Below are 53,819 nucleotides of genomic sequence, written 5' to 3'. Positions count from 1 at the left end.
TGCACTCCGGCCGGGTGCTTTTTGCGGTGATGTCGGTCGGGGGCTTCATGGGCATGGGAGAAAAGCTGTTTGCGGTGCCCTGGTCGGCGCTGAAGATCGACGCGGCGCGCAAATGCTTCATTCTGGATGTGGAAAAAGACCGTCTCACCGGCCACACCTTCGAAAAGGACCACTGGCCCGACATGACCGATCCGGCGTGGGTGAAGCAGGTGCGCGACTTCTACCGGCAATACACGCCGCTCGGCGCGTCATCGTGAGCACCACCGGAACACGCGGGGCCGCGCGACACCCGCGCACCACGGCGCGGCCGACGCCCTCGGCCGCTGCACCGGGCGAGCGGGGCCAGACAACCGGTGCCGACACGCCCTCCACCGTGATGCAGCTGCACCTGCAACTGCGCTATGAGGTGTCGGCGCCCGGGGCAGATTTCGTGTTCAACATTCATGCGGCGCACACCGCCTGTCAACGGGTCAGCGCGGAGATGCTGCAGATCAACCAGCCCGTGGCCTGGCACCTGGAAACCGAGCCGCACAGCGGCAACCGTTATCTGCGCTTGCACGCCACCGAGGGTCCGTTGGTGGTGCAGTACGGCGCCGTGGTGGCGCTGACCCACCTGCACCTTGACGCCAAGGACCTGCCCGAACGACCGGTGGGCGAGCTGCCCTCCGTCGTGTTGCCCTACATGCGCCCGAGCCGCTACTGCGAGTCGGACCGGCTCGCGCGATTCGCACAACGTGAGTTCGGACGCCTGCCAGCCGGCGCTGGCCGTGTGCAGACCATTGCCCGATGGGTGCAGAACCACATCAGCTTCCGCTCGCGCAGCTCGGTCGGTTCAACGTCGGCGGTGGACACGCTGATCAGCCGCGAAGGCGTGTGCCGCGATTTTGCGCACCTGATGATTGCCCTGTGTCGGGCGCTGAACATGCCCGCGCGCTTCACCACCGGCACGGACTACGGCGCCGATCCCGCGCTCGGACCGCCCGACTTTCACGCCTACGTGGAGATTTTCCTCGGACGGCACTGGTGCATCTTCGACCCCTCGGGCACGTCCATCCCCGACGGCCTGGTGCGCCTGGGCACCGGACGCGACGCGGCCGATGTCGCTTTCGCCACGATGTTCGGGCCGGTGATTCCGAAACGCCCCGAAGTCAGCGGTATCGCCATCGTCGGGGGCGCCACCGCAGCAGCCATGCCGCTGGAGACGATTCTGTCCACCGACGGCCCGATTTCGTCCTGAGAAACCACGGGGCGGCCCGGCTGGACCCACGGAGCGCCACCGTGGGGCAGCGAACAGACCGCCACACACCGGACCGGCGACCATGGGCGTTTCACCCCATCGGCATCCAACTCAACACCACCATGAAACACCCAGCCCTGCGATCGAAGCGACGCCCCCCGGTCCCGCACGCCGGCACCGAGCCCCCGGCACCCGCCATGCCCGCACCCGGGCAGCCTCTGGGCTGCGGACCCAACGGCCGACAGCGCATCGAACAGGACGCGCTGGGTGATGTACCGGTGGCAGAGACCGCGCTGTGGGGCGCCCAGACCCAGCGGGCCCTGCACCACTTCTCCATGCATGCCGACCCGATGCCTTACCCGGTGATCGAAGCGCTCGCCCTGATCAAGTCCACCGCCGCCCGCGCCAACGCGGCCCTGGGCATGCTCGACGCGGTGCAGGCGGAGGCGATCGCCCGCGCCGGGGAAGAGGTGCTGCGGGGCCGCCACCGCGAGGCATTCGGTGTCTCGGCCTGGCAAAGCGGCTCGGGCACACAGACCCACATGAACATGAATGAGGTGCTGGCCAACCGCGCCTCGGAACTGCTCGGCGGGGGCCGCGGGTCGGCCCGCACGGTGCATCCGAACGACCACGTCAACCTCGGCCAGTCGTCCAACGACATCATGCCCAGCGCCGTGCACCTGGCCGTGCTCCAGGTCTCCCGAGAACAACTCACGCCCGCCATCGAGAGCCTGGTGACCACGCTGGCGACCCACGTCCAGGCGTTCAGGGCGGTGGTCAAGACCGGACGCACCCACCTGCAGGACGCGGTCCCGCTGACCCTGGGGCATGAGGTCGCGGCCTGGAAAAGCCAGCTGGAGACCGCGCACCACCACTACCGGCAGGCGCTCTCCTCGCTGAACCATCTCGCGCTCGGCGGTACCGCCGTCGGCTCCGGACTGAACGCGCATCCCCGGTTCGGCGGCCTGGTGATCCGGGCCCTGGCCGAGGCCACCGGGCACCCGTTGCGCCCCGCGGTCGATCCCTACGCAGCCCAGGCGGCTCATGACGACCTGCTGGCCGTTCACAGCGCCTTGCGGGGGCTGGCGGTGGTGCTGATGAAGATCGCCAACGACATCCGCCTGCTCGGCAGCGGCCCGCGCTGCGGGCTGGGGGAACTGCTCGTACCGGCCAACGAACCGGGCAGCTCGGCCATGCCGGGCAAGGTCAACCCCAGCCAGTGCGAGGCCTTGGTGATGATGGCCGGTCAGGTGCTGGGCAACGACGTGGCGATGGCGTTCGCCGGGACCAGCGGCCACCTGCAGCTCAACACCGCCCTGCCACTCATGGCGCACAACCTCATGCACAGCCTGCAGCTGTTGGCGCATGGCATCCGCGACTTCGACCGTCATTGCGTGCAGGGACTCGAGCCCAACCACGCGCGCATCGCCGAGCATCTGGCGAATTCGCTGATGCTCACCACCGCGCTGGTGCCACACCTGGGCCACGGGCCGGCAGCGCGGCTGGCCCAGCAGGCCCTGGCACAAGGGCTGAGCCTGCGTGACGTGGCGATCCACCAGGGAGGTCTGACCGCCGAGCAGTTTGATGCCTGGGTGTGCCCGGCCCAGATGGCCGGCCTGGGCAGTCGCGCCGACGCAGCGACCTAACCGCCGCCGCGCTGCATGTACAGATCGAAGCGGCGCATGAAGGCGTAACGCTGCGCGGCGTCCAGGCCATCGAAGGCGAAGCGAACGCGCAGGACCGGCATGCGCATCAGCGCGATCGCACGCGGTGGCTGCGGCTGCCAATCGATGCGCAGGCGGCCCGCGCCGATGGTGGCCTCAGCCAGCCCATCACCCAAGGTCCACGGGTGATCGCCCATGGCAGCCGGCAGCCAGCCCAGCCACTCGGACACGGTGCAGCCCATGTCGCGCTCGAAGCGCTCGGCGTAGGCCGACTGCACGCCTCAGCCCCCGGCGATCGGTGGCCAGATGGCCAGCACATCGCCTTCGTTGAGCGTGGCGGTCAGGCGATGCTCGGGCGCGATGTACTTGCCATTGACCAGCACCAGATGCACCAGCTTCGGCGGCAGACCGAAGGGCTCAATGATGCGGGCGATGGGCGTGGCCGGGTCGATATCGAGCTCGACCTGGTTGGCGCGGCGGGCGTCCGGCGGCAGGTAGTCGGTGAGCGTGGCGAACAGCTTGAACGTGATTTTCATGGGTGTCATTGTGTGCCGCGCCAGCAGACCCGCCTGATGGCGGCGTGCGGTGTCAACGTCGGCGCGCGTCCTCCGCGCCAGCCCACTGGCCCTGCGCCTGGGCGGCGCCGAGGTAAGCATCCATCAGGCGCGTCGGATCTTCCTTGAGCTTGTCTTTCCACGGACCCAGACGCACCTGGCCCTCGACCAGCCCGCGCATCACGCCAACGTGTTCGGTCCAACCCACCGAGTTGCAGCCCACCATCACGTCGTCCTTGAACTGCAGGCTCAGGTGGCGGCCGGCGGCCTTGTCGGTCAGCTCCACGTGTTCGCCACCGGGCACGCCTTCCCAGTTGCCGAAGCTCGTGGAGATCATGCCCAGCGTGTCGAGCACGTTGATCTGCGTCACGCCCTTGAGGTCGGCCTTCTGGCCCACCATGTTGAGCGCCGCCACGCGCGCCTGCTCGGCGGCGTTGGGCTGAATCGCGCTGACGATGGTTTTGCCGCTGACCTTGTCGAAGGCCTCGGCGCAATCGCCGGCGGCGTAGATGCCCGGCACGTTGGTCTGCAGGTGTTCGTCGGTGAGCACGCCCAGCAAGCAGGTCACACCCGAGTCCTTGAGGAAACCGATCGCCGGGCGCACCCCCGTGGCGCTGATCACCAGATCCACCTCCACCGTCTCGCCGGACGACAGCTTCACCCGCAGGCCTTTGCCGGCCGGCGCGTCGCCGCCACCCAGCCCCAGGGCACCGGCGATCTTGGCGACCACGCCCACCGGCGCGGCGGGAGCGGCGGCCGACTCGATGGCTTCCACCTTCGTGCCGGTGAACACGCGCACGCCCTGCTTCTCGCACCAGTCCTTGATCATGCCGCCGGCCGTGGGCCCCATCATGCGCGGCACCATGCGGTCGCCCATCTCCACCACACTGAGGGCCACACCGCGCTGCTTGAGGGCCTCCATGATGATGCAGCCGATGAAGCCCGCGCCCATCTGCAGCACGCGCGCGCCCGGCTGCGCGAGCTTCATGATGGCGCGCGCGTCTTCCAGCGTCCAGCAGGGGTGCACGCCGGGCAGGTCCATGCCGGGGATCGGCGGACGCACCGGGTGAGAGCCGGTGGCGATGAGCAGCCGGTCGAACGACAGCGTCTGGCCGTCGTCGAGGGCGACCGTGCGCGCCGCCGCGTCCACGCGGGTCGCACGTGCGCGGCGCTGGTCAACGCGCAAGTTCTGGAAGTGCGCCGCGCTCTTGCGCAGGTAGGTGCCCGGCTCCTGGATGTTGCCGATCAGCAGGTAGGGGATCGCCATGCGCGAGTACGGCGGCTCCGGCTCATCGCCCACGAGGGTGATGCGGTCGTTGGGGGCGTGTTTGCGGATGGTCTCCGCGGCAATGACGCCAGCGGGGCCGGCGCCGAGGATCACGTGATGCATGTGCGTCTCCTGGGATGACGAAGGGGGGTGCGGGACCGGGCAGGGCTGAAACGACTGGCGGGCCCGAGGCCCGCCACGCCGCGGCCTGGCCGCGTCAATCCCGGCCGCGCCGCGGCCGGGTCATCCCGTTTCACAGACCCAGACGGGCCTTGGTTTCCGCGGTCGGACGGCCTTCGCTGTCCCAGCCGCGCACGGCGTAGTACTTCGGGAGCATCTCGGGCAGCTTGCTGACCATGCCTTTGGAAGCGCCGGTCTTGGCAGCTTCGGTCAGCAGACGCTTGGGCAGCGAGTCGTCCTTGGCGGTGAAGCCGGCGGCGTTGTTGAACTCGCGCTCCATGTTCCAGATGCGCTCGCCAATCTTTTCCAGCTCCTCGGTCGTGTAGGCCTCGTCGCACGCGGCTTGCAGCTGCGGGGCGAGGTCGGCCACGCCCCAGGCGAAGGTGGTGAACACGCACAGGCCCGACGAGTCGAACGCGGCGGTGGCATCCTGGAAGGCCTTCACGAGTTCGGGCTTGCCTTCGCTCTCCACCGGGTCGGTCTTGACCGGAATGCCCAGCACCTCGGAGGCGATGGTGTAGCCGCGCAGGTGGCAGGCACCGCGGTTGGAGGTGGCGTAGGCCAGGCCGATGCCCTGGATGGCGCGACCGTCGTAGGCGGGGAATTCCTGGCCTTTGACGCTCATGGACAGGTCGGGGTGGCCGTACTTCTTGGTCAGGCGGGCCGAGCCGAGGGCGATCTCCTTGCCGAAGCCTTCGCCCTTGCCGGTCATCTCGGCGAAAGCGGCCAGCGCAGCGGCCGATCCGAACGGCGCCTCGATGCCGATCTGCTCCTTGGTGAGCACGCCCATCTCGTACAGCTCCATCACCGCGCCGACGGTGGCACCGAAGCTGATCGGGTCCATGCCGTACTCGTTGCACAGCAGGTTGGCGTACTGCAGCGCTTCCAGGTCGTTCACGCCGTTGGCCGCACCCAGCGCCCAGGCCGCTTCGTACTCCAGGCCGCCGGAGGCGCCCCAGTACTGCGGCTTGTTCTGCACCGTGAAGTGGCTCTCATCCATCTTGCTGATGCGGCCGCACGCGATGGTGCAGCCGAAACAGGCCTGGTTGGTCACCAAGTGCTTCTTGCCGTCGGTGGCGCGCGGCGTGGCCATGGCCTCGGCCGAGATGTCCTTGGCGCCTTCGAACTGCACGTCGCGGTGGTTGCGGGTGGGCAGCGCGCCGACTTCGTTGATGACGTTCATCAGCACCTGGGTGCCGTAGGTGGGCAGGCCCTGGCCGGTCACGGCGTTCTCGGCGAGGATCTTCTTCTTCTCGAAGGTCGCCTTCATGAAGCCCTTCGGGTCGCGGATGTTGCCCACGCCCTTGGTGCCGCGCACCGCGATCGCCTTGAGGTTCTTGCTGCCCATCACGGCGCCGACACCCGAGCGGCCGGCCGCGCGGTGGAGGTCGTTCACGATGGCGGCGTACAGCACCTGGTTCTCACCGGCCTGGCCGATCGAGGACACACGCACCAGCGGATCCTGCAGGGAGGTCTTGAGGATTTCCTCGGTCTTCCAGACGGTCTGGCCCCACAGGTGGGTGGCGTCGCGCAGCTCGGCCACATCGTCGTTGATGTAGAGGTACACCGGCTTGGGCGACTTGCCCTCGAAGATGATCATGTCCCAGCCGGCCATCTTCAGCTCGGCGCCCCAGTAGCCGCCCGAGTTGGAGCAGGCGATGGCGCCGGTCAGCGGGCCTTTGGTGATCACGGTGTAGCGGCCGCCGGTGGAGGCCATGGTGCCGGTCAGCGGGCCGGTCGACCAGATGATCTTGTTGTCGGGCGACAGCGGATCGACCTTGGGGTCGACTTCGCTGATGAGGTATTTGCTGCCCAGCCCGCGCGAGCCGATGTAGGCGCGCGCCCACTCGCGGTTCAGCGGCTCGGATTTGACAGTGCCGGCGGTCAGGTTGACGCGGAGGATTTTTCCAGCCCAAGACATGTGTGTGCTCCTAAAGTCTCGTCGGGTGGGGATCAGGCGGCGCTGGGCTGGTTGCCCAGCTTGTCGGCCCACTGCTTCATCTTGTCGATGCCGGTCCAATTGGCGTCGATGAAGGTGATGGCGCTGGTCGGGCAGGCCTCGGCGCAGGCCGGTTCGCCGCCGCACAGGTCGCACTTCTGGACCTTGCCGGTCTCCTGGACGTAGTTGATCGTGCCGAAGGGGCAGGCGATCGTGCAGACCTTGCAGCCCACACAGGTGGTCTCGTTCACCACCTTGGCGCCGGTGGCCTTGTCCACCGTGATGGCCTCCACCGGGCAGGCGTGCAGGCACCAGGCCTCGTCGCACTGCGTGCAGGTGTACGGGACTTTCTTGCCGGTGTGATGGAAGTCAAACACCTTGATGCGCGACTTCGAGGTGGCGTAGGTGCCATAGTTCTCGAAAGAGCAGGCCATCTCGCACTGCAGGCAGCCGGTGCATTTGTCCGGGTTGATGTGAAGGATCTTTTGCATCTGTGTCTCCAAGTGGGGCAGAGGCCGCGCAGCAAGGTCTTATGCGCATCTCTGCATACGATTGTTCGGGGCCGTCGCCCAATTGCATCAGGGGTTAACCCTGACGCGCTCGCGGCCATCGGAAAAAGTCTCAGATTGCGACAGGCAGTTGAAAACGATTCTCAGGCGCCAGGCCGGCGTCTTGCGAAACAATGGGGTCTGGCCCACGACACCGCCTCTGGCTCCATGGAAAACCTCGATGTCACTGTCCTGAAAACCCTCCAAGGGTGGCGCGCGCAGGGCCGGCGTGCGCTGCTGGCCACCGTGGTGCGCACCTGGGGGTCGTCGCCGCGGCCGGTGGGGTCCACGATGGCCCTGTGCGACAACGGCGCCGTGGTGGGCTCGGTGTCGGGTGGCTGCATTGAAGATGACCTGATCTACCGCTACAGCCGCTCGGGGCAGGCGGCCATCGCCTCCGACACCCACCCCGAAGCGATCTCCCACGACATTCCGCATGGCCCGCCACAGCGCGTGGTGTACGGCGTCCATGCCGACGAAGCCCACCGCTTTGGCCTGCCCTGCGGTGGCACGCTGGAATTGCTGCTGGAGTTTGACCCGGACGCCGACAGCCTGAAGGCCCTGCTCGACGAGCTGGCGCGCGGCCATCTCGTGGAGCGTCGCACCGAGATCGCGACCGGCCAGGTCACCCTACACCCGGCCCTGGCCCCCACGCCCCTGATCGACGACGGCCGCCACCTGCACAACACCTTCGGCCCCGAGTACCGGATGCTGCTGATCGGGGCCGGGCAGCTCACCGAGTACCTCGCCACCATGGCGCTGTTCAGCGGCTTTGCGGTGACGGTGTGCGACCCGCGCGCCGAGTACCGCGGCGGCTGGAACGTCCCGGGCGTGACGGTCACCGCCGAGATGCCCGACGACGCCGTGCGCGCCTTCGGCCTGGACCGTCGCAGCTGCGTGATCGCGCTCACCCACGATCCCAAGCTGGACGACCTCGCCCTGCTCGAAGCGCTGGGCACCGAGGCGTTCTACATCGGCGCCATCGGCTCGCGCCGCAACAACGACGCGCGCCGTGCGCGCCTGATCGAGCACTTCGGCCAGACCGAGGCCAGCCTAGCCGCGCTGCGCGGGCCGATCGGGCTGTACATCGGCAGCCGGACGCCGCCGGAGATCGCGGTCAGCGTGATGGCCGAGGTGCTGGCGGTGAAGAATGGGGTGGCCCTGCCCCGCGACATGCACGTGGCGCCCGCCAAGGACGCGCTGGATGCCCCGGCCAGCGCGCCTGTGTGTTTCGCCGGACGGGGATGAGCCGACCGGCCGGGGCCACGGTCGTGGTCGTGCTCGCCGCCGGCGCGGGCCGGCGGCTGGGCGGTGTGCCGAAGGCGCTGGTGCGGCTGGGCGAGCGCACCGTGCTCGACCGCGTGCTGGCCGCCTCGGCGGCCCACGCGGACGCTGGCGTCTGGATCGTGCTGGGCCACCACGCCGAGGCCATCGTCGATGCGCTGCCTCGTCCCTGCGCGTCGGCCGGCCCATGGCACACGCTGCGCCTGGCCGATCCGGGCGATGACACCGCCCCGTCGCTGCACGCCGCGCTGGCAGCGCTGCCCGCAGGGGTGGGCCGCGTGGTGGTGCTGCTGGCCGATCAACCGCTGATCGGGGCGGACGATCTGCGCGCGGCCCTCGACGCCTTCGACCGCCGTCCCGCCGGCACCCACGTCCTGGTGCCGCACTGGCAGGGGCAACCCGGTCACCCGGTGGTGCTCGATGCCACCGCCCTGGCCGCCCTGCGCGCGCGGGGCCACGGCGGCGTGAAAGCCTGGCGGCGCGACCACCCGGCGGCCGTGCTGCTGTGGGACGCACCCAACGACCATCCCACGGTGGACATCGACACCGTCGAAGACGTCGCCCGCGTGGCCGAGCGGCTCGGCGCACTGGCATGGGCCTTGCCTGACGCTCCCCGGTCACACCGCGCGTGAGCGCGGTGTGTTGCACAACGGAGCAGCCCACTCGGCTTCCCGGCGCCGCCGGCCTGAACGCTGCTGTAATGCCCGCCGTGGACCCTCGACCCGATCACCCCGCCATGCCCGCGATCCCGACCACGCCCTCGCCGCACCTCGCCGCCCAGCGGCTGGCCCAGATCGACCGCGCCCGACGCGCCGTGTTGTTCCGCGAGACCGACGGGCCCACCCCGGTGGCCCCGTGGCTGGAGCGCTCCTGGCGACGCTGCCTCGGGATGGGCCTCGATCCGTCCCGACCGATCGCGTTTGAGGCGGTGTCGGCCGCCGCCACCCGCAACGCCCTCGACGCCAGCCGCCCGCTGCTGCAAGCCGCCGCCCCGGTGATCCGCTCGCTGTCCCGGGCCATGGCCAACACCCGCTACTTCGCCATCCTGACCGATGCCCGCGGCGTGGTGATCGACGTCAACGGGCCCGTGGACGGCCAGGACCCGCGCGCCGCGCAGATCGCGCGCGTGGGCGTCGATCTGTCCGAACGGGCCGTGGGCACCACCGCGATTGGCCTGGCCCTCACCGACCACCAGTCGGTGTGGCTGCACCGCGGCGAGCATTTCTTCGACGCCAACAGCGTCTACAGCTGCGCCGGCGCGCCGATCTGGGGGCCGGACGGGCGCTGCGTGGGCATGCTCGATCTCACCGGCGTGCAGGTCAGCGAGCAGCCGGCCCTCAAGCACCTCGTCACCCAGTCGGCCCGCAGCATCGAGAACGCGCTGGCCCTGGCACAGCCGCACGCGCTGCTGCTGCGCCTGAACTGGCCCGGCCGCATGCTGGGCGACGACAGCGACGGGCTGGTCTGCGTGGACCAGGACGGCCTGATCGTCGGCCTGAACCGACCCGCCGCCGACATGCTGGACATCCCCGCAGGGGTGGCACCCGGGCATTGCAGCAGCTACCTGGCCGCTGCGGTGGACGCGCTGTTTGACGCCGCGCAACAGCAGGCGCCGGCGACCGAAGTGCCTCTGTGGTCGGGGTTGCGCCTGCAAGTCCTCGCGCAAAGCGGCCGCGCGCGGGCCGGTCGTCCGGTGCGCTCAGCCGGGGCCGCCCACGCGGTGCCGCTGAAAGACATGGAAGCCGCGCTGATCCGCAAGGCGGTGGACGACGCACGCGGCAATGTGATGGACGCGGCGCGCGCCCTGGGCATCAGCCGCGCCACCATCTACCGCAAGCTCGGCGCTCACAAGCGCCGTGGACCGGCCGCCTGAGCGCTCGGCTTGGCGCGCCCTGCGCCCTGCGGCACACACGCTGAACAAGCGCCGCTTTCACGCCGCTTCCACGCCACTTGCACGCCGTCTGCACGCCCGCCGCCTGCAGGCGGCCACCACACCCCCGCAGCGGGGCACCCCGCCGGATCAGGGGGCCGTGAGTGTGAGTCCGTGTTTCTGGAAGATCGCCAGCAGCTCGCCGCTGCCCCGCAACTGGCCCAGCGCTGTCTCGAGCGCCTGGCCCAATTCCTTGTGTTCGCTCTTGATGGCCATGCCCACGGTCCAGCCCGTGTCCGGCACCCCGGGCAGCGGCAGCGGCGTGAGCCGCACCTTGCCCGGAGCAACGCGGGCGCGGAAGAGCGTGGACTCGGCCTGGGCGCGCATCACGTACGCGCCCGCGGCCTTGCCTTCGATCACCGCGCGCACCGCCTCCTCCCCCGTGTTGTAGATCGACACCTGGTCGCGCAGCGCGCCGCCGCCGAAGCCCATGAGCGCACTGGCCGCGCCGGTGCCGCGCTCGGCCGCCAGCGGCAGGCCCTTGAGATCCTCGGCGCGCTGCACGTCACCCAGCCGCTGCGTGTCGTGGGCCAGCACGATCTGCTGGCGCATGTACGGCGCCAGCACCAGCACCTGCCGGTTGCGCTGCATCAGCACCCGGTCCACCGGCACCTGCATCATCACGTCGGCCGGGCCGTAGCCCAGGTAGTGACCGCGCCAGACCATGTTGCGCAGGTCGTCGTTCATGTTTTCGCCCGCGTCGAAGGGCAGCAGTGCCAGCTTGAGTCCCATCGCCCGCGCCAGCGCCTCGGCGATGGACACATCCAGCCCGGCCACGGCGTTGGCCGGCCCGTCGGAGAACGGGGCGTTGTCCTTGTAGACGGCGACCTTGAGCGCGCCGCTGGCGCGGATCTTCGCCAGGTCGGTCAGCTCGGTCTGTGCCCAGGCCGGTGCCAGACCGGCGCCCAGCAGGGCGGCGACCGCGGTGCGGCGAGACACGGGATGAGGGCCTGGGGCGGGGTGCGTGGTGTGGGTCATGGCTTGTCTCCGGCTCGGGGGCTTGTTGTTGTGGCTGTCGGCAGGAACAGAGGGACGCCCGGCGCTCAGGGCTCGCGGCGGCTCTCGAGGTAGGTCTTGATCGCCCAGACCGCTTCCTGCGTGAGCGTGCCTTCAAAGGGCGGCATGTACACGCGGCCATCGCGCACGCGACCGCGGCGCACGGTGGCCGCATAGTAGTCGTCCATCTCCTTGAAGCACTGCGTCTTCTTCGCCGCGTCGGCCAGGCCCATGCAATCGGCGTCGAGCTTGCGAAGGTCGGGCGACACACCGCCAGAGATGGCCTCCAGGCCATGGCAGCGCGCGCAATTCTGGTTGTAGGCCGAGGTACCGATGCGCAGCGCCTCCTTGTGGCCGGCGGTGCCGGTGCCATACGGGTTGCTCTCCAGCCATTTCGCGCCGAGCTGCGGCAGGGTGCTGGTGTCCACGGCCTGCGGCGTGACGTCGCCGTGGGCGTGGGCGTGGGCGGCCAGCAGGCCGACGGTGAGCGCGACGAGGCCGTGGCGCAGCGATGCAAAGCGAATCATGGGCAATGTCTCCAAGGTTGGCAGGGGCGGTCACCACCGCGACTGCCGGCCGGGTCTGCAAGAAGCAGGCCACGGGCGCACGCCCCGCGCACCCGGCACCACCCGCGCCGCCACTGTTCCAAATCGGTACACCGCGTCACACCGCGCACCGGATGCCGCCCGCGACAGGGCCCGCCACCGACACGCTGGCGACTGGCCGGCTCCTTGCTACCACCTGACGGTGCTGCAAATCGGCACGTCCTGTTGCAGTGCGGGATCAACACCTGTTGATCCCTGACACACCTTGGGCACACAATCATGACAACACCAGACAAAGACCCCGGGACAGGGGCATCGCCGGAGGGACCGGACGATCAACGGTGGGTGGCGGACTACTGGGGTGGTTGGCCGCCCAATGCAGGAGACACCATGCGCGCTGCCCCTTTTGCCCCCCCGCGAGGGCAACCGACCGCTGCGGCGCAGGCCGCGGCCGGTGCCGCAGCCGCCGCGGCGGATTTCATCGACCAGTCGCACCGCCGCTCGCAGGCTTTTGGCATTTCCGAAAGCGATCGCCCGGACTTCAGCAGCCCGCACAAGGCCGATCTGAACGAAGCGCTGGAAGAAAACCGCTTCCTGTTCCAGCACGCGGCGCCTGTGATGGAGACGCTCTATGACCAGATCGTCAACACCCACAGCATGGTGCTGCTGACGTCCGCGCGGGGCATGGTGCTGCACTCGCTGGGCGACACCGACTTCCTCGAGAAGGCCACGCAAGTGGCGCTCACGCCGGGCATGGACTGGTCGGAAAAGTCCAAAGGCACCAACGCGATCGGCACCGCGCTGACCGAGGAAGAAGCCCTCACGGTGCACGGCAGTCAGCACTTCATGAACGCGAACAAGTTCCTCACCTGTTCGTGTTCGCCGATCTTCGATCCCTACGGCCAGGTCATCGGCGCCCTCGACGTGACCGGCGACCACCGCAGCTACCACCAGCACACGCTGGCGCTGGTGCGCATGTCGGCGCAGATGATCGAGAACCACATGTTCGCCGACATCTTCCCCAAGGCGATCCGGCTGCATTTCCACACCCGCAGCGAATTCCTCGGCACGCTGGTCGAAGGCATCGCGGTGTTCTCGCCCGAGGGGCGTTTCCTGTCGGCCAACCGCAGCGCGCAGTTCCAGTTTGGGCTGCCCTTTGCCGCCCTGAAGGCCCACACGTTTTCCTCGCTGTTCGGCATCCCGATCTCCTCGCTGATCGACCTGTTCAGCGGCGCCATGCCCAACCCCAAGCAACTGGTGATGCACAACGGCGTGTCCGTGTGGTGCCGGGTGCGCATCAAGGCCACGCCGAGCTGGAGCGCACCCACGGTCACGCCGGTGCAGGCGCACGGCCCGGTGCCGGCGGGCAGCGGTGGGGCGGCGGCCGGTCGGCCCGGTGCGGCCGGGCCGGGCGGTGGCGGCTCCAGCGGCGGCGAGCCGCCACGGCCGGCGCGCAAACCGGCCTTCTCCACGCTGCAGTACCTTGACACCGGCGACCCTCAGGTGGCCGCGGTGATCCACAAGCTGCGCATGGTCGCGGGCCGCGACATCCCGGTGATGATCCTGGGCGAGACCGGCACCGGCAAGGACCTGCTGGCGCAGGCGATCCACGGCGACTCGCCGCGCGCGGCGCAGCCTTTCGTGTCGGTCAACTGCGCCAGCATTCCCGAAACGCTGATCGAGTCGGAGCTGTTCGGCTATGAGGAAGGCGCCTTCACCGGCGCGCGCAAGAAGGGCGCGGTCGGCAAGATCGCGCAGGCCCACGGGGGCACCCTCTTCCTCGACGAAATCGGCGACATGCCCAAGCACCTGCAGGCGCGTCTGCTGCGGGTCCTGCAGGAACGCAAGGTGAGTCCGCTGGGCGCGGGCAAAGAGGTGGATGTGGACGTGGCGGTCGTGTGCGCCACGCACAAGAACCTCAAGGACATGATCGCGCGCGGCGATTTCCGCGAGGACCTGTATTACCGGCTCAACGGGCTGGTGGTGCGTCTGCCCGCGCTGCGCGAGCGCACCGACTTTGAAACCGTGGTGCAGAAAATCCTGCTCACGCTGTGCGAGAACGGGCAGCACATCAGCATCGCGCCGGACGTCATGGCGCTGTTCAAACGCTACCCCTGGCCGGGGAACTTCCGCCAGCTGCACAACCTGCTGCGCACCGCGGTGGTCATGGTGGGCTGCAGCGGCGTCATCGAGCGTTTGCACCTGCCCGACGACTTCCTCGAAGAACTGGCGCAGCAGCCGGCAACCGGCCCTGCGACCAGCCCAGTGGCCGTGGCCAGCGCATCGACCACGCCAGCGGCGCCGGTGACACCCCCCGCGGCAGCGGTCGATCGGCGCGGGGAGACGACCGACGTCGCGGCCGACACCGTCCGGCCCTTCGACGTGGATGAGCCCCACAGCCTGCAAGACGTGGCCATCGGCGCCATGGCACAGGCCCTGCGCCTGCACAAGGGCAACGTGTCCGCGGCCGCCAAGGCGCTGGGTGTGTCGCGCAACACGATCTACCGCAAGAAGAACCTGCTACCGCCCGACCTGTTGCGCTGAGCCGGGCGCCGCCGGTGACGCCGGCGGTTCGCGCAGCCACTCGGCCTCCAGCTCGCGCCAGGCGCGCTGGAGGTTGAAGCCCTGGCGCCGCGCGAAGCCCGCCCAGCCGGCCCATTCGTCCATGACCACCGCGCCGGGCTCGCCGGCGTGACGCCCGTCGTCGATGGCGCGCAGCACGCGCGTGCGCAGCGCGCGCAGGTAGGCCTCGGTGGCCTCCAGCGTGCGGGCATCGCCCGCCACCGCGCCCACCACGTGACGCGGCTGCCGATCGCGCAGGCGCGGCAGGGCCTCCAGCCAGGCCGCCAGGCTGCCTTGCGCCAGCTCGGGGATGCGACCGTCGTAGGCCAGGCCCCCGACCCACAGCGCGCGCCCGGCCGCCCACCACAGCACGAGGTCGCTCTCGGTGTGGCCGCGCTCCTCGGCCACCACCTCAATTACCAGCCGGCCCACCGTGAGGGTGTCGCCCACGGCCAGCGCGCGGTCGGGCCAGCGAATGCGGGTGCCGGCGAGCGCGGTCTCCCCCGCGCGCTCGCGCAGGCTGGCCAGGCAGTCGGGGCAGCGCGCCATCATGGTCTCCCGGGTCGCGGTCGTGGCCCACACGGGCACGCCCTCGAAGGCGGCATTGGCCATCACGTTCTCCGCGTGCCCGTGGGTGTTGACCACGCCCACCACCCGCGCGCCGAAACGGCAGCGCAGCGAGGCGATGACCCGCTGCCCGTGGCGCAGGCTGGGTCCGGGGTCGATGACCAGGGCCTGACCGCTGTCGACCACCGCGGTGGTTGGCACGACATGGCCGCCATTGCCGGGGTTGACCTCCTCGACCGGCGCGTCCCACACCCACACGCCGGCGACCGCGGCGTCCAGCGCGCGCCACGGGGCATCCTCGCCCGGCGCGCAGGCGGCGTGGGCGATGGGGCTGCCTGCCACACCGATCCCCATGGCCATCGCCATCGCGACGGTGGCCCCGCGGGCCCAGCGGCGACCCATCGCTCGCCAGCCCGTCATCGGGGCTCTCCGGGCGCGCGCGCCACGCGGCGCAGCGCCGTCGCATTGGCGGGCTCGTGGGCAAGGTGGCCCGCGGGGGTGAGGTGCAAGGCGGCGGGACCGCCGTGCGCCACGCCCCGGGCCGCGCCGCGCTGGCTCACGGCCGGCGGGCAGATCGCATCAAACCGGCCATGCACCCAGTCCACCCGCACACCCGCCTGCGCCAGCACCACCAGCGCCCGCGGCAGCGCCACCGGGCGCACACCCGCCCGGCCCCGCAACACCGCTGCCTGCACGCGGAACTTGGCCCACGCACGCCGGTCGCCGCGGGTCGGGCGTGGCGCATCGACCGACGCCGACCCGCGCCGCACGGCGCGGTGCAGGCTGCGCCACGCCGCCGCCGCGGCGCGGGCCAGGTCCCCATCGCCCGCCGACCGCGCGGCGAGCACGCTGCGCCGCGCCCCGCGCTCCGCCATGGCCTGCTCCCGCCAGGCCCAGGTCCGCGTGGCGCGCAGGCTTGCAACAGACGGTGTTGCAGACTGGAGCAACCGGCCCAGCCGCTGCAACACGAGGGCGGTCGGCGCATCGCCACCGAACGGGTCGGCCGAGGGCGCCGGACCTATCGTTTTCCCGTAGGCCGTGCGCGGCCGGAACAGACCGTCGAGTTCGCGACGCGACAGCGAGAACGCGCCACGCAGCACCACCCGAACCACGCGCTGCGGGTGCGTGCCCGCATAGGCCAGCGCGAGCGTGGCGCCCCAGGAGCCGCCGAGCAAGGACCAGCGCTCAATGCCGAGGTGCTGGCGCAAACGCTCCAGGTCGTTCACCAGCGTGGCCGCGGTCTGCGCGCGGGTGGTGCCGCGCGGGCGGCTGGCGCCGCTGCCGCGCTGGTCGGGGAGGATGGCCCGCTGGCGCGTGAGGTCCAGCGGGGCGGCCAGACCCTCGTGCGCGCCCGCGCCGGGCCCGCCGTGCAGCACCAGCCAGGACTCGCCGTCGGCCGGCCCCAGCGCCTGCCAGGCCAGGGACAGGCCCGCACCGAGCGCGAGATGGCCGCGGCGGGCGGGGGTGGGCTGGGCGGAGCGCGTCATGGTGGCATCAATATTGCAGCAGGCGCTGTGATCCGGGGGCGCCTGCGTCACCGTGTCAGCAGTCAGTTTTCATGCCAACCCTTCTGGAGACACACCATGCAATGGACCACCCCGGCTTTCACCGACCTGCGTTTCGGCTTTGAAATCACGATGTACATCGCCAACCGCTGATCCGGCGGTCTGCGAATGACGGCGCACGGGTGGCTGCCACGCGTGCGCCTTTTTTCTGGGCCAGCCGGCGCTCGACCGGCGGCCCGACGGAGGAGATGGGGTGAGTGAACGCATGCGCATCCGGGTGCTCGGGTCGTCGGCCGGGGGCGGCTTTCCGCAGTGGAACTGCAACTGCCCGCAATGCGACGGGTTGCGCCGTGGCCGCATCCGCGCCACACCGCGCACCCAGTCGTCGATCGCGGTCACGGCCGACGGCAGCGACTGGCTGCTGGTCAATGCCTCGCCCGACATCCTGACCCAGATCCGCGACAACCCCGAGCTTCAGCCGGCGCGGGCGCTGCGCGACAGCGGCATCGCCGCGGTGCTGCTGATGGACGCGCAGATCGACCACGTCACCGGCCTGCTGATGCTGCGCGAGCGCCGCACGCCGCTGCCCCTGCTGGCCACGCCGGAGGTGCTGTCGGACATCGGGACCGGATTTCCCATCACCCGCATCCTCTCGTACTACTGCGGCGTGGTGCCCACCGAACTCCCCATCGACGGCAGCGCCGTCGACATCCCGGCACTGCCCGGCTTGCGGGTGCAAACCATCGCTCTGGACTCCCAGCCGCCGCCCTACTCGCCTTTCCGTGGCCGGCCGCGGCCGGGCGACAACGTGGGCCTGCTGCTGGAGAACCCGACCACGGGCGCGCGCGTGTTCTACGCGCCGGGTCTCGGGGCGGTCACGCCCGCGCTGCACGCGCTCATGGCCTCGTGCGCGGTGGTGTTGGTAGACGGCACCTTCTGGACCGAGGACGAAATGATCCGCGGCGGCCTCTCGGCCAAGCCCGCGGCGGAGATGGGCCACCTGCCGCAAAGCGGCCCGGGCGGCATGATCGAGCAGCTCGACCGGTTGCCGGCCGGTGTGCGCAAGGTGCTCATTCACATCAACAACACCAACCCCATCCTGGTGGACGACGGCCCCGAGCGCGCGGAACTCACCCGCCACGGCATCGAGGTCGCCTTCGATGGCATGGACATCGCTTTCTGAGGGCCGCATGGACATCGCCCGTTCCTCCACGACCCACGCCGACGACCACCTCCCCCCCTGGAGCCGCGCCGAGTTCGAGGCCCAGCTGCGCGACAAGGGTCGCGCGTACCACATCCACCACCCGTTCAACGTGCGCATGAACGGCGGCGGCTGCACGCCCGACGAAATCCGTTGCTGGGTGGCCAACCGCTTCTACTACCAGATCTGCATCCCCCGCAAAGACGCGGCGATCCTGGCCAACATGCCCGACCGCGCGCATCGCCGGCTGTGGATCGAGCGCATCCTCGACCACGACGGCCACGGCGACTTTGAGGGCAGCCACGCCGGCGGCATCGAAGCCTGGACGCGGCTGGGTGAGGCGGTGGGGCTGCCGCGGGATGAGCTGTGGTCGCTCACCCACGTCGTGCCGGCGGTGCGCTTCGCCTGCGACGCCTATGTGAACTTCGCCACCCGCGCGCCGTGGCAGGAAGCGGTGTGTTCCTCGCTCACCGAGATGTTTGCGCCGCAGATCCACAAAGACCGCCTGGCCACCTGGCCCACCCACTATCCGTGGATCCAGGCCGAGGGGCTCACCTATTTCCGCAGCCGCATTCCGCTGGCGGGGCGCGACGTGGAACACGGCCTGCGCGTCACGCTGGACCACTTCACCACCCGAGCCGCACAACACCGTGCGCTCGACATCCTGCAGTTCAAGCTCGACATCCTGTGGACCATGCTGGATGCCATCGAAAAGGCCTGCCCATGAACGCTCCGGAACCCCGCCACGAAAACGCCCTGCCCGAACACCCCCGCCTGTCGCGGCGCTTCCGCCTGCAGTTTGAGGAGGCGCAGCAGCGCCACGTGCTGCTCTACCCGGAGGGTATGGTGCAGCTCAACGACACCGCCGCGGAAATCATCCGCCGCTGCGATGGCAGCCGCACGGTGGACGGCATCGTCAACGACCTGGAGACCACCTACCGGGTGCAGGGCATCGCGCCGCAGGTGCGCAACCTGATCGAGGAAGGCCTGCGCCGTGGCTGGATCGAGTGACGCGGCGACCGCGCGCGCGGTGGGTCCGCCGCTGTGGCTGCTGGCCGAGCTGACCTACCGCTGCCCGCTGCATTGCGTGTTTTGCTACAACCCGACCGACACCCGCAGCCTCGGTCCCGAGCTCAGCACCGCGCAGTGGGTGGACGTGATGCGACAGGCGCGGGCGCTGGGTGCGGCGCAGCTTGGTTTCTCGGGTGGCGAACCGCTGGTGCGCGACGACCTCGAAGAGCTGGTCGCCGAGGCCCACCGCCTGGGCTACTACACCAACCTCATCACCTCCGGCGTGGGCCTCACCGAGGCCCGGGCGCAGCGCCTCAAGGACGCCGGGCTCGACCATGTGCAGCTGTCCTTTCAGGACAGCACCCGCGAGCTCAACGACTTCCTGAGCCACACCAAGACCTTTGAGCTCAAGCAGAAGGTCGCGCGCCTGATCAAGCAGCACGACTGGCCCATGGTGCTCAACTGCGTGCTGCACCGGCACAACCTGCCCCACGTGGGCAAGATCATCGAGATGGCACTGGCGCTCGACGCCGAGTACCTCGAACTCGCCAACACCCAGTACTACGGCTGGGCCTGGACCAACCGGGACCAGCTGCTGCCCACGCGTGCGCAACTGGAAGAAGCCGAGGCCGTGGTCAACGACTACCGCGCGCGCATCGGCAACCGATGCCGGGTGTTGTTCGTGGTGCCGGACTACTTCGAAGAGCGGCCCAAGGCCTGCATGAATGGCTGGGGTTCGGTCTTCCTGTCGGTGGCACCCGACGGACTGGCCATGCCCTGCCACAACGCACGCGACCTGCCGGGGCTGGCGTTGCCGCGCGTGACCGACACGCCGCTGGCCGACATCTGGCGCCGCAGCCATGCGTTCAATGCCTACCGCGGCGAAGACTGGATGCAGGAGCCCTGCCGCAGCTGCGACGAGCGCCACAAGGACTTCGGCGGCTGCCGCTGCCAGGCCTTCCAGATCGCCGGTGACCCGGCCGCCACCGACCCGGTGTGCAGCAAGAGCCCCCACCACGCCCGCGTGGTGGCCTTCGTCGAGCAGGCGCCACGGCGCCGCGAGATTCCCATCGTGTTCCGGCAAAACCCATGAGCGCCCACCACCGCATGCTCGGTGCCGCCGTGGTCAGCCGCCTGCACGGCGCCGGCCACTCGCCGCTGGCGCTGGAGCGCGCGCCCCACGGCCTGTTCCTGCTCTGGGCGGCCTACATGGGACTGCTGCTGTTTGCCAGCGTGCTGCTCTGGCGCGCGGGCGCATGGCACCGGCTGGTCGACGCCGACCCCACCGGCCTCACGCTGGTGATCACCGCGCTGTTTGCCGCCTGCTCGATCTGGGTGGGCCGGCGCGCCTGGGCCCTGGGCGAACAGCGGCGCCGGCTGGACGCGTGGATGGCCCACGGCGCCGCCAGCGGCGAGGCACCGGACTGGGCCGCCGAGTACCGCCGCGGCGGCGGTGCGCCCGGTGCCGACCGCGGCACCTGGCTTCAGGTGCTCGGTGAGCGGGCGCACGGCCCCCACGAAATGGCGTGGTGGCTCAACGGCATCCAGCTCAAGCTCGGCCTGCTGGGCAAGGTGATCGGTTTCTCCATCCTGGCGCTGCAACTGGGCAGCGCGCAGAGCTTCGATCCGGCACAGGCGTCCAGCCTGCTCAAGACACTGACCGGCGGGCTGGGCATCGCCCTGCTGACCACGGTGACCGGCCTGACCGGCAACATCCTGCTGGGCCTGCAGCTGATGCGGCTTGACCGCTTCGCCGACGCGCTGGTCGCCGACGCGATCGCCTCGGCGCCGCCGGGCGTCACTTCGGGAGGGGCGCATGGCGCTGGGCCGACCGGTTCGTGACACCGAGACCGACCCGTTCTACGACATGTTGTTCAACATGCTGATCGCGTTCGTCTTCTGCTTCGTGATCACGCTGCTGGCCTTCAACCCGCAGGCGCGCAAGCGCGGCGACATCCCGGCCAAGGCCGAGTTCATCATCACCGTGAGCTGGCCCGACAACAACCCCAACGACATCGACGCATGGGTCAACGAGCCCAGCGGCAAGACGCTGTGGTTCCGCCAGCGGGACGCCGGGCTGCTGCACCTCGACCGCGACGACCGCGGCGAGAAGAACGCCAGCGTGCTGGTCAACGGCCGCGTCGTGAGCAGCCCGATTCGCCAGGAAATCGTCACGCTGCGCGGCATCGCGCCGGGCGAGTACGTCGTCAACGCCCACTACTACGACAGCCGCGACCAGCAGCCGGTGGACGTGTCGGTCAGCGTGGTGAAGGTGAACCCGGAAGCGCAGATCGTGTTCACCGGGACCCAGCAGATTCCCCGTAAGGGCGACGAGCGCACCCTGGTGCGCTTCACCCTCGACGACCGCGGCACCGTCACCGACCTCAACACCCGACCGCTGACCATCGTGCAACGCGCGGGGCTCTGAGGCCAACGACGCCGCACCACGACACCACCACCCCATGATTCCCACCGTCACCACGCAACTCACCTGGCTGGTCATCGTGTATGCCCTGCTGGCCTTCCTGCTGCTGGTGCTCTGCCTGGCCACCCGCTGGCACTGGGCGGTCAAGCTCGGCGGCGTGGGCCTGGTCAGCGGCTTCTACCTGCTGGCCCACGGCACGCTGATGGGCATCGCCGGCTGGCCCAGCGACGACCGGCTGCCCGAGCGCTTCGTGCTGCTGGCCGCGGTGTTCGACGAGCCCAGCCCCGGCCGCGGCCACGAGGGTGCGATCTACATCTGGGTCAACCCGATGAAGGACAACGCGCCGCTGGCGATGCCACGGGTGCACCGCCTGCCTTACGAGAAAGACCTGCACCGCATCCTGGGCGACGGTCTCAAGAAGGCGCGCGACGGCAACACCCAGATGGGCAGCACCGAACCGATCCGCGGACCCGGCGGCTTTTCGTGGCTGCGCCCGCCGGGCAACGACAAACTCCAGATCAAGCTGAGCGACCTCCCGCGCGCGCAGCTCCCCGAGAAATGAGGGCCCCCCCTGCGCCGCTGCGCGGCTTCCCCCCCCGAGGGGGGGACGGCGCCGCTGGACCGGCGGAGCCGGATCCAGGGCGCCCCCGAACGGGCGCGCTTTGCGCGGCCCGGATGGGTGCGTGGCTGAGGAGTCGCCCGCCTGCGCCGCTGCGCAGCTTCCGCCCCCGCTGGAGTGTGCACTGCGCGGGCCTTTGGGCTTTGCTGCTGGCGGGGTGTGCGCCTTCGGGGGGGGACAGCTGGTTTCCGCTGGTGGCGGGGTGGTCGCAGACGTATGAGGTGCGGGTGGAGAGTGAGGAGCCGCGGGCGCCGGAGGCGTGGACGCTGCGGGTCGGGGCGCCGGTGGCGTGGGACGGTGAGTCGCTGCCGGTGCGGCACCACTCGCAGGGTGTGAATTACCTGTTCAAGGTCGACGAGCAGGGCATTCGCCGGGTGGCCACGCGGGTGGACATCGACGAGGAGCCGACCGCCGACAAGGAACCCATGTGGGTGCTGAAGGCGCCGTACGCGGTGGGCACGGAGTGGACAACCACCACGGTGCCTTACCTGATCCTGCGCAAGAACGAACACCCGCGCGAGCTGCGCCACAGCCATCGCGCGGTGATGACCTGGCGGATCGAGGCGGTGGACGAGACGGTGGAGACGCCCAAAGGCCGCTTCAGCCCGTGCCTGAAGGTGGTGGGCCGTGCCTCGCTGAACCTCTACACCGACCCGGTCAACGGCTTTACGAACGTGCCGCTGGTCAGCCGCGAGTGGTACTGCCGGGGGCAGGGACTGGTGCGCTTCGAGCGCGAGGAGAAGGTGCCGGCGGGCTTTCTGGTGGGTGGGTCGCTGACCGCCGAGTGGGTGCGCTGAAAGCAGCCCATGGCGCCGGGTGGGCGTCAAGCCCACAAAAGTGCTCAAGTCGGTCGGCGCGTGGCCGATAGCACAGGTCCCAAGGTTTCAAACGCCCACCCCGCCATGAACACCGACCCCAGCGCGCCCCGGCGCCCACAGATCCTGATCGTTGACGACGATCCGGGCATGGTGCATGTCCTGGCCCGGGCGATGATGGACATGGGTCAGCTGCATTTCGCGGTGCGGGGCAACGACGGCCTGCTCAAGGCCATGGACCTGATCCCGGATGTGATGCTGGTGGACGCGGAGATGCCCGATCTGAACGGCTTCGACCTGATCCGCCGCCTGCGCGACAACCCGGCCACGGCCCACACCCGCGTCATCATGGTCAGCGCCCACACCGACGCCGCCCGGCGCAGCAACGCCTATGCGGTGGGTGTGGACGATTACCTGAGCAAACCGGTCGACCGCGACGCCCTGCGCGAACGCGTGGGGCAACTGCTGCAGCCGCAGGAGATGGAAACGCTGGAGCTCTCGGGCGACTCGCTGTTCAGCGGCTTGCCGCCGGGCGCCGAGGCCGAGGCACCGGCCAAGCCCGGCGCCGACGGGCCGGCGTGGTCGGGCGAGGTGTTCCAGCAGGTGTCGGTGATCCTGGAGGCCACCACGCGCCTGCGCACCCGCCTGCGGGCGCAGGGCGACAAGAACACCCTGGAAGTCGACCAGATTGAAGAAGCCTGTGCCGAAATCGTGCAGTACCTGGTCTCGCTCACCGACGATCCGGTGACCCACTGACGCACCGCGCCACAGACCCCGAACGCCGCTGCCACGGCGACGCGCCAGCTACTCGATGCGCAGCTGCGTGAGCCAGCGCGCGCCGGGCGCGAACGCATCGCGGTCGGCCGGCCCGTAGGGCGGCACGTCCAGCCGCTCGGGCGGCACACCCAGGCGGTTGAGGTCGATGGCTTGCGGCTCGCCGACGAGTGCATCGGCGGTGACCGTGAACCGGAAGATCACCCCATTCCAGAGCTTCGCCCCGTAGTCGCGCGGCTGCTTGAAGAAAAACAGCAGGCTGTGCTCCAGCCAGTCCAGCGATGAGGGGCCCGCCACCGACGGCTGCTCGTAGGGATAGGGCACGGCGCATGTGATTTCCGGCCCGCCGGGCAGGCACTTGAACTCCCGCATCGACAGGAAATGGTCCTGCAGGACCCGCGGGTCCAGCCGCACCCGGAAGTGCGCAAGACCGGACGGCTGGGGGGTGAAGGCCACCGCGCCGATGCGCGTGCGCTGGCCGTCGGCCGTGACGGCGATCACAGGGCGCTCACCGCGGAAGTCGAAGCCCCACGCCGCGCCGGCTGACCCGGCCAGGGCCAGCACCAGTCCGGCGGCGCGCGCCCGCGTCACGGCTTGACCGTCAACACCCAGACCGACAGGGTCTTGAGATCACCGGCGCTCAGGCTGGCGTGCGGCGGCATCGGAATGCGGCCCCACTTGCCCTTGGAGCCGTTCTGAATGGACTGGGCCAGCGAGGCGGCTGCGTCCTTGTCACCGGCGTACTTGGCGGCGATGGCGGCGAAGGCCGGGCCCACCACCTTCTCGCCGTTGGCGTGGCAGGAGTAGCAGCCGTTGGCCTTGGCCAGTTCGACGGCGGCAGCGGCGTCCAGCGCATGGGCGGCGGGCGCGAGGCTGGCGGTGGCCACCAGGGCCATCAGGATCGGGAAACGGTGCATCGGCATGTCATTCATCCAAAAAAAAGGGTGGCGGGCTTGCGCCGCGCCACCCCTCACCCACACAACTTACTTCATCAGCTTGAAGGTCCAGACGGAACCGCCCTGCTCCAGGAAGTTCACCTTCTTGGCGACCTCACCGCCCCACAGCGGCACGGCGCCGCCCCAGCCGGAGACCACGCTGATGTACTGCTCGCCGTCCTGCTGCCAGGTGATGGGCGGGGCCACCACGCCGGAGCCGGTCTGGAACTGCCACACCACCTTGCCGGTCTTGGCGTCGGCGGCCTTCAGGAAGCCCTCGGGCGTGCCCCAGAACACCAGGTCGCCGGCGGTCAGGACACCGCCCCACAGCGGCGCGCTGTTCTTGACTTCCCAGACCACCTTGCCGGTCTTGGGATCGATCGCGCGCAGCGAGCCGATGTGGTCGTCGAACAGCGGCTTGATGGTGAAGCCCGCGCCCAGGTAGGCCGCGCCCTTCTTGTAGGTGATCGGCTCGTTCCAGATCTCCATGCCCCACTCGTTGGTCGGCACGTAGAACAGGCCGGTCTTCGGGCTGTAGGCCATCGGCATCTGGTTCTTGCCGCCCAGGAAGCCCGGTGCGGAGAACACGGCCTTGCCCTTGGTGCCGTCGCCGCCGGCCGCGGTCGGGTCACCCGGGCGGTTGTCGTCGACGTAGTTCGGGCGGCCGGTCTTGAGGTCGATGCCGGTGGCCCAGGTCACTTTCTTGACGAACGGGAAAGCGTTGATCAGCTTGCCGGTGGTGGCGTCGTTGACGTAGAAGAAGCCGTTGCGGTCGGCCTTGGCACCGACGCGCTTGCCGTCCATGTCGAAGGTGACGAACTCGTTCACACCGTCGTAGTCCCAGCCGTCATTGGGCGTGTTCTGGTAGTGCCAGACGATCTTGCCGCTCTTGACGTCGATGGCCACGGTGGAGGCCGAGTACAGGTTGTCGCCCTTGCGCACGTGGCTGTTCCACGGGCCGGGGTTGCCGGTGCCGAAGTAGGCCAGGCCGGTCTTGGGATCGTAGGTGCCGCCCAGCCAGGTGGCCGCGCCGCCGGTCTTCCAGGTCTCACCCGGCCAGGTGGCGTTGGTGGTGCCGGAGATGCCGTTTTCCTTGCCGTCCTTGTAGCCCATGTGGCCTTCGACGACGGGGCGGGTCCAGACCATCTTGCCGGTCTTGGGATCGCGCGCTTCCACGCGGCCCACCACGCCGAACTCGCCGCCGGACACGCCGGTCAGCAGCAGGCCTTCGGCGATCAGCGGGGCGGCGGTGTAGCTGTAGCCGGCAGAGTAATCGTCGATCTTCTCGCGCCAGACCACCTTGCCGGTGTTCTGGTCGAGCGCCACCAGCTGGGCGTCCAGGGTGCCGAAGATGACCAGGTTGTCGTACAGCGCGGCGCCGCGGTTGATCACGTCGCAGCAGGGCATGATGCCTTCGGGCAGACGGTGCTCGTACTTCCACAGCTTCTGGCCGGTCTTGGCGTCCACCGCGTAGATGCGCGAGTAGGACGCGGTGACGAACATCTTGCCGTTGTGGACCAGCGGCTGGCTTTGCTGGCCACGCTGCTTTTCACCGCCGAACGACATCGACCACACCGGCACGAGCTTGTTGATCGTCTTGCTGTTGACGGCGTTGAGCGTCGAGTGGCGCTGGCCTTGCGTGCCCATGCCCCAGCTCAACACGTTGTTGGTGGACTGCGCGTCGTCGGCGATCATCTTGTCGGTCACGCCTTGCGCGCCGACTTGGGCCGCCGCGGCCATGACCAAAAGGCTCAATAGAGTACGTTTCACTGGGTTGTCTCCTGCTCGTGAGGCGTTGAGGGCGGTCGCTGCGCGGACGCAGTGCCACGGGTGTTGCCGACGACCCGCCGGTCGCGGTGCACGAGCGCTCAGGGGCAACATCCGTGCCAGGGAAAAGTTCCCGCCCACCGGCCAAAACCCTCCGGAAAAACCCTGAGCCCGACCCCGGTGCAGCGCCTGCGACGCCGCGCCCAGCGCGCCACGCCGTGACGCTGGCGTGACAGTGTTCAGAAACGGATCAACCGCGCGAACAGGCGGCTGCAACAGTCGTGAACTGACCGGTCACCGGCTGGCCGGCGCAGACAGCGCGCGCAGCTCATAACGGGGATACCACTGCGTGAGCGTGCGGTGCAGTTCGGCCGGTTGCGCCGCCCAGCGGGCAAAGCGCGGTGGCACCGGCGTGCGCAGCAGCTCGGCCAGGTCGGTGCCGCGCTCGGCCTGCTCGCGCATGAGCCCGGTCAGCCAGCGCAGCCAGTCGCGGGTCTGCTCGATGCCGGCCAGGCCACTGTGGACCGGGCCGTGGCTGGGCACCACGGTGTGGAAGCGCCCCGCGGCGTGCCAGCGGGCAAGCTGGTCGAGGCTGGCGAGCCAGGCGTCGAAGTCGGCGTGCGGGGTGGTGGGCACCCGGTCTGCAAACACCAGCCCGCCGGCGTAGAGCACGCCGGTCGTGGTGTCGATGACGACGAGGTCGTCGTCGGTGTGGCCGCGCAGGCGGTGCAGCTCCAGCGTGTGGCCGCCAAGACGGCGCGTCTGGGTGCCCGCCTCAAGCACGACCGGCTGTCGTGACGGCGTGGACTCGGTGCCCTTCATCCAGTCGCCGCACAGCCGGTACAGGTTGTCGGCGTAGGCCCGGCCTTCGGCCTGCATGCCCGCGATGCTGCCCGGCAGGGCCTCGGTGGGGACATCGGCCCACGCCTGGTGGCCAAAAAAGTAGTCGGGGTGGAGGTTCAGGCTGAGCACCGACACCACCGGCTCGCGGACGGTGGCGGCGACGGCGCGCCGCTGCTGCTCGCCATACAGGCGCGACGGTCCGGTGTTGATGACCACCACGCCGGCGCCGGTGGCAATGAAGGCGGTGTTGATGATGTTGCACCCGTTGGCCCGGCTGAAGTCGTCGACCGCGCCCTCAATCACCCAGGTGCCGCGGGCCAGCGCGCGCGGCTGCAGGTCGTAATGCAGGCGCGCCGCGTCGGGCTGGAGGCGTGGCGCGGCGTTGGGCAAGGGGCCTTGCGCGTGGGCAGCGCAGGCGAGCGCGAGGCCACCGGCCCACGCGGCGATGCGGCCCGGCCGCCCGGTCACGACACCACCTCGGCGTCGATGCGGTTGCCGTTGTTGTCGCGCCCGTGCAAGCGCAGGCCACCGCGCACGCCGGTGGGCAGCTCCAGCGTGATCAGCGGGTTTTCGGCCACCGGCTCGTGCAGCGCGAGGCGCCACAGTGGCTGGCCGGCGCCGTCGTCGAGCTGCAGGCGCTCGATGAAGAAAGCCGGGATGCCGGCCACCAGGCCGGTGTCCATCGGGTGCATCACGCGCAGGCGCAGGCGCCGGCTGCCATCGATGAGGTTGTCGAACCAGCGGGCCTGCACCTGGTTGAGGGTGCGGCTCCACGAGCCATCGGCGCGGGTCGCGCCGGGCACCGTGCAGCCGCCGCCGGCGGCCTGCACCCAGGTGCCGCCCACGTGCCAGCGGCCGTCGCGGGTGCGCACCATCGCCCGCACCGGCGAGGCCTGCTCCATGCGGATGCGAAAGGCGATCATCGGCAGCGCGCGCAGCGGCTCGAAGTCGAGCACTTCCCGCACCGGGTTGCGGTCCACGACCACAAAGATCCGCTCGATGCCCCCACCTTCCCGGGCCAGTGCGCGCGCATCCACCTGCAGCGGCACCGCCATGGCGTCGTCGGCGAAGGCCGGCCCCTTGACCAGCACCTCGGGCGCAAACCGCATCGGCGCCTGGCCGAGGTACTGACGGCGCAGCGTGGGCCACTGCATGGAGCCCAGCGGATCGCCGCCGGTGTGGTCTTCCGCGGCGCGCACGCCACCCGCGCCCAGGGCGGCCGCGGTCAGCAGCGCCCGGCGCCGGATCGTGGGAGTCGGTGTGAAACCAGCCATCGGGAAACGCCTTCCTGCGCCGCACACCGGCGCGTCAGCCCTTGTTGCGAATGACGCCGCGCTGCGGGTCGTAGCCCCAGAGCGCCAGCCCGAAAAACACCACCGTGCAGCCCAGCACCACGGCCCACGCGGTGGCAGAGAACTGCCCGACCGACGCGAAGCGGATCGCCTCCACCGCGTGGGTGAACGGATTGACCTGCGCGATCTTCACCAGCCACCAGGCGCCCGACTCCTCCAGCTTCCAGAGCGGGTAGAGCGCCGGGCTGATGAAAAACATCGGGAAGATCACGAAATTCATGGTGCCCGCGAAGTTCTCCAGCTGTTTCACGTACACCGACAACACCAGCCCCAAAGCCGCGAGCATCACCGCTGCTGCCACCATGGCCAGCAACAGACCCGGCAGCAACGCCCACGACAGATCGACGCCAAACGCCCACGCGATCGCCAGGAAAGCCAGCATCTGCAACACCGACAGGCTGGTGCCGCCCAGCAGCTTGAAGGCCAGCAGCCAACCCCGCGGCAAGGGCGCGGTGAGCAGCAGGCGCATCATCCCCATCTCCCGGTCATAGACCATGGACAGCGAGCTCTGCATGCCGTTGAACAGCGCCACCATGCCGAGCAGCCCGGGCACCATGTAGACCTTGTATTCGATGTAGGTCTCGTAGGGCGGCACGATGGCCACGCCAAACACGTTGTGGAAGCCGGCCGCGAACACCACAAACCACAGCAACGGCCGGACCAGCGCCGAGCCCAGGCGCGAGGGCTGGCGCAGGAAACGACCGATCTCGCGGCCCACCACCGCACGCAGCGCGCGCAGCCGGTGCGCCAGCGGCGACGGGGGCGGCACCGGGGCCACGGCGGCGGTCAGCGGCTGCGACATGCGCTCTCCGCCTCGTCCACGCCCAGCGTGTCCAGCACCTCTTTCGGGTGCAGCACGCCATCCACCGGCGCGAGCCCGACCACGCCGTCGCCGTGGCTGAGAAACAGCGGCTGGCGCAGCTGGCCGTCCCAGGCGCGAAAGCTCAGCCGCTGGCCCTTGAAGCCGTCGATGAAGCTCTGACCGCTGCGCAAGCGGCGCAGCTGTTCGGCCACCGGCGCGCGTGGCGCGTCCACCAGCACCGCGACCACCGCCTTCGCCGCCGCCCACGCGGCGTAGTCGTGGGAGCGCAGCGGGCGGCTTTCCTGCCGCTGGAAGCGGCGCGTGAGTTGCGGGCCGCCGTGGCGCTCCCAGTGCGGGTGCCAGGCTTCGGCGGTCAGGCCGCTGGCACCCACGACCGGGCGTGGCCGCTGGGTGGCGTAGGGCAGAAGCCGGGCGAACTCGCCGTCGGCGTCCATCACCGCCACGACCTCGTGGTCGCGGTCGCCGGTGAGCAGGCGGGTGTTGGCCAGGTCGCGGTCGCGCGGGTCGCCGCTGAGCTTGAACGGACGGGTCTGCACGACCTTCAGGCCGTAGCGTTTGGCGCTGCGGGCAAAGGCCTGGCCCTGCAGGGCGTCGGCCGGCGTAGGCCCCTGCAGCACCAGCACCTGCCGCCAGTTGCGCGCCGCCAGGTACTGGGCCAGCGCGTCCTGCTGCATGGCCCGGCTGGGCAGGGTGTGCAGCAGGTGGGCGGCACAGTGTTCGGCGCGCAGCGCATCGTCGTCCAGGCCGGTGTTGAACACGATGGCGCCCCCCAAGGCCCCGGGCGCGGCCTGCACCAGCTGGCGCAGCGGGCCCTCGGGGAGGTCGGCCACCACGTGCTGCACGCGGGCGGCCTTGAGTTCGGCCAGGGCCTTGGGCAAGGCCGCGGCATCGGGCAAGACCACATCGCGCACCTTGAGGTCGATGCCCGCGGCGTCCAGTTCAAACGCGGCATCGGCCACCCCGAGCGTCACGCCGTCCAGCGCCCGTCCGGCCGGGTGGCCGGGGTAGGCCTTCTCCAGCCGGCGCGGCGCATGGCGCGGATCGTCGGCCAGCGACACCACCGCCAGCGTGACGGTGGTGCGGGTCTGGGCCACCGCGCCGCCGTCCGCGGCCAGCAGCGTGGCCGCCACCAGCGCGCGGGTCAGCGGGCCGAGGACCCGCCTCATTTCACCAGCACGGTGTGCGGCACGCGGCCGACCGCCACCGTCTTGAGCGCTTTGGCCGCCGCCGTGTCCACCAGCGTCATGTCGTCGGACAGGCCGTTGGCCACAAACAGGGTCTTGCCGTCCGGACCCAGCGTGAGGCCCCAGGCGCGCTTGCCGACCAGCACCTGGCGGCCGACCTTCTTGCTCGCCACGTCCACCTCGGCCACGTGATTCGCCCGGCCCAGGCCCACCCACATCGTCTTGCCGTCGGCGCTCATCGCCATGCCCACCGGCGTGATGTCGGCCTCGCGCATGCCCTGCACGGCAAACTTGATCGTGGCCTTCACGCTGTGGTCGGTGGTGTTGACCACGCTGACCGACGCATCCAGCTCGTTGGTCACCCACAGCTCGCTGCCGTCGGCCGTGAGCACGAACCGGCGCGGCCGCTTGCCCACCTTGATGTTCTTGACCACCTTTTTCTGCGCCAGATCGACGAGGTGGACCAGGTTGGCCACCTCGGAGGTGACGTAGGCGAACTTGCCGTCGCGCGTGACGATCACGCCCTCGGGCTCGCCGCCGGTCTTCACCTCGAACACCTTCTTGCGCGTGGCCAGGTCGTACGCGGCCATCACGTTCTCTTCCTCGATGGACACGTAGGCCAGCTTGCCGTCCGGGCTGAGGTCAAAAATCTCGGGGCTGTCGCCCAGCGGCACCGTGCCGCTCATCTTGCCGGCCGCCACGTCCACCACGCCCAGCTGGTTGCTGTCACCGCAGCACACGTAGATCGCGCTGCGGTCGGCGTTGAACATCATGTGGCGCGGGCGCTTGCACACGTCGATCGCGCCGGTGCGGTTGCCCTGGGTGTCGAACACATACACCTTGTTGTCCTTCTCGCTGGACACATACACCTGCGCCAGTGCGGCGGGGGTCAAGACGGCGGCGAGAAGGGCGAACGGCCAGGCGGCCAGGCGGCGGGCTTGCATGAGGTGAGTCTCCTTGATGTTGTGCAGCAGCGGGCTGTTTCTGCAACTTTGATGCCAGAAAAGCAGGAACGCTTCTTGCAGCATGGCCCCAGCGACGGCCCCATCGCTCCTGACAAACCCTAGGTCGTCCGCGGAGACACAGCCCCCATGCCCCACCGCCCCCCGTTGTCGCGACGTCAGTGCCTCGCCTGGGGCATCGGCGTCGGCGCGACCCTGGCCATGCCGGCGCTGGCCACCGCCGGCCCCTTCCCCAGCCGGCCGATCCAGCTGATCGTGCCCTGGCCCGCCGGGGGTGCCACCGACCTCACCCTGCGGGTGCTGTGCGAGGAAGCCGCCCCGCTGCTCGGGCAGCCGCTGGTGGTCATCAACAAGCCGGGGGCCGGTGGCACGCAGGTCGCGCCGCTGTTGCGCGCGGCCGAGCCCGACGGCCACACCATCGGCCAGGTGCCCATCACCGTCTACCGCCACGCGCTGATGAACCCCGTGCCCTGGGACCCGGTTAACGACCTCGCGCCCATCGTGCAGGTCTCCGGCGTGACCTTCGGCGTGCTGGTCCCGGCCAGCAGCCCCTTCCAGCGCTTCGACGATCTCGTCCAGTGGGGTCGCCAGCACCCCGGCGCGCTGCTCGTGGGCTCCACCGGGGTCGGCACCACCGCCCACCTGGCGATGGAAGAGGTGCTCCAGCAACACGGCATCCGCTACGTCCACGTGCCCTACCGCGGCACCGCCGACCAGATGCTCGGCGTGGCGGGTGGGCAGGTGATGGTGGGGGTCAATTCCACGGGCTTTGCCCCCTGGCTGGACCAAGGCAAGGTGCGGCTGCTGGCGGTCTTCAGCGCCCAGCGCAGCCCGCGCTGGCCCGACGTGCCGACCCTGCGCGAGCTGGGGTACCCGTTTGCCGTGCACCACTCGCCCTGGGGCCTGGCCGCGCCCCGCGCCACGCCCGAGGCCGCCATCGCCCGATTGCACGACGCCTTCGCCCGCGCCATGCTCAGCGAACGCCACTTGCGCGAACTCGCCCGCTACGATCAGACTCTCGATTACCTCAACACCCGCGACTACCGGCAGGCGGTGCTTGACACCGTCGAACGGGAAAAGCGTTTGCTGCACCGCATGAACCTGCTGCCGCGAGGCCACAGCTGATGCCCGACACCGCCGCATCCACCCTGCTGCGCGCCACCGACCTGCACAAGGCCTACGGCGCCAAGCCCGCGCTGCGGGGGCTCAGCCTGAGCCTGCGGGCGGGCGAGTTCGTGGCCCTGCTCGGCCCCAACGGCGCCGGCAAGAGCACCCTGCTGCAACTGCTCACCGGTCTGTTCACGCCCGACCGCGGCGAGATCGAGGTGCTGGGACACGACCTGCGCCGGCACCCCGCGCGCGCGCTCGCCGGGCTCGGCGTGGTGTTTCAGCAGGCCGCGCTCGACCTCGACCTGAGCGTGCTCGCCAACCTGCGCTTTCACACCGACCTCCACGGCCTGCCGCGCGCGCTGGCCGCCGAACGCATCGCCCACGGCCTGGCCAGCCTGGGCCTGCAGGGACAGGAGAAAGCCGTCGTGCGCAGCCTCTCCGGCGGCAACCGGCGCAAGGTCGAGCTGGTGCGCGCCCTGCTCCATCGCCCGCGCGTGCTGCTGATGGACGAAGCCACCGTCGGCCTCGACCCCGCCTCGCGCCAGCAGCTGCTCACCACCGTGAGCGACCTGTGCGCCCGCGAGGGCCTCGCGGTGCTCTGGGCCACCCACCTGATCGAGGAAGCGCGCAGCGCCAGCCGCCTCGTGCTGATTCACCAGGGCGGCGTGCGCTACGACGGCAGCACCGCCGACTTCATGGCCGCGGCGCAGGGCACCGATTTCCAGGCCGAGGTCCTGCGCCAGCTCGACGGGGGTCGCGACTGACATGCAGGCCACCGAGGTCATTCACCGCTGGATCTCCGCCTTCAACCGCGGCGAGGTCGGTACGCTGTGTGCGCTGTACGACCCCCGCGCGGTGCTCTGGGCCACCACCGCCCCCGACCCCAAAGAGTCGCCCGAAGCCATCGCCCGCTATTTCGACGAGGTGCTGGGCATGCGCCCGCCACCACAAATGCGGCTCGTCGCCAGCCGCCAGCGCACCCTGGGCGACGCCGTGGTGCTCAGCGGCATCTACGAACTCACCCTCTTCCCCGGCACCGACCCGCAGGGCCTGCCCGCGCGCTTCACGCTCGTGCTGCACCGCGAAGCGGCCGACCGCTGGGTGATCGTGGAGCACCACTCCTCGCTGGTGCCGCGGCCCCTGAGCTGATGGCGCCGCGAAGCGATCACCGCCGGGCGTTGGGAAAGAACAGCTGCTCGCCGCCGATCTGGTAAGCGGCAATCGCTGCCTGGCCGGCGGGACCGACGAGCCAATCGACAAACTTCTGGCCATCGGCCGCCCGGACGTGGGGATGCTTGGCCGCGCTCACCAGCATCACGCCGTACTGGTTGAAGAGGCGCTTGTCGCCCTCCACCAGGATGGCGAGATCGGCGCGGTTCTTGAAGTTCAGCCAGGTACCGCGGTCGGCCAGCACATAGGCGCCGCTGCTCGACGCGATGTTCAGCGCCGGGCCCATGCCGCACCCGCATTCCCGGTAGCCAGTGCCTTTGACGGCCTCGCGGTCGGTCAGCTTCCAGAAGCGCAGCTCGGCCGCGTGCGTCCCGCTTTTGTCGCCACGCGAGACAAAGGGCGCGTTCGCGGCGGCGAGCTTCCTGAAGGCAGCAGCGATGTCGGCACCCTTGGTCCCGGCCGGGTCGGCCTTCGGGCCGATCAGCACGAAGTCGTTGTACATGACCTCCAGGCGCTTCACGCCGAAGCCGTCGGCCACGAATTGCTCCTCGGCGACCTTGTCGTGCACGAACAGGACGTCCGCGTCACCGCGGCGGGCCATGTCAATCGCCTGGCCGGTGCCCAGCGCCACCACCTTCACATCGATACCGCTGGCCTGCTTGAACTGGGGCAGGATATGGCCAAACAAGCCGCTCTGCTCGGTGGAGGTGGTGGACGCCACCACGATGCTCTGGGCCAGGGCGGCCGCACCGGCCAGACCGAAGACCACGGCGGCGGCCACGCGCTTGAAAAATGTCACAGGCTTTCTCCCTGAACAAACAGATCGGCCTGCGGGCACACCGCCCGCAGGATCTCGTGGTTGAAGAAATCGGCCACCGGCAGGTCGGCCAGCAGCCGACCTTGCTCCAGGTACATCACGCGGCTGGCCAGTCGCTTCACCTGGCCCAGGTTGTGGCTGCTGAACACCAGGGTGGTCGGCGAGCCGTCTGGCTGCCCGGCGGTGGTGAACTCGGCAATCAGGGCCTCGACTTCGCGCTTGGCGTGGGGGTCGAGGCTGGCGGTGGGTTCATCGAGCAACCACACCGCGGGGCGCAGCGCCCAGGCGCGCGCCAGCGCCAGGCGCTGCTGCTGGCCGCCCGACAGCGCGCGGGCGTTGGCGTCGGCCACGGACTCGAGCTCCACCCGGCGCAGCGCCTCCCACGCCCGCTCGCGCGCCGACCGCCACGGTGTGCCTTGCAGCCACAGGCCGAGCGCGATGTTGCGCTGCGCGCTCAGGCGCAGCAGGTGGGGTCGCTGGAACAGCATGGCCTGGCGCGCGCCGCTGGCGGTCTGCAGACTGCCTGTGGTCAGGGGCTGCAGGCGGTGCAGGGTGCGCAGCAGCGTGCTCTTGCCGCTGCCGTTGGCGCCCACCAGCGCCACGCGCTCGCCCGGGGCGATGCGCAGGAAGACGCGATCCAGCGCAGGCGGGCGGCCGGGCACCAGCTGCACCGTGGCGTCGCGCAGTTCGACCACGGGCGCCGCCGCCACAGCGGCGGGCAGGCGAGGCATCGCTGTCATGCAGCCACCATCAGCGGCGCCAGCCCATCCCGGCGCTCGCGCCAGCGGCGCAGCAGCGAGACCACGCCGTTGAGCAGGAGCACCACCGTCATGAGCACCAGTCCCAGGCCCAGGGCCAGCGGCAGGTCGCCCTTGCTGGTCTCCAGCGCGATGGCGGTGGTCATGACCCGGGTGAAGCCCTCGATGTTGCCGCCCACGATCATCACCGCGCCCACTTCCGACACCGCACGGCCAAACGCCGTGATCAGCACGGTGAGCAACGCGTAGCGCTCGTCCCAGGCCAGCAGCAGCGCGCGCGTCAGCGTGCCCGCGCCCAGCGAGCGCAGTTGCTCGCCATGGGTGCGGTCCGCGTCCTCCACCACCTGACGCGTGAGCGCGGTGACCAGCGGCACCACCAGCACCGCTTGCGCCAGCACCATGGCCTGAAAGCTGAACAGCCAACCCAGGAAGCCCAGCGGCCCGGAGCGCGACAGCAGCAGGTAAATCACCAGCCCCACCACGACCGACGGAATCGCCAGAAAGGTGTTGAGCACCGTCAGCAGCGCCGAACGGCCGCGAAACCGCGCGGTCGCCAGCCACGCGCCCAGCGCCAGGCCGATGCCGCTGGCAATCAAACAGGCCGCCGCGCTCACCGCGAGCGAGCGCCCCACCACCGACCACAACACCGGGTCGCCGGAGGTCACGAGGGTGAACGCGGTGCTCGCGCTGTCGACAAAGGCACTCATGGAGACTCCATCCTCAATGGCGCAGGATTCAATCACGGGTCCGCCGCAGCGCGTTAGGAAGCGCGATTCATAAGTCACGGCCGAGGGTCTTGGTGGGCTTGATGCACACTTCCGGGCCATGCGGACCGTCGAGTTGTCGTACACCCTGCGCAGCGGCCCGGCCTCCCGGGCCGGGGAGCCGGTCGTGCTGCGCAACCCCATGATGGACGTGCTGCACGCGGTGCGCAGCAGTGGTTCGATCTCCGGGGCCGCGCGTCAGATCGGTCTGTCGTACCGCCACGTGTGGGGGCAGCTCAAGGACTGGGAAGCGGAGCTGGGCCAGCCCTTGCTGGTGTGGGAACGCGGCCAGGCCGCCCGCCTCACCGCCTTCGGCGAGCGGCTGCTGCTGGCCGAGCGCCTAGCCCAGGCGCGGCTGGCGCCGCAGATGGAAAGCCTGCGCGCGGAGATCGAGCGCGCGTTTGCCAAGGTGCTCGACGGCGCCAGCGACACCCCGGTGCGACAGGACGAGCTGACCCTGTACGCCAGCCACGACCATGCGCTCACGGTGCTGCGCGAACACACCGCGCGCCACGCCGAGGCGCCGCTGCACCTGGACATCCGCTTCACCGGCAGCGTGGATGCCATCCGCGCGCTCAACGAAGGCCGTTGCGAGGTCGCGGGCTTCCACACCCAGCCCTTCGCGGCCGCCGGCAGCCTGAGCGCGCGCACCTACCGGCCGCTGCTCAAGCCCGGCCTGCACAAGATCATCGGCTTCGCGCGGCGCGCCCAGGGCCTGATGCTGGCGCCGGGCAATCCGCTGCGGCTGCAGTCGCTGGACGACGTGATCCACCAGCGCGCGCGCTTCGTCAACCGCGCCAAGGGCACGGGCACCCGCCTGCTGCTCGACGAGTGGCTCGCCCAGGCGGGGCGCGCGGCCGACACGGTGAACGGCTACGAGCGCGTCGAGACATCCCACGGGGCCGTGGCCCTGGCCGTGGCCAGTGGCACCGCCGACGTGGGCCTAGGCACCGAGTACGCCGCGCGCAGCCAGGGCCTGGACTTCGTGACCGTGACCGAGGAGCGCTACCTGCTGGTGTGCCTGAAGACGGCGCTGGAGCAGCCCGCCCTGCAGCGCCTGCTGCAGCACCTGCAGGGAAACAACTGGCATCAGGCCCTGACCGCCCTGCCCGGCTATGTGCCCGACCACTGCGGCGAGGTCGCCTCGATGAAGCGGCTGCTGCCCTGGTGGGACTGAGCCTCAGGCCGGCAAGCGCCGGGCAATCTCGGCCACGAGCGCGCGGGCGAGCGTGAGCTTGTCGGCGCGCGGCAACTCGCGCGCACCGGCCGCATCCACCAGCAGCAGGGCGTTGTCGTCGCGGCCGAAGGTATCGGGGCCGATGTTGCCCACCAGCAGCGGCACACCCTTGCGCGCCCGCTTGGCCTGCGCGTGTGCCAGCAGGTCGTGGCTCTCGGCCGCGAAGCCCACGCAGTACAACGCGCCGCTCCGGGCCCGCGCGCCCGCGGCCACGCCGGCCAGGATGTCGGGGTTCTCCACGAAGGCCAGCGCGGGCACGGCGCCGCTGCCGTCTTTCTTGATCTTCTGCATCGCTTCGGTCGCTGGCCGCCAGTCGGCCACCGCCGCCGCGGCAATGAACACATCCGCCGTGGCCTCGGCGGCCTGAACCGCGCGCTGCATGTCCAGCGCCGACGCCACATCCACCCGCGCCACGCCCCGCGGCGTGGCCAGGGCCACCGGGCCCGCCACCAGGGTCACGTCGGCCCCGGCCTCCCACGCGGCGCGGGCGATGGCAAAACCCATCTTGCCGCTGCTGCGGTTGGTGATGCCGCGAACCGGGTCAATCGCTTCGAAGGTCGGACCGGCGGTGATCAGCACCCGCCGGCCCGCCAGCGGCTTGGGCTGGAAATGCGCGACCAGTTCATCCAGCAGCTCCGCCGGCTCCAGCATGCGCCCGTCGCCGGTCTCGCCGCAGGCCTGATCGCCCGCGCCCACGCCCAGCACCACCGTGCCGTCGGCCCGCAGCTGGGCCAGGTTGCGCTGGGTCGCGGGGTGGGCGTACATCTCGCGGTTCATCGCCGGCGCCACGATCAGCGGCACCCGCTCGATCGGTCGCGCCAGACACATCAGCGAGAGCAGGTCGTCGGCCCGGCCGTGGAGCAGCTTGGCCAGAAAGTCGGCGCTGGCGGGCGCGATCACGATGGCGTCGGCTTCGCGGCTGAGGTTGATGTGGGGCATGTTGTTGCCCTCACGCGCGTCCCACTGGGAGGTGTAGACCGGCCGCCCGGAGAGCGCCTGCATGGTCACCGGCGTGATGAAATGCTCGGCCGCCTCGGTCATCGCCACCTGCACGGTGGCACCGGCCTTGATCAGCGCCCGGCAGAACTCGGCCGCCTTGTAACAGGCGATGCCGCCCGACAGGCCCAGGATGACGTGTTTTCCGGCGAGATCGTTCATGGCGCGCAATGTATCAGGGCCCCCGCGAGCGCGCCGGGCCCGGGTGGGGGGCCACATATAATTCCCATTTCCACCTCCTGCGGGCCGCCGGCCCGCCCGAGACATGACCAAATACGTGTTCGTCACCGGCGGTGTGGTGTCCTCCCTGGGCAAGGGCATTGCTTCTGCATCTCTCGCCGCGCTGCTGGAGTCGCGCGGCCTCAACGTCACCCTCATCAAGCTCGACCCGTACATCAACGTCGATCCGGGCACCATGTCGCCGTTTCAGCACGGCGAGGTGTTCGTCACCGACGACGGCGCCGAGACCGACCTCGACCTGGGCCACTATGAGCGTTTCATCGAAACGCGCATGAAAAAGGCCAACAACTTCACCACCGGCAAGATCTATCAGTCGGTGCTGGAGAAGGAGCGCCGCGGCGACTACCTCGGCAAGACGGTGCAGGTGATCCCGCACATCACCAACGAGATCCAGGAATTCATCCGCAAGGGTTCGGGCGAAGGCACGCCGGACGCGGTGGACGTGGCCATCGTCGAGATCGGCGGCACCGTGGGCGACATCGAGTCCCTGCCGTTTCTGGAGGCCGTGCGCCAGATGAGCCTGCGCCTGGGCCCCAACCACTCGGCCTTTGTGCACCTGAGCTACGTGCCCTGGATCGCCGCCGCTGGCGAGCTCAAGACCAAACCCACGCAGCACACCGCGCAGAAGCTGCGCGAGATCGGTATCCAAGCCGACGCGCTGCTCTGCCGCGCCGATCGCCGCATCCCCGACGAAGAACGCGCCAAGATCAGCCTGTTCAGCAACGTGCCCGAGTGGGGCGTGATCAGCATGTGGGACGTGGACACCATCTACAAGGTGCCCCGCATCCTGCACGAGCAGGGCCTGGACGGCCTGATCTGCGACAAGCTGCGCCTGAACACGCCGCCGGCCAACCTCAAGCGCTGGGACGACCTGGTGTACGCGGTCGAGCACCCCACGGCCACGCTCAGGCTCGCCATGGTCGGCAAGTACGTGGACCTGTCGGACAGCTACAAGTCCCTCAACGAAGCGCTGCGCCACGCCGGTCTGAAGAACCAGGCCAAGGTCGAGATCACTTACATCGACTCCGAAACGCTCACGCCGGACAACGTGGCGACCGAACTGGGCGCGTTTGACGCGATTCTGGTGCCGGGCGGCTTTGGCAAGCGCGGCACGGAAGGCAAGATCTGCGCGGCCCGCTACGCCCGCGAACACCGGGTGCCGTACCTGGGCATCTGCCTGGGCATGCAGGTGGCCACCATCGAGTACGCGCGCCACGTCGCCGGTCTCAAACACGCCAACAGCACCGAATTCGACCCCGACACGCCGCACCCGGTGATCGCGCTGATCACCGAATGGAAAGACGCCGACGGCACGATCCAGCAGCGCGACGCCTCGTCAGACCTCGGGGGCACCATGCGCCTGGGCGCACAAAGCTCCGACGTGACGCCCGGCACCTTGGCCCACAGCATCTACGGCGACGTCGTCACCGAGCGCCACCGCCACCGCTATGAAGCCAACGTCAACTACCTGGACCGCCTGCGCGCGGCCGGGCTGGTGATCTCGGCCCTCACGCAGCGCGAACAGCTCACCGAAATCGTGGAACTGCCGCAGAACGTCCACCCCTGGTACATGGGCGTGCAGTTCCACCCGGAGTTCAAGTCCACCCCGTGGGCCGGTCATCCGCTGTTCAACGCGTACATCAAGGCGGCGCTCGCCCTGCGCCGCAAGGACTGACCCATGCGACTGTGTGGCTTCGACGTCGGCCTCGACCGGCCTTTCTTCCTGATCGCCGGTCCCTGCGTGATCGAATCGGAGCAACTCCAGCTCGACGTCGCAGGCCGCCTGAAAGACATCACCGCGTCGCTGGGCATCTCTTTCATCTTCAAGAGCAGCTTCGACAAGGCCAACCGCAGCAGCGGCAAGAGCTTCCGCGGCCCGGGCCGCGAGGCTGGCCTGGCGGTGCTGGCCAAGGTGCGGTCGCAGCTCGGTGTGCCGGTGATCACCGACGTGCACAGCGAGGACGACATCGCGCCCGCCGCGGCGGTCTGCGACGTGCTGCAAACGCCCGCTTTCCTCTGCCGACAGACCGACTTCATCCGCGCCGTGGCGCAGTCTGGCCGGCCGGTGAACATCAAGAAGGGCCAGTTCCTTGCGCCGCACGACATGAAGAACGTGATCGACAAGGCGCGCGACGCGGCCCGCGACGCCGGTCTGCCCGAGGACAGCTTTCTGGCCTGCGAGCGCGGCGTGAGCTTCGGCTACAACAACCTCGTCTCCGACATGCGCTCGCTGGCCATCATGCGCGAGACCGCTGCCCCGGTGGTGTTCGATGCGACCCACAGCGTGCAGCTGCCCGGCGGCCAGGGCACCAGCTCCGGCGGCCAGCGGGAGTTCGTGCCGGTGCTGGCGCGCGCGGCCGTGGCGGTCGGTGTGGCCGGCCTGTTCATGGAAACCCACCCCGACCCGTCCAAGGCCCTCTCCGACGGCCCGAACGCCGTGCCTCTCAAGCACATGCCCGCGCTGCTGGAAACGCTGCTCGAACTCGACCGCGTGACCAAGCGTCAGGGTTTCCTCGAAAACCGCTTCCACGACTGAGCCACCCCATGCCCGCCTACCTGATTGCCGACGTCACCGTCACCAACGAAGAGCAGATGAAGGTCTACCGTGAGTGGAGCACGCGCGCCATGCAGGAGCACGGCGCCGAGGTGCTCGCGCGCGGCGGCCGCACGATCAGCCTGGAAGGCGGCTGGACGCCGCAGCGCATCGTTGTGCTGAAGTTCAAGGACCTGGCGGCCGCGCAGGCCTACTACGACTCCGAAACCTACACCCGCGCCCGCGAGGCCCGCGAGGGCGCCGGCTCGATCCGCATGATCGCGGTCGAGGGCGTCTGATCCGTTTTTTCATCTCCCAAGGCAGAAGAACCCATGAGTGCAATCGTTGACATCGTTGGCCGCGAAGTGCTGGACAGCCGCGGCAATCCCACCGTTGAGTGCGACGTGCTGCTGGAAAGCGGCGTGATGGGCCGCGCGGCCGTGCCCTCGGGCGCGTCCACCGGCTCGCGCGAAGCCATCGAGCTGCGCGACGGCGACAAGAGCCGCTACCTCGGCAAGGGGGTGCTCAAGGCCGTGGAGCACATCAACACCGAAATCAGCGAAGCCGTGCTCGGCCTCGACGCCTCCGAGCAGGCCTTCCTCGACAAGACCCTGATCGACCTCGACGGCACCGAAAACAAAAGCCGCCTGGGCGCCAACGCCATGCTGGCTGTCTCGATGGCCGTGGCCCGCGCCGCGGCCGAGGAAGCGGGTCTGCCGCTGTACCGCTATTTCGGTGGCATGAACGCGGTGCAGATGCCGGTGCCCATGATGAACGTGGTCAACGGCGGCGCCCACGCCAACAACAACCTCGACCTGCAGGAGCTGATGATCATCCCGGTGGGCGCGCCGAGCTTCCGCGAGGCCCTGCGCTGGGGCGCCGAGGTGTTCCACGCGCTGAAGAAGATCATTCACGACAAGGGCATGAGCATCGCCGTCGGCGACGAAGGCGGCTTTGCACCGAACGTGGCCAGCCACGAGGCCGCGCTGCAGATGATCCTGGAAGCCATCGCCAACGCCGGCTACACGCCGGGCGAGCAGATCGCGCTCGGCCTGGACTGCGCCTCCAGCGAGTTCTACAAGGACGGCAAGTACCACCTCGAAGGCGAGGGGCTGGTGCTCAGCGCCGAGGAGTGGACCAACATCCTGGCCACCTGGTGCGACAAGTACCCGATCGTCAGCATCGAAGACGGCATGGCCGAGGGCGACTGGGACGGCTGGAAGCTGCTCACCGAGCGCCTGGGCAAGCAGGTGCAGCTGGTGGGCGACGACCTGTTCGTCACCAACACCAAGATCCTGCAGGAAGGCATCGACAAGGGCATCGGCAACTCGATCCTCATCAAGATCAACCAGATCGGTACCCTCACCGAAACCTTCGCCGCCATCGAGATGGCCAAGCGCGCGGGCTACACGGCCGTGATCAGCCACCGCTCGGGCGAAACCGAGGACAGCACCATCAGCGACATCGCGGTGGGCACCAACGCCGGCCAGATCAAGACCGGCTCGCTGTCGCGTTCGGACCGCATGGCCAAGTACAACCAGCTGTTGCGCATCGAGGAAGACCTCGGCGAAGTGGCGGTCTACCCCGGTCGCGCGGCCTTCTACAACCTGAAGTGACGCGACACGCCACCCCATGATGGCCAGCCGCCTGATTCCGGCCCTGCTCGTGGGCCTGCTGCTCGCCCTGCACGCCCAGCTCTGGCTGGGCCGGGGCAGTGTGCCTCGGGTGGCCGAGATGAAGCGGGAACTGGCCGATCAGGTGGCGGCCAACCAGCAGGCGCAGCAGCGCAACGACCAGCTCGCCAGCGAGGTGCGCGACCTGCAGGAAGGCCTGGCGATGGTCGAAGAGCTCGCCCGCCAGGAACTGGGCATGGTCAAGCCCAACGAAATCTTCGTCCAGATCGCGCAACCCGCGCGGCGCTGACACCATGCCCACCATCGCCCTGCTCGGGGGCGAATCGAGCGGCAAGACCCACCTCGCGCACGCCCTGACGGCCGCGCTGACCGAACGGGGCTGGCCCGCGGTCCGCGTGGATGAGCACCTGCGGGACTGGTGCACCCAGGCCGGCCGCGCACCCCGCGCAGAAGAACAGGCCGGCATCGCGGCGGAGCAAACCCGCCGCATCGACGCCGCCCGCCGCCCGGGCGTGGTCGTGGTGGCCGACACGACGGCGCTGGTCGTCGCGGCCTACAGCGCCCATTATTTCAACGACGACAGCCTGTGGCCCGCGGCCCTCGATGCCCAGCGGCGCGTGGACTGCACGCTGCTGATGGGGCTGGATCTGCCGTGGCAGGCCGATGGGCTGTTTCGCGAGAGCCCCGCGGTCCGCGACGCCATCGACGCGCGGCTGCGCCGGGCGCTGCAGGAAGCGGGTCTGGCATTCCAGACGATCTACGGCCAGGGCCCGCGCCGGCTGGCGGCTGCCCTGGCGGCGCTGCAGCCGCACCTCGGCAGCGCCCTGGTGCCCGACGACGAGCGCCTGCGTCACGGGACCGGGCGCTGGCAATGCGAGGCCTGCAGCGATCCGGGCTGTGAGCACCGGCTGTTCTCGGCGCTGGTGGCTTCCCGCAGCCCTGGGTTACCGACCAACGAGGTCTGATAGATTTTTTGTATTGCAATCGGCGCAACGCCTATCGCCGAACTTGCGTTCGACAAGCCACCCTGGCCTTCCTACAGTGTCGACATTCGCAATCGACAAGGGAGAGGCAATGAGCAATATCTATCAACAAGGGGCCCACGGGCGCGGTGTGGGGGCGTGGCTGCAGCGCTGGTGGGGCGGTCGGCCGTCCGGCGGGGCGAGTGAGGCGGACCGGCTGGCGGCGCTGCAAAGCTACCTGCGGCGCGAGCTTCAGCCGGTCCAGTCCCGCCTGTCGGCGCGGGACCGCCTGCTGATGGCGCGCGTCATGGCGGGAGACTCGCTGGCCGCGGTTCGGCGGCTGCGCTTTGACTGCTTTGACCTCATGTGCCGCATGCTCGGCGAGGGCACGGCCCACCGCCACCAGCGCCGCATCGACGGCTGGCTCGGCACCGCGGCACAGCCCCGTCACATGGCGCCGGCCCGCTCGCGCAGCCGCTGACGCAGCCAGCGGTGGGGCTTGCTCTGGTGCGTGCGCTGGTGCCAGATCATGTGCAGCGGCAGTTCGCGCACCGGAATGCCGGGTGGCAGCGGCAGCGCCCACAGACCGGGGCGCGCGGCCAGCAGCTGGCGGGCCTGCGCGGCGGTCGTGGTGAGCAGGCGGTCGCCGGTGGCGAGCAGCTCGGCCGCCAGGACCCACGACCGCACCACCACCGGACCGTCGGCACCGGCGTCTTCGGCGCCCGCCCGCGGCGCGCAGCCGATCATCAGGTGGGAGGCCGCGGTGTAGGCCGCGCCATCAAACCCGCTGGCGAGCAGCGGGTGGTCTTGCCGCAGGCACACCGTGTCCAGCACGAGCCGGGTCAACGTGTCGCGGTGCAGGTCGCGGGCGTCGTCGGGGGCATCCTGCAGGGTGCAGGCGATGTCGAGATGGCCGCTGCGCAGGGCCTCGATGTCGCGCGGCCCGTGGGACGGGCTGTCGACATGCAGCCGCAGACGCGGCGCCTCGGCCTGCACGGCGCGCAGCAACGCGGCCAGGCTGGCGAGGCCAAGGCCATCGCAGCTGGCCAGGGCGATGCGGGCGTCGCAGTCGCGCGGATCGAACAGCACGGCCGTGCTGCTCGAGGCACGCCACGCCGCGAGGATCTGCCGGAATGGCTCCAGCACCGCTTCGCCGTAGGGCGTGAGCTGGTAATGCTGGCGGTCGCGCACGCAGATCTCATCGCCGAGCTCCTGCCGCAGTCGCGACAGGGCGTGGCTGGCGGCGGACGCCGACATGTGCAGCCGGGCGGCCGCCTCGTTGAGGCTCTGGGTGTCGATCAGCTCGCACAGCAGCGCGAGCTGGCGGAATTCGGCGTTCTTCATGGGCCGGCGGGGTGACAGCGACGGGGCGGCGATGCTACGCCGCCGCCGCCGCCGACACCCCGGCGGGTGTCCCGCGCCGCGCCGCCGGCCGGCTTACTGCGGTCGGCCAGTCACCGGCGGCTGGTCGGGCGAAGGCAGGAACACCTGCGCGGCATCCACCGGGTCGAACCGGTACTGCGCGCCGCAGAACTCGCAGCCCACCTCCACCTCCCCGCGCTCGGCGAGGATGGATTCGATCTCCGCCTGGCCGAGCGAGCGCAGCATGCCGGCCACGCGCTCGCGCGAGCAGGTGCAGGCAAAGCGCGGACCGGCGTCGCCCTGCAGCGGCTCGAAGCGACGCAGGTTTTCCTCCCAGAACAGACGGTGCAACACCGTCTGGGCGTCGAGGTTGAGCAACTCGTCGCGTTGCAGGCTGGCGGCGAGGATGGCGATGCGGTTGTAGTCCTCGTTGCGGCCGATGTGGTCCTCGTCGGCCCGGGCCACGCCCTGCCCGGCGAGGTTGGCCTCGCCCTGCAGCGGCAGGCGCTGAATCAGCAGGCCGGCCGCCACGCGGTCGTTGGCCGCGAGCACCAGGCGCGTGTCGAGCTGCTCGCTTTGCAGCATGTAGTGCTCGATCACTTCGCTGATCTTTTCGAGCTTTTCGTGGCGATCGCCGAACAGCGGCACCACGCCCTGGTAGGGCTGCTGGCCGGGCTGGCGGTCCTTGGGGTCGAGCGTGATGGCGCAGCGCCCCTGGTTGGTCACGTTGACCATGTGCGACAGCGGCGCGTCGGCCGCCACCTCGCCGGTGACGGTCGCCGTGGCACGCAGACTCAGGTCGGGCTGCACCTCGGCCACGGCCACCTTCACCGGCCCGTCGCCCATGATCTGCAGCACCACCGCCCCATTGAACTTGATGTTGGCCTGCAGCAGCGTGGCCGCGGCGGTCATCTCACCCAGCAACTCGGTGACGGCCGCGGGGTAGCCGCCGGCCTGCGCACGCCGGGCGAGGATGTCTTGCCAGGCGTCGGTGAGCCGCACGAGCATGCCGCGCACCGGCAGGCCTTCAAACACGAATTTGTGGAGTTCGGACACGGGGGACTTTCAGGAGACTTTCGTCACGAAGGGCCGCACATCGGGCTCAGTCGATCTTTTTCAAGCCCTGCCGGTAGCGGCGGGCGTTGTCGATGTAGTGCTGCGCGCTCTGCTGCAGGCCCTCGATCTGCTCGGGCGTGAGCGTGCGCACCACGCGGGCCGGGCTGCCCAGGATCATCGAGCCATCGGGAAACTCCTTGCCCTCGGTGACCAGCGCACCAGCGCCCACCAGGCAGTGCTTGCCCAGACGGGCGCCATTGAGCACCACCGCGCCGATGCCAATGAGCGAACCGTCGCCGATGGTGCAGCCATGCAGCATGACCTGGTGCCCCACCGTCACATGCCGGCCGACGGTGAGGGGCTTGCCCACGTCGGCGTGCAGCACGCTGCCGTCCTGGATGTTGCTGCCCTCGCCCACCACGATGGTCTCGGTGTCGCCGCGGATGGTCACGCCGAACCACACGCTGCTGTCGGCAGCCAGCTCCACGTTGCCGATCACCTGCGCGTTGTCGGCCACCCAGGCCGAATCGGCCACGCGCGGGGCGACGCCATCAAGAGAAAACAGGGCCATGGGGTACTCCGGGGGGCTGTGGGACGAAACCTAGAATTGTAGGGATGCGCCCCACCGAAGCGACCGTCTGCCCTCACGCCCGCGCCACCGGCCCCAGCCTGCGCGCCAGCGCGCTGGCGGCCTTGCTGCAGGCCGACCCGGCAGACAAGGTCGCGGCGACGCACGCGCTGTGGCGCGACTGGCAGTCGCTGGGCAATGGCGATGAAGCGGCGCTGGACGCCCGCTCCCCACTCACCGCACCGGCGGATCGGCCCCTGCCCGGGCGGCCCGCGCGGCCCGGGCTGGTGGCGCCGGACGCGGTGCCGCGGCGTTCGCCGTTCACCCGCAGCGGCCTGGCCGCGCTGCTGCATGCCATCGCCCACATCGAGTTCAATGCCATCGACCTGGCGCTGGATGCCTGCTGGCGCTTTCCCGGCCTGCCGCCGGACTACTACCGCCAGTGGCTGCAGGTGGCCCACGAAGAGGCCACGCATTTCGGGCTGCTGCGCGCGCTCCTGCAGCAGCTCGGTCACGACTACGGCGATTTCGAGGCGCACCACGGCCTGTGGGAAATGTGCGTCAAGACCCAGGACGACGTCACCGCGCGCATGGCCCTGGTGCCGCGCACGCTGGAGGCCCGCGGGCTGGACGCCACGCCGCTGATCCAGGCGCGGCTGCGCCGGGTGAACACGCCGGAAGCGACGCGCGCCGTCGACATCCTGGACATCATCCTGCGCGACGAGATCGGCCACGTGGCGGTGGGCAACCGCTGGTACGCCTGGCTGTGCGAACGCGAGGGGCTGGACCCGCTGGCCCACTACCGCGTGCTCGCGCGTCGCCACGCCGCGCCGCGCCCACGACCACCGTTCAACACCACCGCCCGCGAGGCCGCCGGCTTCACGCGGGAGGAAATGCACGCTCTCGGCGAAGACCAGCCGCCCCGTCGCCCAATCATGCGACACCGGCCCTGACGGGGAGCGCCCCGGACGGCGATCAACTCGCTAGCATGACCCCTCGACGTGGACATCGGGTGCGGGCATGACGGTTGAACGCATGGAACTGGACAGCTACCTCGGACAGGCCTTTCAGCGCGTGCCCGTGGCGATGATCGTGGTGGACCGCGCGGGTGCGATCGTGCGGGCCAACCGGCTGGCCGAATCCACCTTCGGCTACAGCGCCGGCGAGCTCATCGGCCGCCCCGTCGAATCCCTCATCCCGGCCCGCTACCGCCACGCCCACCCGCGCTACCGCAACGGCTTCCTCGACGAAACCGCCGCCCGGCCGATGGGCGCCGGCCGCGACCTCAGCGGGCTGCGCAAAGACGGCAGCGAGTTTCCGGTGGAGGTCGGCATCAACCCGGTCGAGACCGGGGAAGGACCGATGGTGCTGTCGGTCATCCTGGACCTGTCCGAGCGCAAGCAATCGGAGAAACGCATCCAGGACGCGCTCACGCAGAAGGACCTGTTGCTGCGCGAGGTACACCACCGCGTGAAAAACAACCTGCAGGTGATCCACAGCCTGCTCGACCTGCAGGCCCTGCGGCTGGCGGACCACGACCTCGTGGGCGCGCTGCGCGACAGCCAGAACCGGATCCGCTCGATGTCGCTGATCCACCAGACGCTCTACCAGTCCCACGACTTCGCGCGCGTGGACTTCGAACGGTTTCTGGGTGAGTTGCTGCCCAGCCTCGCGGAGTCCTACGCCGACGTGGCCGGCGGCGTCGACATCCGCACCCGGGCCGCCGGGGTGAAGCTGCCGATCAACGAAGCCGTGCCGCTCGGGCTGGTGGTCAATGAGCTGGTGAGCAACGCGTTCAAGCACGGCTTTCCGGGCGGCGGCCGTGGTCACATCGAGGTGGCGGTGCGGCAGGGTGCGGACGGTGCCGTGGAACTCGCGGTGAGCAACGACGGCGTGGCCATCGACGCGTCGCTCGACCTCGAACGCACCGGCACGCTGGGCTTGCAGCTGGTCCAGCTGCTGGCGCGCCAGCTGGACGGGACGCTGGAGGTCGAGCGCGCCGGCCCGGTACGGTTTGGCCTGCGCTTTCAGGTCAAGGAGCCGACCGCGTGAAGGCCGACCCCCGCATCCTCATCGTCGAAGACGAAGGCATCGTCGCCTTCAACCTGCAGCAGCGGCTGCAGCAGATGGGCTATGAGATCGCGGGCGTGGCGGAATCGGGTCACGAGGCGCTGGCGCTGGCCAGCGACGCCGAGCCCGATCTCGTGCTGATGGACATCCACATCAAGGGCGAGATGGATGGCATCGAGGTGGCCTCCCAGCTGGCCGCCACGCGCCAGACCCCCGTGATCTACCTCACCGCCTACGCCGAGGACTCCACGCTGGAGCGCGCGCGCCGCACCCGGCCCTACGGCTACCTGATCAAGCCGTTCTCCCAGCGCGAACTGCACGCGACCATCCAGATGGCGCTGGAGCGTCACGCCGTGCAGGAGGCCCTCACGCACAGCCAGGCGCTGCTGCGCCAGGCGCTCGATGCGGCCCAGATGGGCACGGTCGAATCGCTGGCCGACGGACGCTTCCAGCTCTCGGGGCCGCCGCGCGTGATGACCGGGCTGCCCGCCGAGCCGGTCGGCCGGGACGGCTGGCTGGCCCGGGTCCACCCGGAGGACCGCCCCGGCCTGGAGGCGGTGTTGACGAGCAGTGGCGCCGAGCCCCTGACGCTGAACGTCGAGTTCCGGGTCATGCCCGGGGAAGGCGATGTCCGCTGGCTGCGCCTGGACGCCACGGTGCGGCCCGACGGCGCGGTGCGCGGGGTGCTGCAGGACATCGGGCCGCGCAAGCGCAGCGAGTTGAGGCTGCGTCAGCTCAACGAAGAACTCGAGCACCGGGTGCGCCAGCGCACGGCGCAGCTGCACGACACGGTGCAGGAGCTCGAAGCCTTCAGCTCGATGGCCGCGCACGACCTGCGCTCGCCGCTGCGCGCCATTGCCGGCCTGAGCGACATCCTGACCGACGTCCACGGCGGCGAGTTGTCCGCCGAGGCGCGCGACATGATCGACCGCATCGGCCGCTCGGCGCAGCGCATGAGCCAGCTCGTCGAAGCCCTGCTGGGTCTGGCCCGGCTGAGCCGCCAGCCGCTGCGACGGCAGACCGTGGATCTCTCGCGCCTGGCGCAGGACATCGTGGCGCAGATGCACGAAGCGGAGCCGCACCGGCACGCGCGCTGCGCGGTGGAACCGGGCATCGTGGTCTGGGGCGACCCCGCGCTGCTCTACAGCCTGCTGGACAACCTGCTGCGCAACGCGTGGAAGTTCACCGTGGACCGCGACCCGGCGCTCATCACGGTGGACGCGGCCGGCCCGGGCCACCTCCGCGTGCGGGACAACGGGCCGGGCTTTCCGCCGGACCAGGCCGAGCGCCTGTTCGAGCCCTTCGTGCGGCTGCACAGCCCGCAGGCGTTCGCGGGCAGCGGACTGGGGCTGCACATCGTCAAACGCATTGCGCTGCGCCACGGCGGTCGGGTCTGGGCTGAAACGGCGCCCGAGGGAGGCGCGGTCTTTCACTGCAGCCTGCCCACCGCGCAGGAACCGGACGAGTCGCCGACCTGAGGTCGCCGGGCGCTCAGCCGCGCGGGTGGTGGGCCGCCACCACGGCCTTGAGGCGCTCGCGCGCCACGTGGGTGTAGATCGTGGTGGTGGAGATGTCGGCGTGGCCCAGCAGCAGCTGCACCGCGCGCAAGTCGGCGCCGTGGTTGAGCAGGTGGGTGGCGAAGGCGTGGCGCAGGGTGTGGGGCGACAGCGGCGCGGTGATGCCGGCCTGCAGCGCGTACTTGCGCACCAGCTGCCAGAACATCACCCGCGTCATCGCCTCGCCCGCGCGGCTGCCGCGCGCGGTGACGAAAAGGTCCTCGCCCGACTGACCGGCCAGGATGGCCGGCCGCCCTTCGGCGAGGTAGCGCTGCAGCCATTGACCCGCGACCTGGCCAAAAGGCACGAGCCGCTCCTTGTTGCCTTTGCCGGTCACGCGCAGCACGTGCTCGGCGAGGCCAAGGTGCCAGGTCTTGAGCGTGACCAGCTCGCTCACGCGCAGGCCGCTGGCGTACATGAGCTCAAGCATGGTGCGGTCGCGCAGGCCCAGCGGCGTGGTGGTGTCCGGTGCGGCGAGCAGCGCCTCCACCTGCGCCTCACTCAGCGTCTTGGGCACGCGCAACGGCTGCCGGGCGGGCGCCAGGCGCAGCGTGGGGTCGGCCCGGATGAGGCCTTCGCGCAGCGCCCAGCGGTAATAGCGGCGCAACACGGTCAAACGGCGGTTGGCGGTGGTGGCGCGGGTGGCCGCGTGGCGCGCGGCGAAGTAGCCGTGGATGTCGGATTCGCCCGCGTCCAGCAGCGTGCGGCCCTGGGCCGCGAGCCACTCGCCGAACAACACCAGGTCGCGGCGATAGGCATCGAGCGTGTTGCGCGCCAGGCCTTCTTCGAGCCAGAGCGCATCGACAAACGCCGCGGCCTGGTCGTGGGCGACCGGCGCGGCGGTTGAGGGAGCGGGGGCGGAGCCCGGGGCGGCCGGTGATGGCCGCCGCCGGCCCGCAACGCGGGTCATGCGAAGCCCGGGCTCAGTCGAGACGCAGCTTCTGCTTGTCGACGACCTGCTTGTAGACCTCGAACTCGGCCTTGATCTGGTCGGCGAACTGGGCCGGCGTGTTGGCCACGATCAGCGAGCCGGTGTCCTCGATGCGCTTCTTCACCGCCGGATCGGCCACGGCCTGCATGGCCGCCGCGTGGATCTTGTCGACCACCTCTTTCGGCAGGCCCTTCGGGCCGATCAGGCCGTAATAGGCCATGCGGTTCACCGGCTCCAGACCCACTTCCTTGAAGGTCGGCACATTGGGCATCGCCGCCACGCGCTGCGGCGCGGCCACCACGATGGCGATCAGGCGGCCGTCGCGGATGAAGGGCAGCGCCGACGGCAGGTTGTCAAAAATGATCGGCACCTGACCCCCCACCGTGTCGTTCAGCGCCGGGCCGGCGCCGCGGTACGGGATGTGGGTGATGAAGGTGCCGGTCAGGCTCTTGAACAGCTCGGTCTGCAGGTGACCGATGCCGCCGGTGCCGGAGGTGGCGTAGCTGTACTTGCCGGGGTTCTTTTTCAACTCGGCGAGGAAGCCCTTGTAGTCGCGCGCCGGGAAGCTGGGGTGCACGGCGATCACGTTCGGCGTGGCCGCGATGTTGGTGATCGGGGTGAAGTCGGTGAGCGTGTTGTAGGGAATCTTCGGGTTGATGGCCGGGTTGGCGGCGGTGGTGGACACCGTGGCCATGCCGATGGTGTAGCCGTCCGGCGCGCTGCGGGCCAGCTCGGTGGCGCCGATCACGCCGCCGCCACCGGCCTTGTTTTCCACCACCACGGACTGGCCCAGGATCTTGCCCAGCGGCTCGGCCATGACACGCGCGATGATGTCGGTCGTGCCGCCCGGGGCGAAGGGCACCTGCAGGCGGATGACCTTGTTGGGGTAGGCCTGCGCCAGCGCGATTCCGGGCAGGACCGTGGTGGCGAGGGCGGCGGCGGCGAGGAGGTGGCGACGTTGCATGAGCGTTTCCTTTTCTTGGTGTCGTGAAGAACGGTGGGTGAACGAACTCGCAGACAGAGACTGTAGCCGCCGATAAGTTGCGTTCGCTTTGGGGACACTACATAGGGGCAAACCCGCAAAGCGCGGCGGCGCAGCCGCTATCCTCGGCCGGTGAACTTCGCCCAGCTGCTCTTCCCCGACTTCTCGCTGATCCTGTGCGGCTACCTGGTCTGCCGCTTCACCGCGCTGAACCGGCGCGTGTGGGAGCAGGTGGAAAGCCTGGTGTACTACTTCCTTTTTCCGGTGCTGCTGTTCCACAGCATCGTCAAGCGGCCGCTGGACCTGCAGGCCGCCTCCAGCCTGATGGGCGCGGCGGTGGCGCTGGGGCTCGGTGCGATCGCCCTGGCCTACGCCCTGCCCCACCTGCCCGGGCTGCGGCGCCACCTTGACGCCCGCCTGCACGCCGCCAGCGCGCAGGTGGCGTTCCGCTTCAACTCGTTCATCGCGCTGGCGCTGGCGGACAAGCTGCTCGGCCCGCCGGGCCTGCAGATGATCGCGGTGATCATCGGCGTGTGTGTGCCGCTGTTCAACGTGGCGGCCGTGTGGCCCATGGCGCGCCAGGCGCAGCGCGGCTTCGCCCGCGAGCTGGTGCGCAACCCCTTGATCATCGCCACCGCCTCGGGGCTGGCGGCCAACCTGCTAGGTTTCGTCATGCCGGGCTGGCTGGAGCCGACCGTGCACCGCATCGGCCAGGCCTCGCTGGCCCTGGGCCTGATGGCCGCCGGCGCCGGCATGCAGCTCGGCACGCTCGCGCAGGCCCGCGCGCTGGGCGCGGCCGTGCTGACCATCAAGCACCTGGCCATGCCGGTCATGGCGTTCGGGCTGGCGCGCGCCTTTGCGCTGGACGCGGCGCAGACCACGGCGCTGCTGATGTTTTCGGCGGTGCCCACCGCGTCGAGCTGCTACGTGCTGGCCGCGCGCATGGGCTACCCCGGGGCTTACGTGGCCGGGCTGGTCACGCTGTCCACGCTGCTGGGCATGGTCAGCCTGCCGCTGGCGCTGGGGGTGCTGGGGGGCGGGTGAGCGACGGATGACGACCGGGTCAGCCGAGCGTTCGTCCGGGTCGGTTCGCGGTCACGGGGCCGGTCCGAGCAGCGCCAGGCGCCTGGCGAGACGGGCGGCCTCGGTCGCGTTCCCCGCGGCCAGCGCGCGCTCGCGCTGCACCTCCAGCCAGGCGCGCAGGGGTCGGCGCCAGCCCTGGGCCGAGGCCGTGTCCACCGCCATCGCCACGTCGTCGGCCGTGGCTTCGCCGCGACGCTGCTTTACCGCCGCGGCCACCAGGCGCGACAAGGGCGCGTCGATGCGCGACAGCGGCTCGCGCTGGGCGGCGGGCAGTCGCGCGCGGTCGGCGTCGGTCGCGGTGCCGGCGAGGTGGCGGGCGTAGGCGCGGTCGTCCTCGGTGGCGTCGGCGGCGAGCGCGTCAAACGCGGCGCAGGACTCCACCACCAGCGCCGCCGCGCGTACGGCGCAGCGATGCAGCTCGGCGCGGGCGACGCGGGCGGGATCGCCGGTGCGGGCCAGCGCGCCGCGCGCGATCGCGTGCTCCGCCTCGGCCACGCGGTC

The 53,819-nt window shown here is 70.0% G+C and carries 59 protein-coding genes (2 of these 59 cut by a window edge); 32 read left to right on the top strand and 27 right to left on the bottom strand.

All coding sequences use genetic code 11. The features are described 5' to 3' along the window. From AC2D80_RS04125 to AC2D80_RS04115, 3 genes are all read left to right on the top strand, one after another. Window positions 1-257, top strand: the 3' portion of a protein-coding gene (locus tag AC2D80_RS04125) for a PRC-barrel domain-containing protein (protein WP_484631706.1). Its footprint begins 157 nt before the window's first position; only the last 257 of its 414 coding nucleotides appear in the window; its start codon lies beyond the left edge, outside the window; it ends in the stop codon at window positions 255-257. Beyond that, on the top strand, window positions 254-1,237 hold the full coding sequence (locus AC2D80_RS04120; protein ID WP_484631705.1) for a transglutaminase-like domain-containing protein: 984 nt from the start codon (window positions 254-256) through the stop codon (window positions 1,235-1,237). The genes AC2D80_RS04125 and AC2D80_RS04120 overlap by 4 nt, the downstream gene beginning before the upstream one ends. Before the next feature lie 197 nt (window positions 1,238-1,434). Continuing rightward, on the top strand, window positions 1,435-2,883 hold the full coding sequence (locus AC2D80_RS04115; protein ID WP_484631704.1) for a class II fumarate hydratase: 1,449 nt from the start codon (window positions 1,435-1,437) through the stop codon (window positions 2,881-2,883). Here AC2D80_RS04115 and AC2D80_RS04110 read toward each other — a convergent pair. The 5 genes from AC2D80_RS04110 to AC2D80_RS04090 form a co-directional block, all read right to left on the bottom strand. Continuing rightward, the gene (locus AC2D80_RS04110; protein ID WP_484631703.1) at window positions 2,880-3,179 is read right to left on the bottom strand and encodes a hypothetical protein; all 300 of its coding nucleotides are present in this window, start codon (window positions 3,177-3,179) and stop codon (window positions 2,880-2,882) included. The two genes, AC2D80_RS04115 and AC2D80_RS04110, sit on opposite strands and share 4 nt — an antisense overlap. A 3-nt stretch (window positions 3,180-3,182) precedes the next feature. After that, window positions 3,183-3,437, bottom strand: coding sequence for a sulfur carrier protein ThiS (gene thiS, locus AC2D80_RS04105; protein ID WP_484631702.1), 255 nt, complete (start codon window positions 3,435-3,437; stop codon window positions 3,183-3,185). Between the two features lie 52 nt (window positions 3,438-3,489). Continuing rightward, window positions 3,490-4,845, bottom strand: a complete 1,356-nt coding sequence (locus AC2D80_RS04100; protein ID WP_484631701.1) for an NAD(P)/FAD-dependent oxidoreductase — start codon at window positions 4,843-4,845, stop codon at window positions 3,490-3,492. Window positions 4,846-4,975: 130 nt separating this feature from the next. Beyond that, complete coding sequence (locus AC2D80_RS04095; RefSeq protein ID WP_484631700.1) at window positions 4,976-6,823, bottom strand: aldehyde ferredoxin oxidoreductase family protein; 1,848 nt, start codon at window positions 6,821-6,823, stop codon at window positions 4,976-4,978. A gap of 32 nt (window positions 6,824-6,855) precedes the next feature. Then, the gene (locus AC2D80_RS04090; protein ID WP_484631699.1) at window positions 6,856-7,332 is read right to left on the bottom strand and encodes a 4Fe-4S dicluster domain-containing protein; all 477 of its coding nucleotides are present in this window, start codon (window positions 7,330-7,332) and stop codon (window positions 6,856-6,858) included. 225 nt (window positions 7,333-7,557) lie between these two features. Here AC2D80_RS04090 and AC2D80_RS04085 point away from each other — a divergent pair, with 225 nt between their 5' ends. The 3 genes from AC2D80_RS04085 to AC2D80_RS04075 all read left to right on the top strand — a co-directional run bounded on the left by AC2D80_RS04085 (window position 7,558) and on the right by AC2D80_RS04075 (window position 10,546). Beyond that, entirely contained in the window at window positions 7,558-8,637 is a 1,080-nt protein-coding gene (locus AC2D80_RS04085) for an XdhC family protein (protein ID WP_484631698.1), read from the top strand. Continuing rightward, window positions 8,634-9,305, top strand: coding sequence for a nucleotidyltransferase family protein (locus tag AC2D80_RS04080; RefSeq protein WP_484631697.1), 672 nt, complete (start codon window positions 8,634-8,636; stop codon window positions 9,303-9,305). Before AC2D80_RS04085 ends, AC2D80_RS04080 begins: the two co-directional genes overlap by 4 nt. A 104-nt stretch (window positions 9,306-9,409) precedes the next feature. Then, complete coding sequence (locus AC2D80_RS04075) at window positions 9,410-10,546, top strand: helix-turn-helix domain-containing protein (RefSeq protein WP_484631696.1); 1,137 nt, start codon at window positions 9,410-9,412, stop codon at window positions 10,544-10,546. 147 nt (window positions 10,547-10,693) lie between these two features. Here AC2D80_RS04075 and AC2D80_RS04070 read toward each other — a convergent pair whose 3' ends face one another. Both AC2D80_RS04070 and pedF read right to left on the bottom strand, forming a co-directional pair. Next, entirely contained in the window at window positions 10,694-11,581 is an 888-nt protein-coding gene (locus tag AC2D80_RS04070) for a substrate-binding periplasmic protein (protein ID WP_484631695.1), read from the bottom strand. Window positions 11,582-11,646: 65 nt separating this feature from the next. After that, window positions 11,647-12,126, bottom strand: a complete 480-nt coding sequence (gene pedF / locus AC2D80_RS04065) for a cytochrome c-550 PedF (protein WP_484631694.1) — start codon at window positions 12,124-12,126, stop codon at window positions 11,647-11,649. 408 nt (window positions 12,127-12,534) lie between these two features. On the opposite strand from pedF, the gene AC2D80_RS04060 reads away from it, so the two are divergent. Continuing rightward, window positions 12,535-14,688, top strand: a complete 2,154-nt coding sequence (locus tag AC2D80_RS04060) for a sigma-54-dependent Fis family transcriptional regulator (RefSeq protein WP_484631693.1) — start codon at window positions 12,535-12,537, stop codon at window positions 14,686-14,688. Here the strand turns inward: AC2D80_RS04060 and AC2D80_RS04055 are convergent. Together AC2D80_RS04055 and AC2D80_RS04050 are read right to left on the bottom strand one after the other, a co-directional pair. Further along, on the bottom strand, window positions 14,665-15,693 hold the full coding sequence (locus AC2D80_RS04055; RefSeq protein ID WP_484631692.1) for an MBL fold metallo-hydrolase: 1,029 nt from the start codon (window positions 15,691-15,693) through the stop codon (window positions 14,665-14,667). The two genes, AC2D80_RS04060 and AC2D80_RS04055, sit on opposite strands and share 24 nt — an antisense overlap. Then, window positions 15,690-16,760, bottom strand: coding sequence for an alpha/beta fold hydrolase (locus AC2D80_RS04050; RefSeq protein WP_484631691.1), 1,071 nt, complete (start codon window positions 16,758-16,760; stop codon window positions 15,690-15,692). Before AC2D80_RS04050 ends, AC2D80_RS04055 begins: the two co-directional genes overlap by 4 nt. Before the next feature lie 96 nt (window positions 16,761-16,856). Between AC2D80_RS04050 and pqqA the strand changes: the two genes are divergently transcribed. The 10 genes from pqqA (at window position 16,857) to AC2D80_RS04000 (ending at window position 23,605) form a co-directional block, all read left to right on the top strand. Beyond that, window positions 16,857-16,931 carry a pyrroloquinoline quinone precursor peptide PqqA gene (pqqA, locus tag AC2D80_RS04045; RefSeq protein WP_068167214.1) on the top strand — a complete coding sequence of 25 codons (75 nt, stop codon included), beginning with the start codon at window positions 16,857-16,859 and terminating at the stop codon, window positions 16,929-16,931. A 112-nt stretch (window positions 16,932-17,043) separates the two neighbouring features. Next, complete coding sequence (pqqB, locus tag AC2D80_RS04040) at window positions 17,044-17,961, top strand: pyrroloquinoline quinone biosynthesis protein PqqB (RefSeq protein WP_484632641.1); 918 nt, start codon at window positions 17,044-17,046, stop codon at window positions 17,959-17,961. A gap of 7 nt (window positions 17,962-17,968) precedes the next feature. Continuing rightward, the gene (pqqC, locus tag AC2D80_RS04035; RefSeq protein WP_484631690.1) at window positions 17,969-18,706 is read left to right on the top strand and encodes a pyrroloquinoline-quinone synthase PqqC; all 738 of its coding nucleotides are present in this window, start codon (window positions 17,969-17,971) and stop codon (window positions 18,704-18,706) included. Further along, the gene (gene pqqD, locus AC2D80_RS04030) at window positions 18,703-18,990 is read left to right on the top strand and encodes a pyrroloquinoline quinone biosynthesis peptide chaperone PqqD (protein WP_484631689.1); all 288 of its coding nucleotides are present in this window, start codon (window positions 18,703-18,705) and stop codon (window positions 18,988-18,990) included. The genes pqqC and pqqD overlap by 4 nt, the downstream gene beginning before the upstream one ends. Then, complete coding sequence (gene pqqE / locus AC2D80_RS04025; RefSeq protein ID WP_484631688.1) at window positions 18,974-20,083, top strand: pyrroloquinoline quinone biosynthesis protein PqqE; 1,110 nt, start codon at window positions 18,974-18,976, stop codon at window positions 20,081-20,083. Before pqqD ends, pqqE begins: the two co-directional genes overlap by 17 nt. Continuing rightward, the gene (locus AC2D80_RS04020; RefSeq protein ID WP_484631687.1) at window positions 20,080-20,832 is read left to right on the top strand and encodes a hypothetical protein; all 753 of its coding nucleotides are present in this window, start codon (window positions 20,080-20,082) and stop codon (window positions 20,830-20,832) included. The genes pqqE and AC2D80_RS04020 overlap by 4 nt, the downstream gene beginning before the upstream one ends. Continuing rightward, window positions 20,807-21,418 carry a hypothetical protein gene (locus AC2D80_RS04015; RefSeq protein ID WP_484631686.1) on the top strand — a complete coding sequence of 204 codons (612 nt, stop codon included), beginning with the start codon at window positions 20,807-20,809 and terminating at the stop codon, window positions 21,416-21,418. The genes AC2D80_RS04020 and AC2D80_RS04015 overlap by 26 nt, the downstream gene beginning before the upstream one ends. Window positions 21,419-21,452: 34 nt before the next feature. Next, window positions 21,453-21,977, top strand: coding sequence for a hypothetical protein (locus AC2D80_RS04010; protein WP_484631685.1), 525 nt, complete (start codon window positions 21,453-21,455; stop codon window positions 21,975-21,977). 251 nt (window positions 21,978-22,228) lie between these two features. Then, entirely contained in the window at window positions 22,229-22,831 is a 603-nt protein-coding gene (locus AC2D80_RS04005; RefSeq protein WP_484631684.1) for a hypothetical protein, read from the top strand. 105 nt (window positions 22,832-22,936) lie between these two features. After that, window positions 22,937-23,605, top strand: a complete 669-nt coding sequence (locus tag AC2D80_RS04000) for a response regulator (protein WP_484631683.1) — start codon at window positions 22,937-22,939, stop codon at window positions 23,603-23,605. Window positions 23,606-23,653: 48 nt separating this feature from the next. On the opposite strand, the gene AC2D80_RS03995 is transcribed toward AC2D80_RS04000, so the two are convergent. The 8 genes from AC2D80_RS03995 to AC2D80_RS03960 all read right to left on the bottom strand — a co-directional run bounded on the left by AC2D80_RS03995 (window position 23,654) and on the right by AC2D80_RS03960 (window position 31,471). Then, window positions 23,654-24,214 (bottom strand): hypothetical protein, encoded by a 561-nt coding sequence (locus AC2D80_RS03995; protein ID WP_484631682.1) that lies wholly within the window; start codon window positions 24,212-24,214, stop codon window positions 23,654-23,656. Beyond that, entirely contained in the window at window positions 24,211-24,546 is a 336-nt protein-coding gene (locus AC2D80_RS03990) for a c-type cytochrome (protein WP_484631681.1), read from the bottom strand. Before AC2D80_RS03990 ends, AC2D80_RS03995 begins: the two co-directional genes overlap by 4 nt. Before the next feature lie 60 nt (window positions 24,547-24,606). Then, entirely contained in the window at window positions 24,607-26,298 is a 1,692-nt protein-coding gene (locus AC2D80_RS03985) for a PQQ-dependent methanol/ethanol family dehydrogenase (RefSeq protein WP_484631680.1), read from the bottom strand. Window positions 26,299-26,619: 321 nt separating this feature from the next. After that, a complete protein-coding gene (locus tag AC2D80_RS03980) occupies window positions 26,620-27,636 on the bottom strand; it encodes a quinoprotein relay system zinc metallohydrolase 1 (protein ID WP_484631679.1) in 1,017 nt (338 codons plus the stop codon). Beyond that, the gene (locus tag AC2D80_RS03975) at window positions 27,633-28,442 is read right to left on the bottom strand and encodes a quinoprotein dehydrogenase-associated SoxYZ-like carrier (protein ID WP_484631678.1); all 810 of its coding nucleotides are present in this window, start codon (window positions 28,440-28,442) and stop codon (window positions 27,633-27,635) included. Before AC2D80_RS03975 ends, AC2D80_RS03980 begins: the two co-directional genes overlap by 4 nt. 34 nt (window positions 28,443-28,476) lie before the next feature. Then, window positions 28,477-29,322 carry an ABC transporter permease gene (locus AC2D80_RS03970; protein WP_484631677.1) on the bottom strand — a complete coding sequence of 282 codons (846 nt, stop codon included), beginning with the start codon at window positions 29,320-29,322 and terminating at the stop codon, window positions 28,477-28,479. Beyond that, a complete protein-coding gene (locus tag AC2D80_RS03965; protein ID WP_484631676.1) occupies window positions 29,307-30,509 on the bottom strand; it encodes a type 1 periplasmic-binding domain-containing protein in 1,203 nt (400 codons plus the stop codon). Before AC2D80_RS03965 ends, AC2D80_RS03970 begins: the two co-directional genes overlap by 16 nt. Continuing rightward, window positions 30,506-31,471 carry a PQQ-dependent catabolism-associated beta-propeller protein gene (locus AC2D80_RS03960; protein WP_484631675.1) on the bottom strand — a complete coding sequence of 322 codons (966 nt, stop codon included), beginning with the start codon at window positions 31,469-31,471 and terminating at the stop codon, window positions 30,506-30,508. Before AC2D80_RS03960 ends, AC2D80_RS03965 begins: the two co-directional genes overlap by 4 nt. A 147-nt stretch (window positions 31,472-31,618) precedes the next feature. Here AC2D80_RS03960 and AC2D80_RS03955 point away from each other — a divergent pair, with 147 nt between their 5' ends. Genes AC2D80_RS03955 through AC2D80_RS03945 form a run of 3 tightly spaced genes read left to right on the top strand, consistent with a single transcriptional unit; the run spans window position 31,619 to window position 33,748 of the window. Further along, entirely contained in the window at window positions 31,619-32,614 is a 996-nt protein-coding gene (locus AC2D80_RS03955) for a tripartite tricarboxylate transporter substrate binding protein (RefSeq protein WP_484631674.1), read from the top strand. Continuing rightward, window positions 32,614-33,363: an ATP-binding cassette domain-containing protein gene (locus tag AC2D80_RS03950; RefSeq protein ID WP_484631673.1), complete on the top strand. Its 750-nt coding sequence runs from the start codon at window positions 32,614-32,616 to the stop codon at window positions 33,361-33,363. The genes AC2D80_RS03955 and AC2D80_RS03950 overlap by 1 nt, the downstream gene beginning before the upstream one ends. A gap of 1 nt (window position 33,364) precedes the next feature. Further along, on the top strand, window positions 33,365-33,748 hold the full coding sequence (locus tag AC2D80_RS03945; RefSeq protein ID WP_484631672.1) for a nuclear transport factor 2 family protein: 384 nt from the start codon (window positions 33,365-33,367) through the stop codon (window positions 33,746-33,748). 16 nt (window positions 33,749-33,764) lie between these two features. On the opposite strand, the gene AC2D80_RS03940 is transcribed toward AC2D80_RS03945, so the two are convergent. The 3 genes from AC2D80_RS03940 to AC2D80_RS03930 are packed head-to-tail and all read right to left on the bottom strand — an operon-like array spanning window position 33,765 to window position 36,051. Beyond that, complete coding sequence (locus tag AC2D80_RS03940; protein ID WP_484631671.1) at window positions 33,765-34,568, bottom strand: ABC transporter substrate-binding protein; 804 nt, start codon at window positions 34,566-34,568, stop codon at window positions 33,765-33,767. Next, window positions 34,565-35,281, bottom strand: a complete 717-nt coding sequence (locus tag AC2D80_RS03935) for an ATP-binding cassette domain-containing protein (RefSeq protein WP_484632640.1) — start codon at window positions 35,279-35,281, stop codon at window positions 34,565-34,567. Before AC2D80_RS03935 ends, AC2D80_RS03940 begins: the two co-directional genes overlap by 4 nt. A 41-nt stretch (window positions 35,282-35,322) precedes the next feature. Then, the gene (locus AC2D80_RS03930; RefSeq protein ID WP_484631670.1) at window positions 35,323-36,051 is read right to left on the bottom strand and encodes an ABC transporter permease; all 729 of its coding nucleotides are present in this window, start codon (window positions 36,049-36,051) and stop codon (window positions 35,323-35,325) included. Window positions 36,052-36,169: 118 nt separating this feature from the next. Here AC2D80_RS03930 and AC2D80_RS03925 point away from each other — a divergent pair, with 118 nt between their 5' ends. After that, entirely contained in the window at window positions 36,170-37,285 is a 1,116-nt protein-coding gene (locus AC2D80_RS03925) for a substrate-binding domain-containing protein (protein WP_484631669.1), read from the top strand. Between the two features lie 3 nt (window positions 37,286-37,288). Here the strand turns inward: AC2D80_RS03925 and coaBC are convergent, their stop codons facing one another. Next, entirely contained in the window at window positions 37,289-38,503 is a 1,215-nt protein-coding gene (coaBC, locus tag AC2D80_RS03920; protein WP_484631668.1) for a bifunctional phosphopantothenoylcysteine decarboxylase/phosphopantothenate--cysteine ligase CoaBC, read from the bottom strand. Window positions 38,504-38,606: 103 nt separating this feature from the next. Between coaBC and pyrG the strand changes: the two genes are divergently transcribed. From pyrG to AC2D80_RS03885, 7 genes are all read left to right on the top strand, one after another. Beyond that, window positions 38,607-40,256 carry a CTP synthase gene (gene pyrG, locus AC2D80_RS03915; protein ID WP_484631667.1) on the top strand — a complete coding sequence of 550 codons (1,650 nt, stop codon included), beginning with the start codon at window positions 38,607-38,609 and terminating at the stop codon, window positions 40,254-40,256. 3 nt (window positions 40,257-40,259) lie between these two features. Beyond that, a complete protein-coding gene (kdsA, locus tag AC2D80_RS03910) occupies window positions 40,260-41,117 on the top strand; it encodes a 3-deoxy-8-phosphooctulonate synthase (protein WP_484631666.1) in 858 nt (285 codons plus the stop codon). Window positions 41,118-41,125: 8 nt separating this feature from the next. Beyond that, complete coding sequence (locus AC2D80_RS03905) at window positions 41,126-41,413, top strand: DUF1330 domain-containing protein (protein WP_484631665.1); 288 nt, start codon at window positions 41,126-41,128, stop codon at window positions 41,411-41,413. Between the two features lie 33 nt (window positions 41,414-41,446). Next, window positions 41,447-42,730 (top strand): phosphopyruvate hydratase, encoded by a 1,284-nt coding sequence (eno, locus tag AC2D80_RS03900; protein WP_484631664.1) that lies wholly within the window; start codon window positions 41,447-41,449, stop codon window positions 42,728-42,730. Window positions 42,731-42,749: 19 nt separating this feature from the next. Continuing rightward, window positions 42,750-43,037: a cell division protein FtsB gene (gene ftsB / locus AC2D80_RS03895; RefSeq protein WP_484632639.1), complete on the top strand. Its 288-nt coding sequence runs from the start codon at window positions 42,750-42,752 to the stop codon at window positions 43,035-43,037. Window positions 43,038-43,041: 4 nt separating this feature from the next. After that, complete coding sequence (locus AC2D80_RS03890) at window positions 43,042-43,713, top strand: AAA family ATPase (protein ID WP_484631663.1); 672 nt, start codon at window positions 43,042-43,044, stop codon at window positions 43,711-43,713. Between the two features lie 109 nt (window positions 43,714-43,822). After that, complete coding sequence (locus AC2D80_RS03885) at window positions 43,823-44,191, top strand: hypothetical protein (protein WP_484631662.1); 369 nt, start codon at window positions 43,823-43,825, stop codon at window positions 44,189-44,191. On the opposite strand, the gene AC2D80_RS03880 is transcribed toward AC2D80_RS03885, so the two are convergent. From AC2D80_RS03880 to AC2D80_RS03870, 3 genes are all read right to left on the bottom strand, one after another. After that, window positions 44,158-45,054 carry a LysR family transcriptional regulator gene (locus tag AC2D80_RS03880; RefSeq protein ID WP_484631661.1) on the bottom strand — a complete coding sequence of 299 codons (897 nt, stop codon included), beginning with the start codon at window positions 45,052-45,054 and terminating at the stop codon, window positions 44,158-44,160. The two genes, AC2D80_RS03885 and AC2D80_RS03880, sit on opposite strands and share 34 nt — an antisense overlap. Before the next feature lie 93 nt (window positions 45,055-45,147). Then, on the bottom strand, window positions 45,148-46,128 hold the full coding sequence (hslO, locus tag AC2D80_RS03875; protein WP_484631660.1) for an Hsp33 family molecular chaperone HslO: 981 nt from the start codon (window positions 46,126-46,128) through the stop codon (window positions 45,148-45,150). 46 nt (window positions 46,129-46,174) lie between these two features. Then, on the bottom strand, window positions 46,175-46,699 hold the full coding sequence (locus AC2D80_RS03870; protein ID WP_484631659.1) for a gamma carbonic anhydrase family protein: 525 nt from the start codon (window positions 46,697-46,699) through the stop codon (window positions 46,175-46,177). A 44-nt stretch (window positions 46,700-46,743) separates the two neighbouring features. Between AC2D80_RS03870 and AC2D80_RS03865 the strand changes: the two genes are divergently transcribed. The 3 genes from AC2D80_RS03865 (at window position 46,744) to AC2D80_RS03855 (ending at window position 50,244) form a co-directional block, all read left to right on the top strand. Then, window positions 46,744-47,649: a ferritin-like domain-containing protein gene (locus AC2D80_RS03865; protein WP_484631658.1), complete on the top strand. Its 906-nt coding sequence runs from the start codon at window positions 46,744-46,746 to the stop codon at window positions 47,647-47,649. A gap of 67 nt (window positions 47,650-47,716) precedes the next feature. After that, entirely contained in the window at window positions 47,717-48,748 is a 1,032-nt protein-coding gene (locus tag AC2D80_RS03860) for a sensor histidine kinase (RefSeq protein ID WP_484631657.1), read from the top strand. Beyond that, complete coding sequence (locus AC2D80_RS03855; protein WP_484631656.1) at window positions 48,745-50,244, top strand: sensor histidine kinase; 1,500 nt, start codon at window positions 48,745-48,747, stop codon at window positions 50,242-50,244. The genes AC2D80_RS03860 and AC2D80_RS03855 overlap by 4 nt, the downstream gene beginning before the upstream one ends. 13 nt (window positions 50,245-50,257) lie before the next feature. Here the strand turns inward: AC2D80_RS03855 and xerD are convergent, their stop codons facing one another. Both xerD and AC2D80_RS03845 read right to left on the bottom strand, forming a co-directional pair. After that, complete coding sequence (gene xerD / locus AC2D80_RS03850; RefSeq protein WP_484631655.1) at window positions 50,258-51,232, bottom strand: site-specific tyrosine recombinase XerD; 975 nt, start codon at window positions 51,230-51,232, stop codon at window positions 50,258-50,260. 13 nt (window positions 51,233-51,245) lie between these two features. Next, on the bottom strand, window positions 51,246-52,217 hold the full coding sequence (locus AC2D80_RS03845; protein WP_484631654.1) for a tripartite tricarboxylate transporter substrate binding protein BugE: 972 nt from the start codon (window positions 52,215-52,217) through the stop codon (window positions 51,246-51,248). Window positions 52,218-52,367: 150 nt separating this feature from the next. Between AC2D80_RS03845 and AC2D80_RS03840 the strand changes: the two genes are divergently transcribed. Then, complete coding sequence (locus tag AC2D80_RS03840) at window positions 52,368-53,279, top strand: AEC family transporter (protein ID WP_484631653.1); 912 nt, start codon at window positions 52,368-52,370, stop codon at window positions 53,277-53,279. Window positions 53,280-53,330: 51 nt separating this feature from the next. Here AC2D80_RS03840 and AC2D80_RS03835 read toward each other — a convergent pair whose 3' ends face one another. Further along, window positions 53,331-53,819 carry the 3' portion of a hypothetical protein gene (locus AC2D80_RS03835; protein WP_484631652.1) on the bottom strand. Its footprint extends 162 nt past the window's final position, so 489 of the gene's 651 nt are visible here — the last part of the coding sequence; its start codon lies beyond the right edge, outside the window; the stop codon is at window positions 53,331-53,333.

The sequence above is a fragment of the Hydrogenophaga sp. T66 genome (assembly GCF_057219855.1).
The sequence above is the reverse complement of the archived record's forward strand: the minus strand, read 5'-3'. Positions and strand labels throughout refer to the sequence as shown.

Coding starts and splice junctions, on each gene's coding strand:
- AC2D80_RS03990 (WP_484631681.1), bottom strand. CDS start 24,546: ATGCCGATGCACCGTTTCCCGATCCTGATGGCCCTGGTGGCCACCGCC.
- AC2D80_RS04055 (WP_484631692.1), bottom strand. CDS start 15,693: ATGACGGGCTGGCGAGCGATGGGTCGCCGCTGGGCCCGCGGGGCCACC.
- AC2D80_RS04090 (WP_484631699.1), bottom strand. CDS start 7,332: ATGCAAAAGATCCTTCACATCAACCCGGACAAATGCACCGGCTGCCTG.
- AC2D80_RS03930 (WP_484631670.1), bottom strand. CDS start 36,051: ATGAGTGCCTTTGTCGACAGCGCGAGCACCGCGTTCACCCTCGTGACC.
- AC2D80_RS04020 (WP_484631687.1), top strand. CDS start 20,080: ATGAGCGCCCACCACCGCATGCTCGGTGCCGCCGTGGTCAGCCGCCTG.
- AC2D80_RS04010 (WP_484631685.1), top strand. CDS start 21,453: ATGATTCCCACCGTCACCACGCAACTCACCTGGCTGGTCATCGTGTAT.
- AC2D80_RS03870 (WP_484631659.1), bottom strand. CDS start 46,699: ATGGCCCTGTTTTCTCTTGATGGCGTCGCCCCGCGCGTGGCCGATTCG.
- AC2D80_RS03985 (WP_484631680.1), bottom strand. CDS start 26,298: ATGGCCGCGGCGGCCCAAGTCGGCGCGCAAGGCGTGACCGACAAGATG.
- AC2D80_RS04085 (WP_484631698.1), top strand. CDS start 7,558: ATGGAAAACCTCGATGTCACTGTCCTGAAAACCCTCCAAGGGTGGCGC.
- AC2D80_RS04070 (WP_484631695.1), bottom strand. CDS start 11,581: ATGACCCACACCACGCACCCCGCCCCAGGCCCTCATCCCGTGTCTCGC.
- AC2D80_RS03865 (WP_484631658.1), top strand. CDS start 46,744: ATGCGCCCCACCGAAGCGACCGTCTGCCCTCACGCCCGCGCCACCGGC.
- pqqC (WP_484631690.1), top strand. CDS start 17,969: ATGGACATCGCCCGTTCCTCCACGACCCACGCCGACGACCACCTCCCC.
- AC2D80_RS04050 (WP_484631691.1), bottom strand. CDS start 16,760: ATGACGCGCTCCGCCCAGCCCACCCCCGCCCGCCGCGGCCATCTCGCG.
- pqqB (WP_484632641.1), top strand. CDS start 17,044: ATGCGCATCCGGGTGCTCGGGTCGTCGGCCGGGGGCGGCTTTCCGCAG.
- AC2D80_RS03880 (WP_484631661.1), bottom strand. CDS start 45,054: ATGAAGAACGCCGAATTCCGCCAGCTCGCGCTGCTGTGCGAGCTGATC.
- AC2D80_RS04095 (WP_484631700.1), bottom strand. CDS start 6,823: ATGTCTTGGGCTGGAAAAATCCTCCGCGTCAACCTGACCGCCGGCACT.
- AC2D80_RS03950 (WP_484631673.1), top strand. CDS start 32,614: ATGCCCGACACCGCCGCATCCACCCTGCTGCGCGCCACCGACCTGCAC.
- AC2D80_RS04060 (WP_484631693.1), top strand. CDS start 12,535: ATGCGCGCTGCCCCTTTTGCCCCCCCGCGAGGGCAACCGACCGCTGCG.
- AC2D80_RS03925 (WP_484631669.1), top strand. CDS start 36,170: ATGCGGACCGTCGAGTTGTCGTACACCCTGCGCAGCGGCCCGGCCTCC.
- AC2D80_RS03965 (WP_484631676.1), bottom strand. CDS start 30,509: ATGAGGCGGGTCCTCGGCCCGCTGACCCGCGCGCTGGTGGCGGCCACG.
- pqqD (WP_484631689.1), top strand. CDS start 18,703: ATGAACGCTCCGGAACCCCGCCACGAAAACGCCCTGCCCGAACACCCC.
- AC2D80_RS03845 (WP_484631654.1), bottom strand. CDS start 52,217: ATGCAACGTCGCCACCTCCTCGCCGCCGCCGCCCTCGCCACCACGGTC.
- AC2D80_RS03960 (WP_484631675.1), bottom strand. CDS start 31,471: ATGCAAGCCCGCCGCCTGGCCGCCTGGCCGTTCGCCCTTCTCGCCGCC.
- xerD (WP_484631655.1), bottom strand. CDS start 51,232: ATGACCCGCGTTGCGGGCCGGCGGCGGCCATCACCGGCCGCCCCGGGC.
- AC2D80_RS03860 (WP_484631657.1), top strand. CDS start 47,717: ATGACGGTTGAACGCATGGAACTGGACAGCTACCTCGGACAGGCCTTT.
- ftsB (WP_484632639.1), top strand. CDS start 42,750: ATGGCCAGCCGCCTGATTCCGGCCCTGCTCGTGGGCCTGCTGCTCGCC.
- pedF (WP_484631694.1), bottom strand. CDS start 12,126: ATGATTCGCTTTGCATCGCTGCGCCACGGCCTCGTCGCGCTCACCGTC.
- AC2D80_RS03970 (WP_484631677.1), bottom strand. CDS start 29,322: ATGTCGCAGCCGCTGACCGCCGCCGTGGCCCCGGTGCCGCCCCCGTCG.
- AC2D80_RS03890 (WP_484631663.1), top strand. CDS start 43,042: ATGCCCACCATCGCCCTGCTCGGGGGCGAATCGAGCGGCAAGACCCAC.
- AC2D80_RS04015 (WP_484631686.1), top strand. CDS start 20,807: ATGGCGCTGGGCCGACCGGTTCGTGACACCGAGACCGACCCGTTCTAC.
- AC2D80_RS03975 (WP_484631678.1), bottom strand. CDS start 28,442: ATGGCTGGTTTCACACCGACTCCCACGATCCGGCGCCGGGCGCTGCTG.
- kdsA (WP_484631666.1), top strand. CDS start 40,260: ATGCGACTGTGTGGCTTCGACGTCGGCCTCGACCGGCCTTTCTTCCTG.
- AC2D80_RS03955 (WP_484631674.1), top strand. CDS start 31,619: ATGCCCCACCGCCCCCCGTTGTCGCGACGTCAGTGCCTCGCCTGGGGC.
- coaBC (WP_484631668.1), bottom strand. CDS start 38,503: ATGAACGATCTCGCCGGAAAACACGTCATCCTGGGCCTGTCGGGCGGC.
- AC2D80_RS04080 (WP_484631697.1), top strand. CDS start 8,634: ATGAGCCGACCGGCCGGGGCCACGGTCGTGGTCGTGCTCGCCGCCGGC.
- AC2D80_RS03905 (WP_484631665.1), top strand. CDS start 41,126: ATGCCCGCCTACCTGATTGCCGACGTCACCGTCACCAACGAAGAGCAG.
- thiS (WP_484631702.1), bottom strand. CDS start 3,437: ATGAAAATCACGTTCAAGCTGTTCGCCACGCTCACCGACTACCTGCCG.
- AC2D80_RS04115 (WP_484631704.1), top strand. CDS start 1,435: ATGCCCGCACCCGGGCAGCCTCTGGGCTGCGGACCCAACGGCCGACAG.
- eno (WP_484631664.1), top strand. CDS start 41,447: ATGAGTGCAATCGTTGACATCGTTGGCCGCGAAGTGCTGGACAGCCGC.
- AC2D80_RS04000 (WP_484631683.1), top strand. CDS start 22,937: ATGAACACCGACCCCAGCGCGCCCCGGCGCCCACAGATCCTGATCGTT.
- AC2D80_RS04100 (WP_484631701.1), bottom strand. CDS start 4,845: ATGCATCACGTGATCCTCGGCGCCGGCCCCGCTGGCGTCATTGCCGCG.
- pyrG (WP_484631667.1), top strand. CDS start 38,607: ATGACCAAATACGTGTTCGTCACCGGCGGTGTGGTGTCCTCCCTGGGC.
- AC2D80_RS04075 (WP_484631696.1), top strand. CDS start 9,410: ATGCCCGCGATCCCGACCACGCCCTCGCCGCACCTCGCCGCCCAGCGG.
- AC2D80_RS03945 (WP_484631672.1), top strand. CDS start 33,365: ATGCAGGCCACCGAGGTCATTCACCGCTGGATCTCCGCCTTCAACCGC.
- AC2D80_RS03885 (WP_484631662.1), top strand. CDS start 43,823: ATGAGCAATATCTATCAACAAGGGGCCCACGGGCGCGGTGTGGGGGCG.